This window comes from Bradyrhizobium sp. TM239, from assembly GCF_036247985.1.
Taxonomy (GTDB): Bacteria; Pseudomonadota; Alphaproteobacteria; order Rhizobiales; family Xanthobacteraceae; genus Bradyrhizobium; species Bradyrhizobium ottawaense.
In genome coordinates this window covers 1-55392 of sequence record NZ_BTIR01000015.1, presented here as the reverse complement: position 1 = coordinate 55392, position 55392 = coordinate 1, and the positions used below count along the sequence as shown (strand labels likewise).

Genomic DNA, 55392 nt, shown 5'->3' with positions numbered 1-55392 from the left:
ACAGCTTCTGCTCGTGGCGGGCGCCGGGCTGATAGAGCCTTTGCAGCCGCTCGGCGATCCACTCGTCCTCGTGGCCCAGGGCTTCCGGATAGTCGCCGCGCGCAACGCCGATGCGCAGCGTGTCTTCGAGACGCGCGCCCTCTTCGAACAGATCGGCGGTCTTGCTGTAGATCTCGGCGTATTTCTTGTTCCAGAGGACGTAGCGGCCCTCGGCATCGAGAAACACGATGCCCTGCGGCAGGATGTCGACGGCCTGGCGCAGACGCTCATGGGATTTGCGCGCGTCCGCGATCGCAGCCTCCGCTTCGGCGCGGCTGCGCAGGACTTCATCGCGTTCCGAAAGAGCTCGCTGCGCGCGCGCGAAGCGTGGCTTGCGCGGCGATTGGCCAGCCCGAGCAAGCACGCTTTGCTTTCGTTTTCTTGTTTTTCGAGACCCCAAACCCAACTTCACTCGTCCCAGTCGCGCTCAACGACGCAAGTTTTGGGGCAAGTGTCTGAAAAAAAAGTAATCTTGAGTGCCCGCGCCTGCCAAGGCGCCGCCTTGCGAGCACCGAGAGCCCGGCTCTGATGCCTGTTTACGAGGCGCAAGCAGGCCGAGTGGCGCACCAGACCTGCGTCTTCGTCGCAATCGAAGAGAGCGGTGGTGCAAAAACGCGCGCTCTCCATGAATCAATTCCGGGCGCGGGTCCGATTGCATACGGGATGGAAACGAACCCGGTTCCGCGCACGAATTTTGGTCAATGCAGGATACGGTTATTGCACCATTAAGAATCCGGCTGGCCCCGCGAAAAAACTACGACTTTTGGACAACCTTGTTGGATATGACATCGTCATGCCCGGACGCGCCTTCGCGCGGGGGCTGCGGCCGTCAAGACGCCGTGAGGTCGTCCGCCGCAGCACAGCCCGATTCTTACCCCCGACGCCGTGTTGGGTTATAAGGGCTGCGCATGAGTCCCCGCCGCTTCGCCCCTCTCCTGCTCGTCATGACGCTCCTGGCCGCCGGCGGCGCACTGGCCCAGGACAAGGGCAGCGTCAACCCGAAGCCGCTGCCGCCGCTCGCCAATCCCAACGACCCCGATCTCGCCGCCAAGGAGCTGTTCGCGCGCAAGCTGCTGCCGGCGAAGGGGGCGGCCCATGTCATCGGCTCCTACACCAAGGGCTGCATCGGCGGCGCCGAGCAGATGCCGCTCAACGGCGACAATTGGCAGGTGATGCGGCTGTCGCGCAACCGCAGCTATGGCCACCCCGAGATGATCGCGCTGATCAAGCGGCTCGCGGCCAAAGCGCGCAAGGACGCGGGATGGCCGGGCATCCTGGTCGGCGACATCGCCCAGCCGCGCGGCGGCCCGGCGCTGTCAGGCCATGCCAGTCACCAGATCGGCCTCGATGCCGACATCTGGCTGACGCCGATGCCGGACCGCCGCCTCTCGCGCGAGGAGCGCGAGGACATGTCGGCGGTGATGATGGTGCGCCACGACCGGCTCGACATCGATCCGAAGGTGTTCACATCAGGCCATGTGCTGGTGCTGCGCGATGCGGCGCGGGAGCCGGCGGTGCAGCGCATCTTCGTCAATGCCGCGATCAAGAAGGCGCTGTGCCGCGAAGCCAAGGGCGACCGCGCCTGGCTGTCGAAGATCCGCCCCTGGTGGGGCCACGACTACCATTTCCACATCCGCATGCGCTGCCCGGCGGGCGCCGGCGAATGCGAGGGCCAGCCGTCACAGGCCGAGGACGAAGGCTGCAAGCCCGCCGATCTCGCCTATTGGTTCTCCGACGCGGTGCTGCACCCCAAGCCGCCGCCGGAGCCGCCAAAACCGAAACCGCCGATGACGCTGGGGCAGATGCCTGCGGCGTGCAAAGCGGTGCTGCACGCGGCGGATGCGAAGCCGTAAGGTACGCTGTCGCCTCAGCCAATGCTGTCGTCCCGGACAAGCGCGCGCCGATCCGGGACGACAGCAGTGATTGAAGCGCGCTTGTCCGGGACGACCAACCAGGTTTGACCTGGCGGCCCGGCCTGCTATCTTCTGGCAGCGATATCCCTGCCGGCCGTAAGCCGCAGCCGGGCCCCGTGGAGCAGCGCTTCCACCGTCGCGCTACCCCCACCAACGCCAGACCTGCGCGTGCATCTTGTGCGCGCGGACTCGCACGGAGCGCTCCCATGTTACGCATTTCAGGACTGTTCACCGCCTTCGTGATTCTCGCGGGCGCAAGCCTTTCGCCGGCCGCCGCCGAGGACAAGACCCTCACCGTGTTCGCCGCCGCATCGATGAAGAACGCGCTCGACGAGATCGACGCCGCCTACACCGCCAAGACCGGCGTCAAGTTCTCGGTCAGCTATGCCGCGAGCTCGGTGCTCGCCAAGCAGATCGAGCAGGGCGCACCCGCCGACGTGTTCGTCTCGGCCGACACCGACTGGATGGACTATGCGATCTCCAGGAAGACCATCAACGAGCCTTCCAGAGTGAACCTGCTCGGCAACAGCATCGTGCTGATCGCGCCGAAGGATTCCAAAGTCGACAACGTCACGATCACGCAAGGTTTCGACCTCGCCAAGCTCGCCGGCGACGGCAGGATCGCGACCGGCGACGTCAAGTCGGTGCCCGTCGGCAAATACGCCAAGGCCGCGCTCGAGAAGCTCGGCGCGTGGCAAGCCGCAGAGCCGAAATTCGCGATGGCCGAGAGCGTGCGCGCGGCGCTGACGCTGGTGGCCCGCGGCGAGGCCAATCTCGGCATCGTCTATGCCACCGACGCCAAGGTCGAGCCCGGTGTCAAGATCGTCGGCACCTTCCCGGCGGAGTCGCATCCCGCGATCATCTATCCGGTCGCCGCGACCACGACGGCGAAGGACGGGACCAGCGACTATCTCGCCTTCCTGCGCTCCTCCGCCGCCAAGACCATTTTGGAAAAATACGGCTTCAAGTTCCTGGTCAGCCCGACAATCTGATATTCACCATTTGATGTTCGACATCTCTCCCGCCGAATGGACCGCGATCCTGCTCTCGCTCAGGGTCGCGATCATCGCAACGCTGGTCGCGACGCCGTTCGGCATCGCGCTGGCGTGGCTGCTGGCGCGGCGCGACTTCTGGGGCAAGTCGATGCTCGACGCGGTGGTGCACCTGCCGCTGGTGCTGCCGCCCGTCGTCACCGGCTATCTGCTCTTGCTGACGTTCGGCCGCCGCGGCCTCGTCGGCGGCTTCCTCGCCGACCATCTCGGCATCGTCTTCTCGTTCCGCTGGACCGGCGCGGCGCTGGCCTGCGGCGTGATGTCGTTTCCACTGCTGGTGCGGCCGATGCGGCTGTCGATCGAGGCGATCGACCGCCGGCTGGAGCAGGCGGCCGAGACGCTCGGCGCCGCCCCCTGGAAAGTGTTTTTCACGGTGACGCTGCCCCTGGCGCTGCCCGGCGTGCTCGCCGGCATGGTGCTCGGCTTTGCCAAGGCTATCGGCGAGTTCGGCGCGACCATCACCTTCGTCTCCAACATTCCCGGCGAGACCCAGACGATCTCCTCGGCGATCTATTCGCTGATCCAGACGCCGGACGGTGACGCCGCCGCCGGCCGCCTCGTGATCGTCTCGATCGTGCTGGCGCTGGGCGCACTGATCGCCGCCGAATGGTTCGCTCGCCGCGCTACGCAGCGCCTGCACGGGAATTGACCATGCTGCGCGTCGATGTCGAAAAACAACTCGGTGAATTCTCGCTCTCCGCATCCTTCACCGGCGAAGGCCGCGTCATCGGCCTGTTCGGCGCCTCGGGCGCCGGCAAGACGTCACTGGTCAACATGATCGCGGGGCTGCTGCGGCCCGACCGCGGCACCATCGTGCTCGACGGCGAAACCGTCGACGACACCGCGGCCGGCATCCATGTCCCAGCCTGGCGCCGCCGCATCGGTTATGTGTTCCAGGATGCGCGGCTATTCCCGCATCTCAACGTCGCGCAGAATCTCGACTATGGACGGCAGATGAACCGCTTGGCGCCGGATCCGGCGCAGCACAAGCGCGTCATCGACCTGCTCGATATCGGCACCCTGCTCGGCCGCCGCCCCGGAAAACTCTCCGGCGGCGAGCGCCAGCGCGTCGCGCTCGGACGCGCGCTGCTCTCGAGGCCGCGCCTGCTGCTGCTCGACGAGCCGCTCGGCGCGCTCGACGAGGGCCGCAAGCTCGAGATCCTGCCCTATCTGGTGCGGCTGCGCGATGAGGCCAACGTCCCCATGGTCTATGTCAGCCACGACGCCGCCGAGCTGCGCCAGCTCGCGACGCAGATCGTGATGCTGAAACAGGGGCGGGTGACGAGTTTTGGCGGAGTGAAGGTGCTGGCGTGACGGGTATGCAGCGCTGGTTTGGGCTGCGCTGGCGCAACACCCACCGCCGTCGTCCCGGCGAACGGCGGGACCCATACCGCGTGATCTGCCGAGGGATTGTGGTGCAAATACCGGCGAAGAAAGAGTAACTGCGAGCCTTCGCCAAATTCCCCCCTGTGGTTATGGGTCCCGGCGTTCGCCGGGACGACACGGGAGATTGTTGATCCGCCGGCAGCTCGCTTAGACCCCCGCCACCGACGTCCACACATCCGCGAGCTTCTTTCGCAGCGCCTGCGCGCGCGTCGGCGTCGGCGGCGTCTCGTCTTCCTCCGGAAGGCGCAGGCCGACGACGTTGACGCGGCCGCCGGAGATGCTGCGCGCGACCAGCACGATCTCGTCCAGCGGCAGCTCAGCGCCCTCTTTCGGGGCGCGATCGAGATGGACGTCGAAATAATCGGCCAGCGTCAGCTTGCTCTCGTCCTCGCCGACCTTGACGCCGTAGATCTCGGCGAGCTCGGCGAGCGTGTGCTCGCCGGAGACCATGAAGTCGCCGAGCAGGTGCGGATCGGGCGCCGAGCTCGGCTGCATGTCGACGAAGAAGCGATCGAGCGACTCGGCCTTTTCCGGCGGCGCCAGCAAATAGATGTAGTCGCCGGGCGCGATCGGGTCGGCCTCCGTCGGCGTCAAGATGTTCTCGTTGCGGATCACCAGCGTCGGCTTGGACCAGGACGGGATCAGGCCGCGGCGGAAATACAGGCTCTTGGGCCGCACCGGATAGCCGACCAGCTGCTGCTCGAGCTGCCCGGGCAGATCCAGCTCGACACGGCGCGGACCGCGCTCGGCGCGCGGCAGAGCGACATGCAGCTTGCGCGCGGCGGGTGCCAGCGTCCAGCCTTGCAGCAACAGCGAGATGATGACGACGACGAAAGCGACGTCGAAATAGAGATAGGCCTTGGACAGGCCGACCAGCATCGGGATCGAGGCCAGGAAAATCGCGACCGCACCGCGCAGGCCGGTCCAGGCGATGAAGATCTTTTCGCGCCAGTTGAAGCGGAACGGCGCCAGGCACACGAATACTGCGATCGGTCGCGCCACCAGCATCAGCACGAAGGCGACCCCGACTGCCGGCAAGACGCTGGCGCCGAGCCGGCTCGGCGAGACCAGCAGGCCGAGCAACACGAACATCACGATCTGAGCCAGCCAGGTCGCCGCATCGAGGAAGGCCACCACCGAATTATGCGCGCGCGTCGGCCGGTTGCCGATGATGATGCCGGCCAGATAGACCGCGAGAAAGCCGGAGGCGTGCATGATCTGCGAGCCGCCGAAGATCACCAGCGCAGCCGTGGTCACGAACGGCGCATGCAGGCCCTGCGGCAGCGCGACCTTGTTGAGCGCGACGACGACGAGCCGTCCGCCGAAGATGCCGACGACGGCGCCCAGCACCGCCTCCTGGATGAACTCCATCGCCACATGGCCCGCCGAGCTCGATCCCAGCGAGATGTATTCGACCAGCATCAGGGTCAGGAAGATCGCGAAAGGATCGTTGGTGCCGGATTCGGCCTCCAGCGTCGCACCGACGCGCGGGCGCAGGCGCAGGCCCTGGGTGTGCACCAGCAGGAACACCGCGGCGGCGTCGGTCGAAGCGACCACAGCGCCGACCAGCAGCGACTCCGTCCAGTTGAGGTCGAGCGCGTATTTGGCGAACGGCGCCGTGATCAGCGCGGTCAAGAGCACGCCGACGGTCGCGAGCACCACGGAGGGCGCGAGCACGGTGCGGATGCTGGCAAAGCGCGTCTTCAAGCCGCCGTCGAACAGGATCAGGGCCAGCGCGACAGAGCCGACCAGATAGGTGGTGCGAACGTCGTCGAACTGGAGCTGGCCAGGGCCGGAATCGCCGGCGAGCATGCCGATCAAAAGGAAGACGAGCAGCAAGGGCGCGCCGAAGCGCAGCGCAAGCAGGCTCGACAGGATACCGGCCATCACGAGGACGGCGCCGAGCAATATGGCGATGCTGACGGAGTCGAGAGAGGCCATCCACCTTCCGGTTCAAAACAGCTGGAATGGCATCCATATCGTCGCGGCACCGGCGCGCCAACTCATTTTCTCCGGCTCGCGGCAATCTGCCCGTATTTTGCGGGCTTAACGCACTTCACTTAGCGGTGTATCGATGGTCCGGCCGCGCCCTTTGTGGGATTCTGCGGCTCCCTCGAATCAATACCTCCTCCGCTTGCCGACGAGACCGATGGACATGGACCTCAAGGACTTCATGGAGTTCGTGCAGACCACCGCGCGCAGCGTCGGGGCGGAAGTCTCCTCGCCCTGGTTCTACCTGCAATTCGGTCTCATCCTGGCCGCGGCCGGCATCGCCTATGCCGCGGAGGCCGGCGTCCGCAACCGGGTCGACATGACCTCGCTGGCGATGCGCTGGCCGCTGCCGCTCCGGCACTTCGCCCGGGTGATGGTCTCCAGCGCCTCGACGGCGGTGTTCACGCTGCTCGTGATCGTCTCGCGTGTGGTGATGTACCATGCGACCTGGCCGAGCCGCTCCTATCTGCTGATGGTCGCCGCCAAGCTGGGCTTCGCCTGGCTCGTGATCCGGTTGGTGACCTCGGTGCTGCGCAATGCCTTCATCGTCCGCCTGGTGTCGATCACGGCGTGGTTCGTCGCCGCGCTCTCGATCCTCGGCCAGCTCGATACGACGGTCGACCTGCTCGATTCCTTCGCGATCGTGCTCGGTGGCCTCAGGCTGACCCCGCTGCTGGTCCTCAAGGCCGGCGCGCTGCTGCTGATCGCGCTGTGGCTCACCAACATCGCGAGCAATTTCGCCGAGAGCCGGATCAACGCAACCACCGATCTGACGCCGTCGGTGCAGGTGCTGCTGGTCAAGATCATCCGCATCGGGCTTCTCGCCATCGCAATCGTCATTGCGCTCGGCGCGGTCGGCATCGACCTGTCGGCGCTCGCGGTATTCTCCGGCGCGGTCGGCGTCGGTATCGGTATCGGCCTGCAGAAGATCGTGGCCAACTTCATCTCGGGCATCATCCTGCTCGCCGACAAATCGGTGAAGCCCGGCGACCTCGTCACCATCGGCGACAATACCGGCCGCATCAGCGCGATGAAGACGCGTTATATTTCCGTCGCCGCCGGCGACGGCCGCGAGTTTCTGGTGCCGAACGAGGATCTGGTGACGCAGAAGGTCGTCAACTGGACCTATACCGACAAGAACACGCTGGTGAAGATTCCCTTCGGCACCAATTACGACGCCGACCCCCGCCTGGTCACCAAGCTCGCCGCCGAGACCGCCGCCGCCCATCCGCGCGCAACCAAGGGCAAGCCGCCGAACGCCATCCTGACCGAGTTCGCAGAAGCCGGCATGAAGTTCTCGCTGACCTTCTGGATTGCGGACCCCGACGGTATGGACAACGTCAAGAGCGACGTGATGCTGGCGCTGTGGGACGCCTTCAAGCGCGAGGGCATCCGGGTTCCCTACCCCGTCCGCGAAATCCGGGTCCGCGGCGGCGCGCTGCCGGTGGAAACCACCGTAGAAGTCCCGAATTAGGCCCGCTTTCGGGCGCAAGAGGCGGTAAGATTCTAGTTTCGACGCGTTTTCCTCACACGAACCGGTAGCCACTTCGCTCGAAAACGCTCTGCCTTGGCTTGCACGAAGGCCCGCAATCATTAAATTAGGGCCTGAAATCAAGCCTTTCCGCCGATATCGAGTTCAGCCCCGAAAAGACCTGACACGCATGAGCTACGTCGAAGCCACCGATACCTCGCTGCGCAAGACCGGACAGATCAAGCTGCATGGGCCGAGCGCCTTTGCCGGCATGCGCAAGGCGGGCGCGCTGGTAGCCAAGTGCCTCGACGAGCTCACCGACATCGTCGGGCCCGGCGTGCCGACCGAGCGCATCGACGAATTCGTCCGCGAATTCGCCTTCAGCAACAATGCCTTTCCGGCGACGCTGATGTATCGCGGCTATCGCTACTCGACCTGTACCTCGCTCAACCACGTGGTCTGCCACGGCATGCCCGGCGACCGTCCGCTGAAGGAAGGCGACATCGTCAACATCGACGTCACCTTCATCGTCGACGGCTGGTACGGCGATTCCAGCCGGATGTATGCGGTCGGCCCGATCGCCCGCAAGGCCGAGCGGCTGATCGAGGTGACCTATGAAGCGATGATGCGCGGCATCGCCGCGGTGAAGCCCGGCGCCACCACCGGCGACATCGGTCATGCCATCCAGAGCTTCGTCGAGCCGCAGGGCATGAGCGTGGTGCGCGATTTCTGCGGCCATGGCCTCGGGCGCATGTTCCACGACGAGCCGAACATCATCCATATCGGCCGGCCCGGCGAAGGCGTTCAGCTCAAGCCCGGCATGTTCTTCACAATCGAGCCGATGATCAATCTCGGCAAACCGCATGTGAAGATCCTCTCCGACGGCTGGACTGCCGTCACCCGCGACCGCTCGCTGTCGGCACAGTTCGAGCATTCGGTCGGCGTCACCGCTGATGGCGTCGAGATCTTCACGCTGTCGGAACGGCACGGCGAGAAGCAGATCGGGTGAGCCCGGCACAACGGCTACCGCCGCCGGCGGAATGACGACGGCGCCCGCTTGTAGGTCGCAACGAAGGCGTCGTTGAAGCGGCGCACGCTGCCGAAGCCGGCAGCAAACGCAATCTCCGCCAAATTCATCCCGGTCTGGTCGATCAGGCGCTTGGCCTCCTGCACGCGCCGGGTTGCCGCGATCTCGCTGGGGCTGGCGCCGGCGTGGCGCATGAACAGGCGCAGCAGATGACGCGGCCCGACGCCAAGGGCCGCCGCAAGCTCCGTCATCGACGCCCGATCCAGGAAACCGTCATGGATCAGCCGCATGCCGCGCGCGACCGTCGTGGCCGTTCCCATCCAGGCGGGCGAACCCGGCGCTGTCTCAGGCCGGCAGCGCAGGCACGGGCGAAAGCCGGCCCGCTCGGCGGCCGCAGCGGTCGCATAGAAGGTGACGTTCTCGGAGCGGGCGGGGCGAACCGGACAGACCGGCCGGCAATAGATCCGCGTCGAGCGCACCCCGGAGAAGAACAGCCCGTCGAAAGCGCGCGCACGCGCCAGACGCGCCCGATCGCAGGTGTCCCAGTCGAGATGCGGTGGCAGCGTTTGCCGGCGTGCCGAGCTTGTCGCCATGGCGGAAGACTAACGTTCGCATGGCGCGCCGAGTAGCTGAAATCGGACTCGACCGGGCGATGAGGTCCGAATTCAGCCAGCCTGCAGCGCCGCTCCGGATCATGGTGAGGATCGCTTCAGGAGCAGATGCATGAACACACCGGCGCAACAGACGACGTCACCGCAAACCGGTCTCGCCTTCGAGATCGGGCTCCTGCTGCTGCTCTCCCTGATCTGGGGCAGCTCGTTCACGCTCATCAAGATCGCGGTGCCGACGATCCCGCCCATCACGATGGTTGCCGTGCGGGTGACGATCGCGGCCGTTCTCCTGATCGTGATCGCAGCCTCGCAGGGACACGCCCTGCCCCGCCGCGGATCGGTGTGGGCGGCATTCGCCGTGCAAGGGCTGTTGCAGAGCGCGCTGCCCTTCGCCCTGATCAGTTGGGGAGAGATGCATATCGCAAGCGGTCTCGCCGGCGTGCTCAATGCGACCCCGCCGATATTCGTGCTGATGATCGCGTTGACGACCGGGCGCGGACGGCAGGCGATCAGCGGCCGGAAGATCATCGGCGTTGCACTCGGCCTTGCCGGCGTTGCCGTGACAATGGGGGCCGACGCGCTATCGGAGATCGGCACCGCCGCCCCGCTGGCGCAGATGGCGGTGCTCGGCGCCAGCCTCTGCTACGCGCTTGCACCGATTTGGGGACAGCGGTTCGCGGGCCTCCCCGCGATCGTCACAGCGGCCGGGGCGATGAGCTGCGCGGCGCTTCTCATGCTCCCGACCGCCGCCGTTTTCGAACAGCCGTGGACGCTGGCACCGCCGCCCGCGCGGGCGATCGCGGCGGTGGTCGCTCTCGCGGTGGTCTGCACCGCCTTCGCGATGGTGATCTATTTCCGGCTGATCCACACGCTCGGCCCGCTCGGCACGACCAGCGGCAGCTATCTGCGCGCAGGATTCGCCGTGGCGCTCGGCACCGCCATTCTCGGCGAGCACCTGACCTCGTCCAGTCTTGCCGGAATGGCGCTCATTCTCACCGGCGTGGTGGCGGTCACGGTGCCCGCTCTCAGGAAACCGACCGGCGCGCCGGCGCGCAATTGACGGTTGCAAAAACGCGGGTCCCCGGCAATGCTGGCGGCCGATGCCCGCCAAGCCGGACCACGACAAGAGCAAGCCTGAGGACGCGCCGCACTATCACGGCCATCGCGAGCGGCTGCGCGAGCGCTTCTACAATGCCGGGGCGGATGCGCTGAGCGACTACGAACTCCTGGAGATGGCGCTGTTTCCGGCACTGCCGCGGCGCGACACCAAGCCGCTCGCGAAGGCACTGATCAAGACCTTCGGCTCGTTCGCCGAGGTCGTGCACGCGCCGGTGGCGCGCTTGCGCGAGGTTGACGGCATCGGCGAGGCCGCGATCAACCAGCTCAAGCTGATCGCGGCCGCCGCGAGCCGCGTGACCAGGGGCGAGGTCAACAGCCGCAACGCGCTGTCGTCCTGGAACGAGGTGATCGATTACTGCCGCTCCAGCATGGCCTTTGCCGACAAGGAGCAGTTTCGCCTGCTGTTCCTCGACAAGCGCAACCAGCTCATCGCCGACGAGGTGCAGCAGACCGGCACCGTGGACCACACCCCGGTCTATCCGCGCGAAGTGATCAAGCGCGCGCTGGAATTATCGGCGACCGCCTTGATCCTCGTGCACAACCATCCCTCCGGCGATCCCTCGCCCTCGCAGGCCGACATCCAGATGACCAAAGCGATCATCGACATCGCAAAACCGCTGGGGATTGCCGTGCACGACCACATCATCGTCGGCAAGAGCGGCCACGCCAGCCTGCGCGGGATGCGGTTGATTTAGGGCAACGCGTGTCGAACCAGCCTGCACCGGCTCTCAAAACCTGACCGTCAATCCGCCGCCCGCATAATAGCTTGTCTCGGCCTGGTATTTGACCCCCGCTGGCGTGCTCGCGCCTCCAAAGCCGAACGGGAGCACGACAGCCGGGGCTGAAACGCCAGGGACCTTGTTATCGTAGTTGAGGCCGCCAAAGGCCCGCAACGCCCAGCTCGGCGCCAGCTTGATGTTGACGCTGGCTTCGGCATTGGCCACGAATGCGGTGGTCGTTGCACTGGACGTTGTGGCAGAGAAGGTCGGGGCGAAAAAGGGCACCCCGCCCACGAAGACGTTGACGGAGTCCGAGCCCGTCAGCGATACCCGCCGCATGGCGAGCCCGGCGTTGCCACCAGCCACAAACGTCAGCCAATCCGTCACAGGCACGGAACCGGACAGGCCGGCGCGGGCTCCCCAGTCCGTCCAATCGAGCTTGGTGTCCGCGTCATAGTGGACCGACGCAGTGCCGCCGAAAACGAGATTGGTTTCGGACAACGTCTGTGAGTTGCGGGACTTGCCGCCAAACACCGCAAGCGAAGGCGTAATGGTGACGCCGCTCACCTTGAAATCTGTCGCGTACCGCCCACTGACTTGCCAACTCGAATAGCTGGTACCGAGCGTGCTGGAAACGACACATGATGTTCCGGCGCCGCAAGCGACCGAGCCCGCGAAGTTTGTGATCCCGCCAACCTGCGGCAGCGAATATCCCGATCCCAACGTCGACACAGCCGTAGCGGCTTGCGAGGCGGTCGCATTGACATAGGCCCCGCTGAACTCGATCCGCCCATTAGTGCCGATATTCGACAGAGACACACCGGGAGGCAAAACGAAGCCCAATCCGCCGGAAATGCCATATCCGGTTGCCCGCGGGTCATATGTATTTGCCGCGGATATCCCCGATCCCGGGGCGACCGGCAACAGACGAGTGCCGATATCATAGGTCGGCAGGCGGATCGACTGCGCTGAGCCGTCAGCCCAGAAGTAGACTCCGCCAGCCGTGCTCGCGGTGGCCACCCCGGGCGCCTTGATCGGAATATCTGCGGCAAGTCCAGGCGCGGAAGTAGCCGCCACCAGTCCGGTTGCAATGATTGATAGCCGAATATGCCGATAAAGCACTGAAACCCCTCAGACGAACATGCCTTCGACGCCAAGGCATCATTTCGGCAAGATTCTAGGTGAGGTGCGGCGAGACTGTCGTCGCTTATGACGAACGGTGCTGTAGCGGTTTGCGTATTCTCGCCCCGCAATATCCATGAGCTGCACTGTTGAGGCTTCCGTGCAACATAACGGCGCGACACCGCACCGAAGTGCTCTTTTACGAACGGAATTGTTGCTTTTCGCGAATAGCGCTTGGCACCAAGTTCCAATATGCTCGATGTCGCCAGCCCTCACCGCGGACTCCCATGTAAAATGCAGAGAATCTCGTTTGACTCCGCCGATCTTCCCGGCGACGAGCGGCTGCGCAGAGAACGTTGGGTCGATTCACTGTCATCCGGTTATGTGCGTCTGCGCGCCGACGCCAAGCCCAACGTGCCCTTCGACGGCCAGCTCAAGATCATGCTGCTCGGCCAAGCCGCGATTGGTCACATTTGCGGGACCGTGCAGACCATTTCGCGCGGAACGGCGGAAATCGCCATCGAGAACACCGACAACGCCGTGCTTCTGCTCAATAGCGGAACGGACGAAATGCTCGTTGAGCAAAGCGGCAAGAGCGTTGCCTGCACCGCCGGTGCTGCGGTGCTTATCGAACAATGCGTGCCGTCGGCCATCAATGTAAGTGCGCAGCATCTCTGCAATTTCATGGCAATTCAATTGCCGCGCCAGCAGCTGCGTGGCCAGACGTGCAACGTCGAAGATCGATTCATGACGCCGATTCCCGCATCGGCTTCGGCGCCGGCGCTGGCATACGCTTACGTCGAGACGCTGCTGAAACTATCCGGCGCGGCGGAGCAAGCCGACATCCCGCGTTTTGCCGCCGACCACATCGCCGATCTCGTCGTGGCTGCAGTGGCCCTCAAGACCTTGCATCAGGAGACACAGGCGCCGAATTTGCGAGCGGCGCGGTTTGAGACCGTCCGGCGCGAGCTTGATCGCAATTTCATGATGCCCGGCTTTTCCTTGACGGCGCTCGCACGCCGCCTTCTGGTTTCGCCGCGCTATGTGCAGGCGCTCTTCTCCGAAGCCGGAACGTCGTTCACCGATGAACTGACCACTCGCCGGCTGATGCGGGCTCACGACATGCTGGCGTCGCCGCACTACGCACATATGAAGGTCATGGACGTCGCCTACGAGTGTGGATTCCCGACAGTATCGCACTTTCATCGCATTTTCCGGCGTCACTTCGATGCGACACCAGGCGAAGTCCGCGACAGAGCGATCAGATAAGTCGCGCTGGCCGGCTCAGTAGCAATAGCGCGGATCGACCGGGACGTAGCGGCCGTCGGGGCGTTGCATGTAGCAGCCGCGCTGATAGGCGTAGTAGCCGGAGCGGCGGCGCTCGCCTTCGGAGGCGATCGCGGCGCCCGTGCCGGCACCGACGACGGCACCGATGGCAGCCCCCCGGCCTCCGCCGAGCGCGCCACCGAGGATCGCCCCGCCGACGCCGCCGATGATCGCGCCGCCGATGGCATCCTGGGCCGCCGCCTCATGCACCGGCACCGCCATCGCAACCGTCAGACACACCGCCATTCCAACAGCTCGAAGCATCCCGAATCCTCCCGGTTGATGCCGCCAGTCATAGCGCTCGGAACGGCGCCGGACCAGACCAATTGTCGCAGCCAGCGGGGCCTCAGGCCGAAGGTTACGGTTCGACCCAGCGCTGCACGGCCTCGACGGTATCGGCGGGCGTGGTGTTGAAGCAGATCGCAGCGCCCGGCGCGAGGCGATGGACGAGGTTGAGCACCTTCTCGAACAGCGCGAGGCGCTCCTTCGGCTCGCGCAGGCCGGCGCCGATCACGATGCAGTCGAAGCGCTCGTCGCCCAGCGCCGCCGTGACGCCGGCTTCGGCGGTGGCGTCGAGATCGATCAGGCAGCTCGTGACCTCGAAGCCGAGATCGCGCAGGCGCAACAGCTGCGCCTCGATGTAGGTTCGCACGAGCTCCGGCGTGAGCTGCGGGAATGCCCTGTAGTCGGCACTGCCGGGTTCGATGCCGATCGCGAGGACGCGCTTGGCCATGCCGGATCTCCCAACGAAATCGCCTCTTCCGTCAACGAGATGCCCGGTCGGCAGGTTCCGCCTTCGCGTGGCGCCATTCGGCGGCAACGAATGTCGGGCCGCCTATTGCCGCAGCATGATCAGGGGATCGGCGGTATCGGGGACGCGCCGCCACTGCGCGTTGTCGTCGGCCTCGAACTGCCAGACGTTGCCCGATTTCGACATCAGGATGATCTGGCCGCGCTCGAGCCGCCATTGCGTCGGGTTGAACTGCGCGATGGCCGCGTCGCATTTCGGCTTGAGGAAGACCTGGAAATTGTCCTGGCCGGCTTCCGTGTTGGTCAGCGTCAGCCCGCAGACCGGCTGGCCGTTGCCGCGCACCATCGACCAGTCGCCGATCATCTGGTCCATCGACTTGGCCATCGAGCGGGCGGCGGCGAGATCCTGCAGGATGTAGACGCCCTCGCCCTGGCGCAGGCCTTCGAAGATGCCGGCCTCGACCTCGGTGAAGTCGATCACGGCTTCACCGGTCGCGTCCTGCAGGCGGACGATGTCGAGGCCCCTGACGCTCCAGGCGACGATGTCCTTGGTGAAGGGCAGCGCCGCCTTGCAGGCCGGCTCCAGCTCCAGCTTGAAGCCCTGCCCCGCGGCATCGCCCTTCATCGTGACGACGCAGGTCTTGCTGCGCTCGGTGGTCGAGAGCTCCCACTGCCCGAGCATCTCTTTCTTCAGGGTCGTCGTATCCTGCGCATGCGCGATGCCGATCGCGGCCAAGGAGGCCGCGACGGCGCCGATCGCGGCCAAATGGGCCGCGACGGCGGATGCAACGACCCGAAGACTTCGCATCAGCGCCCCTTGAATGGCGTTTCGGCAACCGGCGTCAACGGCGCCTTGCCTGAGAACCATGACTTGAGGTTGTCGACCACGAGCTGGTCCATCGCGTTGCGCGTCACCACCGAGGCCGAGCCGATATGCGGCAGCAGCACGACGTTCTGCATGGCCTTGAGTTCGTCCGGCACGGTCGGCTCAGCCGCGAACACGTCGAGGCCGGCGGCAAGGATGGTGCCCGACTTGAGCGCTTGGACCAAAGCCGGCTCATCGACCACCGAGCCGCGCGCGACGTTGACCAGCACGCCGCGCGGGCCGAGCGCCTTGAACACCTCGGCATTGATCATCTTGTTGGTCGATGCGCCGCCGGGCACGATCACCATCAGCGTGTCCACCGCCTTCGCCATCTCGATCAGATCAGGATAGTGCTTGTAGGAGACGTCCTTGGACGGGTTGCGTGAGTGATAGACCACCGGCACCAGCGAGGCGTCGAGCCGGCGCGCGATGGCCTGGCCGATCCGGCCCATGCCGACGATGCCGACCTTGCGGTCGCGCAGCGAGCCGACGCTGAGCGGATAGTTCTGCGTCTGCCAGAGCCCGGAGCGCACGTAGCGGTCCGCCTTGATGAACTCGCGCAAGGTGGAGATCAGAAGGCCCATCGCGACGTCGGCGACCTCCTCGGTCAGCACGTCGGGCGTGTTGGTGACGATGATGTTGTGCTCGGCCGCGTATTTGGCGTCGATATGGTCGTAGCCGACGCCGAAGCTCGCCACCATCTCGATCTTGGGCAGCTGCGACAGCGACTCCTTGTCGGCGCGGACGGTGTGATAGGTCACCGCGACGCCGCGGATTTTTTCGCGGATCGCCGGCGTCAGCCGTTCGAGGTCGCCGCGCGTCTCGGCCTTGTGCACGACGAAATGGTCGGAAAACCCGTTATCGAGGATCGGCCGCACCGGCCCATAGATCAGAAGGTCGATCTTTTCGGACGAAATCGAACCGGCAGCCATCAGTTTTCCTTTCCAAGCGCGCTTTCATGCCAGCGCCGTAAAACGAGGTGGGAAACTACCGCCAGCACCCCATAGATGACAATCCCGGCGAGCGACAACAGCAGCAGCGCTGCGAACATGCGGGGTATGTTCAATCGATAGCCCGACTCGGCGATCCTGTAGGCAAGCCCGGAGCCGGCACCGGCCGTTCCGGCCGCGATCTCGGCCACGACCGCGCCGATCAGCGACAGGCCGCCGGCGATGCGCAGGCCCCCGAGAATGTAGGGCAGCGCCGCGGGCAGCTCGAGGAAGCGCAGCGTCTGCGGCTTTGAGGCGCCATAGAGCTGGAACAGGCCGGCAAGGTTGCGATCGACCGAGTTCAGCCCGAGCGTGGTGTTGGACAGCACCGGGAAGAAGGCGACGATGAAGGCACAAACCACGACCGCGGTTTGCTGCTCCAGATAGATCAGGAGCAGCGGCGCAATCGCGATCACCGGGGTCACCTGAAGGACGATGGCATAGGGGAACAGCGAATATTCCACCCATTTCGACTGGTTGAACAACAGCGCCAGCGCGATGCCGCCGATGCTGGCCGCGGCAAAGCCTTCGAGCGTGGTCAGAAGCGTGGTGGCGAGCGATTGTGACAGCACCGCCCAATCCCTGATCAGCGTCAGGACGATGACGGAGGGCGCCGGCAGCACGTAAGGCGGGATGTCCTTGATGCGGACCACGAGTTCCCAGGCGAGGATGCCGGCCGCGAACACGATGACGGGAAGCACGAAGCGCATCGCGCGTTGCGCCCCTCGCGGTTTTGCGGTGACGGCAGCTTGCGCGCTCATAATGTCGACTGCCCCGAATAAGACGGGGCCAGCGCAGCCGACACCTTCCGACAGTAATCGGAATAGGCGGCGGAGGTGCGAAACGCCTCGCCGCGCGGCTCGACCGTCTCGATGCGGATGTCGGTCTGGATGCGGCCGGGCCGTGCCGTCATCACCACCACGCGCTGCGACAGATAGACGGATTCGAACACCGAATGGGTGACGAAGATGACGGTCTTGCCGAGGCTGCGCCACAGCGCGAGCAGATCGTTGTTGAGGCGGAAGCGCGTGATCTCGTCGAGCGCGGCGAACGGCTCGTCCATCAGAAGGATATCCGGATCGGTGACGAGCGCGCGCGCCAGCGACACCCGCATCTTCATGCCGCCGGAGAGCTCGCGCGGAAAGGCATCGGCGAAATCGGCGAGCCCGACGCTGGCCAGCGCCGCGTCGGCACGCCCGCGCGCCTCGGCCTTCGGCACGCCGGCGAGCTTGAGCGGCAGCCGCACATTCTCGCGCACGCTCGTCCAGGGCATCAAGGTCGGCTCCTGGAACACGAAGCCGATACCGTGCCCCGGCTGTACCACGCGCTCGTGACGGGCCACCCGCACGATGCCTGACGACGGCGCGCTGAGCTCCGCGATCAACCGCAACACCGTCGACTTGCCGCAACCGGACGGACCCAGCAGCGAGATGAACTCGCCCTTGCGGACAGTGAGGTCGAACGGGTCGAGCGCCATGACGCCGTTGTCATAGGTCTTCGTCACGCCGCGCAGGCTGACGGCGAGATGCGTCAGGCCGGCGTCGGCCGCGGGCGAGGTTTTGCCTGATGACATCGACCTTGCGCTACGGCTTGCTCGGGCGCAGCTCGACGCCGACGCCCTTGTTGACGAAGCGCAGCGTGTAGGATTTGCGGAAGTCGAGTTCGGGCTTCACGACGCCGGCCTTGACCATCTTGTTGAAGAAGGAGGTGTAGCGCTCGTCGCTCATGGCGCCGATGCCGTTCTTCAGGCTGTCGCCGGAATCGACGATGCCATGCTCCTTCATCTTGGCGACGGAATAGGCGAGCAGATCGTCGGTCATTTCCGGATTGAGCTTCTTGATCATGGCATTGCCGGCGGAATTGTCGCGGTAGATGTAGTTGTACCAGCCGACCATGGAGGCATCGACGAAACGCTGCACCAGGTCGGGCTTCTTCTCGACGACGTCGCGGCGCGTCTCGATCAGGGTCGAATAGGTGTTGAAGCCGTAATCGGCCAGCAGCAGCACGTTGGGCTTGAAGCCGGCGGCCTTCTCCACCGCGAACGGCTCGGAGGTGACGTAGCCCTGCATCGCGCTCTTGGGGTTGGCGATGAAGGGCTGCGGGTTGAAATTATAGGGCCGGACGTTCTTCTCGCTAAAACCGTATTCGGACTTCAGCCACTGGAAATAGCTGCCCATGCCCTCCTTGGAGACGAACAGCGTCAGCGGCTTGAGATCCTCGATCTTGCTGACCTTGGCGTCCGGCTGCGTCAGCATCACCTGCGGATCCTTCTGGAAGATCGCGGCGATGGTCACGACGGGAACGTTGTTGGCGACCGCGTCGAACGACATCAGCGTGTTCGCGGCCATGAAGAAGTCGATCTTGCCGGCGATCAGCAGCATCCGGTTGTTCTCGTTCGGGCCGCCGGGAACGATGGTGACGTCGAGGCCGTATTTCTTGTAGGTGCCATCAGCGACGGCCTGGAAGAAGCCGCCATGCTCGGCCTCGGCGACCCAGTTGGTGCCGAAGGTGACCTTGTCCAGCGTCTCGGCATGCGCCTCGACGCTGCCGACGAAGGCGGCCATCAAGCCCGCAATGAGCGCTCGCCGCAGATGAAAGGGGGTCATAATGGCACTCCGTCGATCGCTTCTGCGCCAATCGCTTCTGGCTCATGTGAACGCAACGCGATAAAACCGCATGACGTCAGGGGACGCGAGCCGGCCGGGCCCGCATCCCCTGATACCCCAAATTACGTGACAAATTCGGGCAATGAAACCTCCAAAGAAAACTCAATGATGCCACCCCGCGACTGGGCCGGGATCCGCTGGGCCGATGCGCCCCCCGGGGCGACGTCGCGCTGGATCGCGGTGCTGCCGCTGGCGGCAACGGAGCAGCACGGCCCGCATCTGCCGCTCACCACCGACGTGCTGATCGCGGACGCGTATCTGGCGCGCGTGCGCGAGCTTCTGCCCGACAACGTCCCGGCCAGTTTTCTTCCCGTCGAACCGGTCGGGATTTCCACCGAGCATATCGACTATCCGGGCACGCAGACGCTGCCGACTGCAACCGCGCTGAAGCGGTGGACCGGGATCGGCGAGGAGGTCGCGCGGCGCGGCGTGAAGAAGCTCGTCATCATCACCAGCCATGGCGGCAACAGCGCGGCCATGATGCTGGTGGCGCAGGATCTGCGCGCGCATCAAAAACTGTTCGTGGTGACGACGTCGTGGTCGCGGCTGTCGGGCGCCGACACATTGTTCCCGGCCGATGAAGTGCGCCACGGCATTCATGGCGGCGCGGTCGAGACCTCGATCATGCTGGCGCGCTATCCCGATCAGGTGCGTAAGGATGCCGTCGCCGATTTTCCCGCGAGCAGCATCGCACTGGAACGGCAGTACCGCTGGCTGTCGACGCAGCGGCCCGCGCCGTTCGCCTGGCAGGCGCAGGATCTCAACGCCAGCGGCGCCGTCGGCAATGCGACATTGGCCGTGGCGGCGAAAGGCGAGCAGCTCATCGATCAGGGCGCCCGTGCTTTTTGCGAGCTGCTGAGCGAGGTCGATAACTTCGACGTGAACAGGCTGGCCAAGGGGCCTCTCGGCTAACCAACATCCTCTTGGAATCATTCACGAAAACTCCCCGCTCCGGGAGCGGATTTGCCGCATTCGAACCGGACGCGGGGAGCCTCCGTCAAACTGGGCACGCGGGCCACAACGGACCGCCTCAACCCCGGATGGAGTTTCCCATGTCGATCAAGACCAAGATTGCCGCTCTCGCTCTCGCGACCCTCGCCGTCACCGGCAGCATCGTGTCCACCACCTCCTCGGCCGAAGCCAAGCAGCCCGGTTGGGTCTGGGGTGTCGGCGCCGGCATCGCCACCGCCGCCGTCGTCGGCTCCGCGATCGCCGCCAACAACGATCCCTATTACTACGGCTATCACCGCTGCGGCTGGGTCGCCCAGTACAACGCTTTCGGCCAGTACGTTGGCCGCGTTCGCACTTGCTACTGATCTGAGTACCTGAGGCCGATCTTACGTGGATCCTGCGTCCGACACGGGCGCCTCATCCACCCCGTGTCGTGCCCCGACCCCGCCCGGCTGTCCCCCCGGGCGGGGTCATTCGTTTTGGGCCGCGATTTGTTGCAGTCCCGTCACACAGAGGTGCGAACCATCATCTGCGGCAATCCGCATCAGTTGCTATTGCGAATTAATCGCAATAAGGTTCGCAACAAGCTCAGGGGCTTGGGAAGAACCCGTGTCGAACCGAGATCATCTCGGCCGATTGCGCGGGCACCAGTACCTGATGACAGGATCGCCGCGAATCGGCAGGGATATCGCAGCGGGTGGGCAACATTCGCGTTTTGGGGGCGTGCGTTTTGACGTTGAGAGGTCACCGTTACAGGTACTTGCGGACGGCCGCGGCGATTGCCTCGGGCGTACTGGCTTTTCCCGCGATGGGCCGCGCGGCCGATCTGCCGCTCAAAGCCCCGGCGCTGAAGGCGGTCTACGACTGGACCGGCCTCTATATCGGCGCGCATGCCGGCTTCACCCACGGCACATCCGCCGCGACGCTGACCGATCCAACGCTCGCAACCGACAACAACGTGTTCACCGGCGCGACCGGCGGCGTCCAGGCCGGCTACAATTGGCGCCTCAACTCGGGCCTCCTGCTCGGCGTCGAGGGCGACATCTCCTTTCCGAACTACATGCCTTCCAACCACGTCGTGTCGTCGACGGCGACCGCGCTGTCGGCCGCGGAGGAACGCTGGGACTATGTTGCGAGCCTGCGCGCGCGGCTCGGCTACGCCCAAGGCAATTGGCTGCTCTACGCCACCGGCGGCGCGGCTTTCACCGGCGAGCGCTTTCTCTCGACGCCGAACGGCGGCGTCGAGGAGAAGGTGCTGCACACGCGGTTCGGCTGGACCGCAGGCGGCGGCGTCGAACACGCCTTCGCGCCGCACTGGAGCGCGCGGCTCGAATATCTCTACAGCAAATTCGAGAACGCCAGCGTCACCTTCCCCTCCGGCGCGCAATATTCGTCGTCGATGGATTTTCACAGCCTGCGGATCGGCCTCAACCGCAAGATCGACTGGCCGGGCGTGCCGACCTACAACCCGAAATCCGACGTCACCGACACCGAATCCAACCGCTGGGAGATCCACGGCCAGTCGACCGCGCTTGGGCAGGGCTACCCCGCGTTCCATGCGCCCTATACCGGAACGAACAGCCTGCTTCCGTCGCCCGATTTTCAGCAGACCTGGAGCAATTCGCTCTATCTGAATGCGCGGCTGTGGGACGGCGGCGAGGTCTATTTCAATCCCGAGCTGCTGCAGGGTTTCGGCTTCAACAACACCACCGGTGCCGCGGGCTTCCCCAACGGCGAAGCGCAGAAGTCCGGCTTCCCCTATCCGCATTTCAACGCCTCGCGGCTGTTCGTGCGCCACACCTTCGGCTTCGGCGGCGAGCAGGAGGAGCTTGCCAGCGGCCAGCTTCAGCTCGCCAGCAAGGTCGATGTCTCGCGTCTGACCTTGCAGGTCGGCAAATTCTCCGTGGTCGACGTGTTCGACGGCAATTCCTACGCGCACGATCCGCGCAAGGATTTCATGAACTGGTCGATCTGGGCTTCCGGCGCCTTCGACTATGCCGCCGACAAGCTCGGCCTCGGCTATGGCGCGACCGCCGAATTGAACCAGAAGCAATGGGCGCTGCGCGCCGGCTACTTCCTGATCGGCGCAGAATCGAACTCCAGCAATTTCGACATGAACGTTGGTCGACGCGGCGAATATGTGATGGAGCTCGAGACGCGCTATTCGCTGTTCGGCCTGCCCGGCAAGCTGCGCACGCTCGGCTTCTTCAACAGCGCCCATTCCGGCAGCTACCGTGAGACACTGGATAATCCCGCGTTCGGGGTCGATATCAGCCAGACTCGTCGCGGCCGTATCAAATACGGCTACGCGCTCAACGTCGAACAGGCGATAACGGACGACATCGGCGTGTTCGGCCGCTGGAGCTGGAACGACGGCCGCAACGAGATCATGGCCTTCACCGACATCGATCGCAGCCTGTCCGGCGGCGTCTCGGTCAAGGGAGCGAGATGGGGCCGGCCCGACGACGTCGTCGCCATCGCCGGCGCCATCAATGCCCTCTCGCAGGACCATCGCGACTTCATTGCAGCCGGCGGGCTCGGCCCCCTCATCGGCGACGGCCAGCTCAACTACCGCCGCGAGCGCGTATTGGAGACCTACTACGCCTACGCGCTGAACAAGGCGCTGACCTTCACCGCCGACTACCAGCTCATCGTCAATCCCGCCTACAACGCCGACCGCGGACCGGTGTCGGTATTCTCGGGACGGCTGCACGGCGAGTTCTGATCGGTAGCTCAGCGCCTTGAAATAAGGTGGTGGCCGTTCACCTCTCCCGCAGGCGGGAGAGGGAGTGCACCTTCGTTGTAGCAACCAACCCTGATCTCGCTACGCTCTACGCCGCGCGGATTGCGTCCAGGAACTTTCCGACCTCGACCTTGAGACGGCTGCTCTCGCCCGACAGCGATCTGGCCGATGCGAGAACGTTGGAGGAGGCCGATCCGGTCTGGCTCGCGCCGCGCTGCACGTCGACGATGCTGGCGGAGACCTGCTGGGTGCCGCGCGCGGCCTGCTGCACGTTGCGGGAAATCTCCCGCGTCGCTGCGCCCTGCTCCTCGACCGCCGCGGCGATTGCGGACGCAATCTCGGACATGCGGGAGATCGTATCGCTGATCGACCTGATGGCGCCGACGGAGTCCTCCGTCGCGGTCTGGATTCCCGTGATCTGCTGGCTGATCTCGCCGGTGGCCTTGGCGGTCTGCTCGGCCAGCGCCTTGACCTCGGAGGCGACCACCGCAAAGCCGCGCCCGGCCTCGCCGGCGCGCGCCGCCTCGATGGTGGCGTTGAGAGCCAGGAGATTGGTCTGGCCTGCGATCTGGCTGATGAGCTCGACGACGTCGCCGATCCGCCCCGCGGCCTTGGCGAGCTCGCCGACGTAATCGTTGGTCCGCCCCGCCTGCTGCACCGCCTCGCCGGCGATGCGCGCGGAATCCTGCACCTGCCGGCTGATCTCGTCGACCGACGAGGCCATCTCCTCGGCCGCCGCGGCAACGGTCTGCACGTTGGTGGAGGCCTGCTCGGACGCCGCCGCGACGGTCGCGGTGACCTTCTCCGATTGATCGGCCGTGCTCGTCAGCGTTCCCGCGGACACTTCCAGCTCCGAGGAAGCCGACGACACCGTGTTGATCACGTCGCCGATCATGGCCTCGAAATCGCGCGCGATCTGGTCCATGCGCTGGCTGCGCCGGAGCTTCGCGTCGGCTTCGACCGCGGCCGCCTCGTCGGCCGCCTTCTTGGCGAGCAGTGAATCCTTGAAGTGCTGCAGCGAGCCCGCCACCTGGCCGATCTCGTCATTGCGGCCCGTCGCGGGGATCTCGACGTCGTGCTGTCCGGCGGCAAGCGTTCCAATGACGTCCGCGAGCCGGCTGAGCGGCGTCACCACGCGCCTGCGCAGCATCATGGTCACGCCACCGAGCGTCCCAAGCAGCGCCAGCACCACCACGCCTGCGAGCGCGAGCATCGCCAGCGCGCCATCGCGCGCGGCCGAGGCACGATCGGCCGCTTCGGCCAATGCGGCATCACGCACGCCGTAGAACATCTGGATGGCCGGCACGATGACCTTCGCCAGCTCGTCGGCGTTGCTGCTGTACTTGCCGTCACTTCGGGCTGCGGGAATCTCCTTGTCCACGGCAGCCGCAGCTTTTCCAAAATACGATTCCGTTGCCGCCTTCAGCGCGGTCGCGATGCGGGGGGGATTTCCGAGTTGGTCGATGCCGGCCTCGATACGCTCGCGGTCGGCCTCCACGCGGCCTTGCATGCGATCCATCAGCGACAATTCGGTCGCCGTGAGCGGGCGGCTCGCGGACAGCGCCGGCGATAGCGTGGCGGCTCGGCTGCCGGCCGCAACACGCAGGTCCTGGGCCGTCCGCGCCAGGCTCAACAGCGCCGCGAGCGAGGAATCGGCGTTGATGACTTTCGCTTCGAGCCGGTTCAGGACCGGTTCGATGTTGCCGATGACGTCGGCAACACCAGGCAGGAAGCCCTTGATCACAGCACCATCGCGCGCCGCCAGGGGGGCGCTCATCGCCCGGTCTGCGGCCGTGGTGACCTCCTTCAGCCGCCGTGCGGCACGGTCGAGATTCTCGACAATCGCTCCGCCGTCATCCAGCACCAGGATGGCGCGCCTTGCAGCCTCGAAGCCGGCCTCGGCGGCCTTCGCGGCCTTCCCGGCCGCTTCGATCTGGGCTGGCGTCGCCGCGGCTTCCTGGAAGATCGGACCGATATAGGGGGCGCGAAGGCCGGCGACGTGCTGGCTGACCATCAGGGTCGCGCCAAAGGCATCGACGGTCTTGATCGCGTCCGAGCGGTTCGTGAAGATGCGCGTCTGGGGTATCAGCACCTCGGCGCCGAGGATGACTGCGAAAACCGTCACCGTCAGCATCGACAACGCGAAAAGTTTCCCGATGCGCATCTTGGGTCCCCCGAATAGATTTCTGCAATGTCGAAAACTAGCCGGCGGCCACTAAGAGCCCGTTAAACAACGGCGCTCCCGTAGTTCCACGGGTGCTGCGCCCGCGCGTCGGAACGCCAGCGGCCGCGAGGTTCCCTCGGGGTGGCAAAGGCGGCAAAATTGCCGGCATTTCCTCGTCGAATACCTATATCAAGGGACGCGCCGTCCTGTCCGGCCCACACTCCCTTACCTCGGAACGTCAATGCTCTCGGTCGAACTCGTCATCGTCGTCGTCCTGATCGTCATCAACGGCCTCTTGTCCATGTCGGAGCTGGCCGTGGTCTCGTCCCGCCCGGCCCGGCTGTCGCTGCTCGCCGCCAAGGGCGTGCGCGGCGCGGAGCGGGCGCTGACGCTGGCCGCCGATCCCGGCAAGTTCCTCTCCACGGTGCAGATCGGCATCACGCTGGTCGGCGTGCTCTCCGGTGCGTTCTCCGGCGCGACCCTCGGGCAGCGGCTGACGCTGTGGCTGCTCGAACTCGGCCTGTCCGCGGGAATTGCCGACATCGTCGGCGTCGGCATCGTCGTCACGCTGATCACCTACGCCACCCTGATCGTCGGCGAGCTGGTGCCGAAGCAGGTGGCGCTGCGCGACCCCGAAAGCATCGCGGTCAGGGTCGCGCCCGCCATGCATGTGCTTGCGAAGGTCTCGCTGCCGCTCGTCTTCCTGCTCGATCTCTCGGGCAAGCTGATCCTCACTCTGCTCGGCCGCGGCGGCAAGGCCGAGGAGAAGGTCTCCGAGGACGAGATCCATCACCTCGTCAGCGAGGCCGAAAGCGCAGGCGTGCTCGAGCCCGGTGAGAAGGAGATGATCGCCGGCGTGATGCGGCTCGGTGACCGGCCGGTCGGCGCGGTGATGACGCCGCGCACGGACGTCGACGAGATCGACCTCAACGACGATCCCGCCGTCATCCAGGAGATCATCGCCAAGAGCCCGCATTCGCGCTTTCCCGTCTCCGACGGCGACCGCGACAAGCCGATCGGCGTGCTCCAGGCCAAGGATCTGCTGGTTGCCTATATGAACGAACGGACGCCGGACCTGCGTGCGCTCGTGCGCGAGGCGCCCGGCATCCCGGCGTCGGCAGACGCGCGCGACGTGGTGACCATCCTCAGAGCTGCGCCGGTTCACGTCGGTTTCGTCTACGACGAATACGGCGGCTTCGAAGGCATGGTGACGGCCGCCGACATCCTCGAATCGATCGTCGGCGCCTTCCATTCGGAGGAGGGACCGCCGGAGCCGGCCTTCGTCAGGCGTGCCGACGACTCGCTGCTGATCGCCGGCTGGATGCCGGTCGACGAATTCGGCGAACTGCTCGGCGTCGAATTGCCGGCGCACCGCTACAACACGGTGGCGGGCCTGGTGCTGCAACAGTTCAACGCGCTGCCCGACACCGGCGATGCCTTCGACTTCGGCGGCTGGCACATCGAGGTGGTCGATCTCGACGGGCGGCGGATCGACAAGATTCTGGCGAGCCGGTTGAGTGAGGTCGAGACGGGGTAGTTCGAGCGCGCTTATGCGAGCGCCAACTCCATCCTCACCCGAACTTCACGCCGATCCGCTTCTCCTTGCGCCAGACCACTCTGCAGGCGAGATGCGTTCCGTCAGCCTGGACGAACAGGGTGAAATGGTCGGGGATGCCGACCGGGCTGGTGACGTCGAGCGCGGCGCCGGTGTCGGAGAGGTTGCGGACGGTGCAGTCGATCGCGCCGCCGCCGAACTCGATCGTTCCGGCCTTCAGCACGCGATGTCTCGCCTTGTCGCGCCGCTCGTCCATGGGCACAATCTACACCCAAAGTTGAACAAAACCTTAAATGCCAGCTCCGCTCGGTGCCGCCACGGGCCAAGCGACGCCTTACAGCGCCGGCTGGAACGTCTCCGCCTGCGCCATCCGCCAGGCGTCGCGGAAGCGCGGGTCGTCCGTGCCGTCGAGCAGCTCGCCCGGACGCAGCACCGGATAGAGCTGCGCGAAGGATTTCACATCGGTCGTCGAGGTGCGCTGGGTGAAGTGAATCGGGCGCAGCTGCTGCGGATGCTCGAGGCCCGCCGCGGCGATCAGCTCGGTCAGCGAATGCAGCGTCGCGTGATGATAATTGTGCACGCGGTCGATCTTGAGCGGCACGTAAAGCGCACGCGCGCGCGTCGGGTCCTGCGTGGCCACCCCGGTCGGACAGCGGTCGGTGTGGCAGCTCAGCGACTGGATGCAGCCGAGCGAGAACATGAAGCCGCGCGCCGAGTTGCAATAGTCCGCGCCGATCGCCATCGCGCGCGCCATATCGAAGGCGGTGGCGATCTTGCCGGACGCACCGATCCTGATGCGGTCGCGCGCATTGATGCCGATCAGCGCGTTGTGGACGAAATTGACGCCCTCGCGCATCGGCATGCCCAGATGGTCCATGAACTCCAGCGGCGCCGCGCCGGTGCCGCCTTCGTTGCCGTCGACCACGATGAAATCCGGATAGATGCCGGTCTGGAGCATCGCCTTGCAGATCGCCAGGAATTCCCAGGGATGGCCGATGCACAGCTTGAATCCGGCCGGCTTGCCGCCGGACAGGCGCCGCATCTCGGCGATGAACTGCATCATGCCAACAGGCGTCGAGAACGCGCGGTGCGAGGCCGGCGAGATGCAGTCCTCGCCCATCGCGACGCCGCGGATCTTGGAGATCTCCTCCGAGACCTTTGCCGCGGGCAGCACGCCGCCATGACCGGGCTTGGCGCCCTGGCTGACCTTGAGCTCGACCATCTTGATCTGGTCGTCGCCGGCGACGCGCGCGAACGCCTCGGGATCGAAGCTGCCGTCGAGATGACGGCAGCCGAAATAGCCGGAGCCGATCTCCCAGATGATGTCGCCGCCCATCTCGCGGTGATAGGGGCTGACGCCGCCCTCGCCGGTGTCGTGCGCGAAGCCGCCCTTCCTGGCACCCGCATTGAGCGCGCGCACTGCGTTGGGGCTGAGCGCGCCAAAGCTCATCGCGGAAATGTTGAACACCGAGGCCGAATAGGGCTCCTTGCAGTCGGGACCACCAATGCTGATGCGGAACTTCTCCGCGGCATGCGCCTTCGGCGAGACCGAGTGGTGCATCCACTCGTAGCCCTGGCGGTAGACGTCCTCCTGGGTGCCGAACGGACGCTTGTCGAGCTCCATCTTGGCGCGCTGATACACCACCGCGCGGGTGTCGCGCGAGAACGGCATGCCGTCCTTCTCGCTCTCGAAGAAATACTGCCGCATCTCGGGGCGGATCTCTTCGAGCAGGAAGCGGATATGCGCCGAAATCGGATAGTTGCGCAGCACCGCGTGGCTCTTCTGCAGGAGATCGCGGACGCCGAGCAGCGTCAGCGCGCCGAAGATCAGGATCGGCACCAGCAGGATGTCGAAGATCTTGCGGTCGGCGATGCCGATGCCGATCAGGAGCGCGGTGACGACCGCGCAGATCGTCAGGACGATGAAGCGCGGCGAGAATGGCAGCAGCAGGGTTTCCATGATCCCCTCCTCCGCCAGCGGCAGGCGCTTATGGGCGGAGTGTTGGGAGGAGTTCTGCGTCTTGGTGTCGTCGGCCACGATTCCCATCCTCTCGCCAGCATGAGGCGGTACGATACGCCCTTGCCTGTCATACGGATATGACGCGGCCCTTGTTTCAGGCTAGCGAATTCGGCCGAGATAAATCAATCAGCCCGATGGGCGGGTTTTGCAGTGCAGCAGAGGGGCGGCTGGGAAGAAGGGGCGGCGGCCACAGGGGCCTTGAATGGGCAGCGTGGGCCACATTGCATTCCACAAGTTAAACTGTCGTCCCGGGCAAGCGTAAGCGCAGACCCGGGACCCATAACCACAGGATTTCGTGGTGAGAGAAGACTGTCACTCCGACCCTTCGCATAACCACGGCCTGTGGTTATGGGTCCCGGATCGGCGCTCCGCTTCGCTGCGCTTGTCCGGGACGACGAGTTGAGTGTGGCGCGCGATTGCGCCGCTTCTTCAAAAGAGCTTACCGCTCGACGAACGCCTTCTCGATCACGAAATGGCCGGGCTTGTTGCCGCTGCCCTCGATGAAGTCGCGGCCTTCGAACATCACCTTCAGCTCTTCCAGCATGCCCGGGCTGCCGCACATCATGATGCGGTCGGTGGCGATGTCGAGGGGCGACTGTCCGATGTCGTTGAAGATCTGCTCGGAGCTGATGAGGTCGGTGATACGGCCGCGGTTGCGGAAGGGTTCGCGGGTCACGGTCGGGTAGTAGATCAGCTTGTCCGCGAGCAGCTCGCCGAACAGCTCGTCCTCGCGCAAGGAAGCGACCAGCTTCTCGCCATAGGCGAGCTCGGAGACCTGGCGGCAGCCGTGCACCAGCACGATGGACTCGAACTGGTCATAGACCTCGGGGTCCTTGATCAGACTCGCGAACGGCGCGAGGCCCGTTCCGGTCGAGAGCAGCATCAGCCGCTTGCCGGGAAGCAGGTTATCGGTGATCAGGGTTCCGGTCGCCTTGCGGCCGACCAGGATGGTGTCGCCTTCCTTGATCTTCTGCAGGCGCGAGGTCAGCGGGCCGTCCTGCACCTTGATCGAGAAGAACTCGAGCTCTTCCTCGTGGTTGGCGCTCGCCATGCTGTAGGCGCGCAGCAGCGGACGGCCGTCGATCTCGAGGCCGATCATCGCGAACTGGCCGTTCTGGAAACGGAAGCCGGTATCGCGCGTGGCGCGGAAGCTGAACAGCGTGTCGGTCCAGTGCTGGACGGAAAGAACCTTCTCTCGGTAAAACGCGCTCATGATTTTCGATATTCCGAATAATTGCGGTTTTAGGGCAAAAGCGTTGCCCGGCCCTGAAACGGGGCGGACACCATTGCCATGGCGGAGGATTTCGCGTGTGTGATCTACGCCATTGAGACCAATAATCAACCTCGTTCCGGATGCAATTGATGCCGGTCAAACCGGCATTTGCGGCGGAATTGGCCATATTGTTAATGAATCTGCTGTCGGGCGCGCGCGGCGGGCAATTTCTTTTCCCTGCAGCGTTCGAATGCAGCACTTAATTTCCGTCGCGCTCGCGAGAATTTCATTAAGAATAGCTCTGACTTTCACCCTGGTTCGGCGCCGTTTCCCGCATTTTTGCGGCTTTTGGCGCCAGGAACGTCTGAAACGCGACAGAAACACATGGCGGCAAGCGACGAGCGAATCTTCGTCGAGGCGATCAGGCGCTATTGCGCGGGGCATGGCATCGCGGTCGATGTCCGCGCCGACGGCTGGCTGATCGCGATGCGCCGGGGCGATGAGCGGCGCTTCGCCTTCGGCTACGACATCGGCCTCAACAGCGCCATCGCCCATCGCCTCGCCAACGACAAATCGGCGACATCAGAGGCGCTGGCGCTCGCGGGCGTGCCCTGCATTCCCCATCACCTCTTCCTCAATCCGAAGCTGGGCAGGAACGTTGTTGGCCACGGCTGGCGAGAGGCCATGCTTGGGCTGCTCCGGGATCATCCGCAAGGCGCGGTGGTGAAGCCGAACGAGGGGACATCGGGGCGATCGGTGTTCAAGGTGACGACAGAGGCGGAACTCGACCACGCAGCCAGCGAGGTTTTCTCGATGAGCGCCGGGCTCGTGATCTCGCCCTATGTCGCGATCGAGGACGAGGTCCGTGTGGTGCTGCTCGATGAGGCGCCCCTCGTCGTCTACAGCAAGCAGCGCGGCACCGATTGGCGACACAATCTCGATGCCGGCGCGAAGCCGATATTGCTGGACGACAGCGAGGTTCGAACGGCCTGCGTGAAGCTGGCAATCGATGCCGCGCGCGCCATCGGCATCACCTTCTCGTCGATCGACCTGGTGTGCGTTGACGGTGATTGGCGCGTGCTCGAGATCAATTCCGGCGTGATGATGGAGGCGCTGGGCAAGCTGTATCCGGCGCTGGTGCAGGCGACGTATGATGCGGCGCTGGATCGGGTGTTCGATCGAGTGCACAGCGAACGATGACCCATCACCGTCACCTCCAGCGCAACGGCAAGGCCGTTGCGCTGGAGGTGGCAGCTTCTTCAGCGGCCCTCGAAGGGCGACGGCCCGGCTGCCAGCTCGGCCGTTCATCCTTCGAGGCTTGCTCGGCGGTGCGCTTGCACCGCCGAGCGCGCGCCTCAGGATGAGGGAGAGAGAGCGAACCGCCGTCTAATTATTCGCGCTCGCTGAATCGTCCATCGCCTTGAACGCCTCTTCCAGCTGCAGCGAGATCGGCACGTTCAGGCGTTCGCCGGTCGGAAGCCTGGTGGTGAACCATTTGTTGTAGAGCGGGACGAGGTCGCGGTTGGAGCCGAGCTTGCGGAAGGTGCGCTCGACCAATGCGGCGAGCTGCGGCTCGCCCTTCCTGAACATGATGCCGTAGGGGTCGTAGGACAGATAATCGCCGGTGACGCGGAACCTGTCCTGCGCCTTGTGGCGCGCGATCAGGCCGAAGAGCAGGATGTCGTCGGTCGCGAAGGCATCGGCCTTGCCATCGGCGAGCATCTGGTAGGATTGCTCGTGATCGGCGCCGACGGCGATGCTGAGCCCCAATGAGAATTTCTTGTCGGCTGCCTGGATCGCCTGTTCGTTGGTGGTGCCCTTCGTCACCACGATGGTCTTGCCCTTCAGATCGGTGAGCGACTGCGCGCTGGATGTCTTCGGCACCATCAGCTTGGTGCCGGCGACGAACATCAAGGGCGAGAACGCGACGCGCTTGCCGCGCTCCGCATTGGCGGTGGTCGAGCCGCATTCCAGGTCGATCTTGTTCTGGAGCACGGCGTCGATGCGGTCGTCCGAGGTGACCTTGACGTAGTCGATCTTCAGATTGGGATCGTCGACCTCGACGCCGATCTCCTCGACGATGGCCTCGCAGAGCTCGAGGCTGTAGCCGATCGGACGGCCCGACTGGTCGAGGAAGGAGAACGGCGGCGAGCTCTCGCGATAGCCGAGCCGCACGGTGTGCGCCCTCTTGATGGCCGACAGCGTCGGGCTGAGCCCTTCGCCGCCGGTCTGCGCGGATGCCGAGGTCGCGAACAAGGACGTCGCGAGCAACGATGCTGCGAGCAACAACCCGCCTGAGGTCAGTGACCTCGCCAGTGTCTGGCCCATGGTTCGCTCCTACCCATGGCCGGCCATCGCGGGCACCTCGCCCGGCACCATGTCCTCGGGCACGACGTCACCGGGTCCGAGCTCGTGCTCGGGCCCGAGCTCGCCTTCCCATTTGGCCACGACCGAGGTCGCGAGCGTGTTGCCGATCACGTTGGTGGCGCTGCGCCCCATGTCCAGGAAGGTGTCGATGCCCATGATCATCAAGAGGCCCGCCTCGGGGATGTTGAACTGCGCCAGCGTCGAGGCGATCACGACGAGCGAGGCGCGCGGCACGCCGGCGACGCCCTTGGAGGTGATCATCAGCGTCGCCAGCATCGCAAGCTGGGTGCCGAGCGGCATGTCGATGTGGTAGCTCTGCGCGATGAAGACACTTGCGAAGGTGCAGTACATCATCGTGCCGTCGAGATTGAAGGAATAGCCCAGCGGCAGCACGAAGCTCGAGATCCGCGACGAGGCGCCGAACCGGTTGAGCCCCTCCAGCGTCTTCGGGTAGGCGGCCTCCGAGCTCGCGGTCGAGAACGCGATCATCAGAGGCTCGCGGATCAGCTTCAACAGATGGCTGTAGCGCGGCCCGATCACGATGAAGCCGACGATGATCAGGATGCCCCACAGGATCATCAGCGAGAGATAGAAGCCGCCCATGAAGACGACGAGCTTCCAGAGCACCAGCAGGCCGTTCTTCGCCACCGTCGCGGTGATGGCGGCCCACACGGCGAGCGGCGCGAACAGCATCACGTAGCTCGTCACCTTCAGCATGATGTGGCCGATGTCGTCGATCAGCGCCAGGATCGGCTTGGAGCGCTCGGGCATCGCGCCCATCGCCACGGAGAAGAACACCGCGAAGATCACGATCTGCAGGATCTCGTTCTGCGCCATCGCGTCCGCGATCGAGGTCGGGATCAGATGGGTCAGGAATTTCTCGATCGAGAAGGCCGAGACCGGCAGGCCGGTCGATTGGCCCGCCGCGGGCAGCGTGCCGGGGAAATTCGCGCCGGGCTGCAGCAGATTGACCATGATGAGTCCCAGCAGCAGCGACACGAAGGAGGCGCTGACGAACCAGCCCATGGTCTTGGCGAAGATGCGGCCGAGCTTGGAGCCCGAGCCCATATGCGCGATGCCGCCGACCAGGGTCGCGAACACCAAGGGCGCGATGATCATCTTGATCAGGCGCAGGAACATCATGGCAATCAGGTTGATGGAGGAGGCCCAGTCGGCGCGCGTGTCGGGCAGGAAGTTGTAGATTGCCGACCCCATGATGATGCCGAGCACCATCGCGGCCAGAATGTATTGCGTGAACCTGTTCGCCATCGCTTACCCCCACGTACACCGGCGCTTCATGATGTCGCAGATATCACAGCGACGCAACACGCTTTGCGTGTGATCGCGTTGTCAGGATGTTCCCGTTGTGAAATGGAACGCCGCGATCTAGCCTTCATGCAGCGCACAACGCATGCGGCCTGCACGTTTTGCTTGCGGCGGCTGCATCAATAATCGTCAAGACGATCAAAGAGGGAAACGCCATGAGCGGCAACATCAATCGCCAGATTCTGCTGGTCGAAAAACCCAGCGGCAAGCTCGGCCCCGAGCATTTCAAGATGGTGGAGAGCACAGTGCCGGAGCCGAAGGACGGCGAAGCCCTGCTGCGCGTGCGATACATCTCGCTCGACGCCGCCAACCGCGCCTGGATGCACGGCGCGACCTATCGCTCCGCGGTCGAGGCCAACAGCGTGATGGCCGGCGGAGCCATCGCCGAGGTCGTCAGCTCGAAAGCCGAGGGGCTTGCGGCGGGCGACATCGTGTTCGGCGACACCGGCTGGCAGGAGTTTGCCGCGGTGCCCGCAAAGCATCTCACCAAGATGCCGAAGCTCGAGCCGATGACGCATCTGCTCAGCGTGTTCGGCATCGCCGGCCTCACCGCCTATTTCGGCCTGCTGGAGGTCGGCAAGCCGAAAGACGGAGAGACGGTCGTGGTCTCGGCGGCCGCAGGCTCGGTCGGCTCGATCGTCGGGCAGATCGCCAAGATCAAGGGATGCCGCGTGATCGGCATCGCCGGCGGCGCGGACAAGTGCAACTGGCTGACTGGCGAGCTCGGCTTCGATGCGGCCGTGGACTACAAGGACGGCGCCGTGTTCAAGGCGCTGCGGGCAGCCGCTCCGAAAGGCATCGACGTTTATTTCGACAATGTCGGCGGCGACATTCTGGAAGCCTGCCTGCCACAGATGAACAATTACGGCCGCATCGCCTGCTGCGGCGCGATCTCGCAATATGATGGCGCGCCCTCCGCGCACGGCCCGCGCGGCGTGCCGGGGCTGATCGTGGTGAAGCGGCTCGTCATGCAGGGCTTCATCGTGATGGATTACATGAAGGACAGCCCGCGCGCGCTCGCCGATCTCCAGGCCTGGGTCAAATCCGGCAGACTGAAGGTGCAGGAGGACATCATCGAGGGCCTTGCGAACACGCCGAAGGCGCTGATCGGATTGCTTGCGGGCGAGAACCGCGGCAAGCGGATGGTCAAGCTCTAGCGACGTATTGTTTGAGCATGATCTTTTCGGAAAACCGCTGCACACTTCTCCGGATCATGCTCTAGTTACGTCGCAATTGCGCCGGCAATATTGACTTGCGGTAGAAACAGAAGCGGCCAAAGATGCCGCTTCGCGCGCCACCGCTCGCGACGATTGTTTGCATCACTTTTGATAAAGCTTCAGCGTTACCGACAGGGCAGGAATTCACTCAAATGTTCAACACGTTGAAACATGCATCAACGCGCGCCGCGTTGCTGGCGGCCACGCTCTTCGCAACTGCAACAGGCGCATTCGCGCAAGCGCCGACCGAGGCTCAGAAGAGCGCCATCCGGTCCGCATGCCGCTCGGACTTCATGGCACATTGCGCAAGCGTCACGCCCGGCGGCGTGGAGGCTTATCAATGCCTGAAGAAGAACATGTCGAGCCTGTCATCGGGATGCCAGACCGCGGTTCGCGCGGTCGAGCCTGCTGCGGCTCCGAAGACCGAAGCCACTCCCGCCGCGCCGAAGACCGAGGCTGCGCCGAAGGAAGCGACGCCCAAAACCGAGGCGGCTCCTGCCGCGCCGAAGGCTGAATCCGCGCCCGCTGCAAAGCCCGCCGCCGCACCGGCGCCGAAGGCGGCTGCGGCGAAGCAACCGAGCAGCGCGGAGATTGCAGCTGTCAAGAGTGCGTGCCGCGCCGATTATCCCAAAGTGTGCGCCAGCGTGCCGCCGGGCGGCGCGGCGGCACTCGAATGCCTGGAGAAGAACAAGGCCAGGGTTTCACCGGCCTGCGAGAAGGCCGTCAGCGCTGCAGCCGGGGGCGGCACGGCAGCAACGGCGGCACCCGCGGGCGCAGCGCCTGCGGCGGCAGCTGCACCGGCGGCCGCGCCAGCCGTGATCGTCCTGCGACCGCTATTGCCGCGCGAGGAGCTGTTCATCGCGCGCTCGGCCTGCGGCGCCGATATCCGCACGGTCTGTGCCGGCGTGGCGCCCGGCGGCGGCCGCATCATACAATGCCTTTCCAACAGGGCGGCATCGCTCTCGCCGGCCTGCAGGGACGTGCTCGCGCCCTTCGCCGCGAGATGATGCAGCGCACGCGCGAAGGCGCGCGACAATGACGGAGGGCGTGCGGATGAATTTCCCGCACGCCTGCAACGACAAAGCTTTTGCAGATATCCGATTTCGATCACGACAAGACCGGGAGGACAAACATGCGTTCATTGCTGCTGGTTGCTTCTGCGCTCCTCGCCTTCGGAGCGACGATGACGTTCGAGGCCACTGACGCCAATGCGGTGGTGTGCGCCCGCGGGGTCTATCGCGCCGGCTGCGCCGGGCCGAACGCCGCCGTCGTGGTCCGCAAGCCGGTTCCGGTCGTGCGCTGCACCCGGGTGCTGGTGAACGGGGTTTACGTGAAGCGCTGCGTCTGACGGTGCGGATGGCCAAGCCGGCGCGGTTTGGCTATGATTCGGACCTGACGGTTTCGGACGCGCGTAGAACGTGTGTCCGAAGATGCGCTTCGGCGCGCCTGCGCTTGGCCGATAATTCTGCTGGCGCGGGACACCGGAGCACATTAGTCTACCCCTAGATAGTAAGTATACTGTCAATTAGGGAGGCAGACGTTGCGGATCGCCGTGATTGGCGGGGGGCCCGGTGGGCTCTACTTCGCCTATCTCTGGAAGAAGCGTCACCCCGAGGATCAGGTCGACCTGTTCGAACAGAACCCGGCCGACGCGACCTGGGGCTTTGGCGTCGTGTTCTCCGACCAGGCGCTGGAATTCCTGCGCGCCGACGACCCCGAGACGGTCGACGCGATCGGGCCGCACATGGAGAGCTGGGAGAACATCACGCTGAACCTCGGCGGCGACAGCGTCGCCATCGACGGGGTCGGCTTCTCCTCGATCGGGCGGCTCGAGCTGCTGCGATTCCTGCAGCAGCGCGCACTCGACGTTGGCGTCACGCCGCGCTTCGATACGCCGATTCATGCCATCGACCAGCTCAATGGCCACGATCTGATCGTTGCCGCCGACGGCCTGAACTCGCTGGTGCGCCGCGCCTTCGAGGGAGATTTCGGCACCTCGTTGTCCTACTCCTCCAACAAGTTCGTCTGGTACGGCACCTCGAAGCGCTTCGACACGCTGTCGCAGACCTTCGTGAAGACCGATCGCGGCGCCTTCAACGCCCATCACTACCGCTACTCGCCGGCCATGAGCACCTTCCTGGTCGAATGCGATCACGCGACCTGGCAGGCCTATGGCTTCGCCTACAAGGACGTCGAGCAGTCCAAAGGCGTCTGCGAAGAGGTGTTCGCGGACACGCTCGGCGGCCATTGCCTGGTCTCCAACAAATCGGTCTGGCGCAACTTCCCCTGGGTCTGGAACGAGCACTGGTCGTTCAAGAACATGGTGCTGATCGGCGATGCCCTGCATTCAGCGCACTTCTCGATCGGCTCGGGCACGCGGCTTGCGATCGAGGACGCCATTGCGCTTGTCAAGGCGCTGGAATCGGATGCGCATCTTGCGACCGCCCTGCACCGCTATCAGGCCGCGCGAAAGCCCGTGGTGCAGAAGCTCGTCAACGCCGCGCGCACCAGCGCCTTCTGGTACGAGCATTTTGCCCAGCACATGCAGCAGGACCTGATGGACTTTGCCTATAGCTACATCACCCGCTCCGGCCGCATCGACGATGCACGCCTGCGCCATATGTCGCCGGCCTTCATGGCGCGTTACGAGGCTGCCAAGAACGGCGGGGACGAGGCATGAGCAACGAGATTTTCGACCAGGTGCCCGCCGACAGCGAGGGGGCGCGCGAGATCGGCTTTGCCGTTCCTGAAACCTACAACGCCAGCCGCGTGCTGTTCGACAATCTCGCCAAGGGGCGCGGCGACAGGGTCGCCCTCATGGGTCCGGCAGGCACGCGGACCTATTCGGAGCTCTGCGACGAGGCCTGCCGCTGGGGCAGCGGTTTTGCCTCGCTCGGTCTGAAGCGCGGCGACCGCGTGCTCTTGTTTCTCGACGATACCCCGGCCTACCCGGCCGCGTTCTTCGGCGCGGTGCGCGCCGGCTTCGTGCCGCTCCTGATCAACACGCTGACGCCGCCGGATTTGCTGCAATTCTACCTCGCCGATTCCGGCGCCAGCGTCGCGGTCGCGGAGTCGGAGTTCTGTGCGCGCTTCAACGTTGAAGCCTGCAAGGACACTGGTCTGCGCACGCTCATCGTCGTCAATGGCGAGGTACGCAACCACGCCGCGCCGAGCGCGGTCGTGGCTGACGGCTGGCTGGCGCAATTTTCGACGGAGTTGGCGGAAGCCTCGACGCATCGCGACGAGATGGCGTTCTGGATGTACTCGTCCGGCTCGACCGGCCGGCCCAAGGGCATCGTGCATCTCCAGCACGACATGGCCTATAGCGAGCTCGCCTTTGCGCAGAACGTGCTGAAGCTGACGCCTGACGACATCTGCTTCTCGGTGCCGAAGATCTTCTTCGCCTACGGCTTCGGCAACTCCGTCACCTTCCCGTTCTCGGCGGGCGCGGCAACGCTGCTGCTGCCGGGCCAGCCGAAGCCGGCCACGATCTTCGCGGCGATCGAGCAGTACAAGCCGACGGTCTTCTTCGGCCTGCCGACGCTCTACACGTCCCTGACCAAGGCCGAAGGCGCGCAACAGACCAACTTCTCGTCGCTGCGCATGTCGCTCTCCGCGGCCGAAGTGCTCTCGGCCGAAGTCTTCAACGGCTGGAAGACGCTCACGGGCCTCGAGATCGTCGAAGGCCTCGGCTCGACCGAGGTGCTGCACATCTATCTCTCCAACCGCCCCGAGCAGAAGAAGCTCGGCGCCGCCGGCTTGCGCGTGCCCGGCTACGAGGTCGCGCTGCGCGACAAGGACGGACGCGACGTCGCCGACAACGAGGAAGGCATTTTGTGGGTGCGCGGCGATTCCAATACGCCGCTGTACTGGAACCGGCCGGACAAATCCGCCGAGACGATTCGGCAGGGCGGCTGGATCTACACCGGCGACCGCTTCGTTAGGGATGCGGACGGCTTCCACTTCTTCCGCGGCCGCGCCGACGACCTCATCAAGATCTCCGGACAGTGGGTCTACCCGCTCGAGGTTGAGCTGTGCCTCGCCAACCATCCCGATATCCGCGAATGCGCGGTGTTCGCCGCCGAGTTGGCGGACCGCCGCATGACGCTGAAGGCCGTGGTGGTGATGAACAGTCGTACGGCCGATCAGCGTGACGCGACGCGGCGGCTGCAGGACTATGTGAAGGGCAAGCTGCTTCCTTACAAATATCCGCGCGAGGTGATCTTCACCGACGAGCTGCCGAAGACCGGGACGGGGAAGATCGACCGGCAGGCGTTGCTCAGGATGTGAGGCACAGCTGCAGCCACATTCTCGGTGTCGTCCCCGCGTTCGCGGGAACCCATAGCCACAGGGAGTGGTGATAGAGCGAGCTGGCAGCTCCGAGTCTTCGCCAAATTGCTCCCTGGGGTTATGGGTCCCGGGTCAGCGCTCCGCTTCGCTGCGCTTGTCCGGGACGACGGCGGAGTTCTCGGAACGACCTCAACACCCTCACCCCGCCTTCCCCAGATGCTCCAGCGCATCCTCGGCCCGCAGCGGCACGCGCGAGGCCTCGTTGTTGAGATCGACGAGCTGCACCAGGAGCCCCATCAGCTGCTTGCGGTCGGCGGGCTTGAGCGGCTCCAGCATCCGCGCCTGGGCGCGTTCGACGGCGGGAATGATCTCGCGCAGGATCGCCGCGCCCGATTTGGTCAGATGGAGCAGCTTGATCCGCTTGTCCTCGGGGGCCGGCTTGCGCTCGACATAGTCCTTGGCCTGCAGACGCTCGATCACGCTGCCGAGCGTGGAGCGGTCGAAGGCGATCACCGCCGACAGCCGCGTCGCGTCGATGCCGGGATGGGTGTGGATCGCGATCAGCGCCGCATATTGCACCGGGGTGAGGTCGAACGCCTTGCACTCCTCCATGAAAATCGAGACCGCGATCTGCTGCATGCGCCGGAACAGATACCCCGGCGCGGCATAAACCGCGTCGATCGTGATCGGAGGGGGAGGCTTACTCGGCATCGGGCTGCTTCTCCGGTGCGGCATTGGCGAACGCGGGGAGGGCTTTTGCGGCCGCCTCTGCCGCGAGCAGGCGCGGATAGGCCGAGACATCGACGCCGAAACGGTGGGCGTTGGCGAGCTGCGGCACCAGGCAGAGATCGGCGAGCGTCGGCGCATCGCCGAAGCAGAACGGCCCGGGCTCGTCCCGGATCAGCGTCTCGCAGGCCGACAGCCCCTCGCGGTTGACCCACGCCGCCCAGTCCTGGACCTTCTCCTCGGGCAGGCCGAGCTCGCGCAGCCGCGCCAGCACCTTCAAATTCTGCACCGGATGGGTATCACAGGCGATCGCCAGCGCGAACGCCCTCACCTTGGCGCGCCGCAACGGATCCTTCGGCAGCAGCGGCGGATTGGGGTGCGTCTCGTCGAGCCATTCGATGATTGCGACCGATTGGGTCAGCACTGCCCCCGCATCATCCTCCAGCGCCGGCACGAGACCCTGCGGGTTGATGGCAAGATAAGCGGGCGCGCATTGCTCGCCTTTGCGTAAGTGATGCGGGAGATGCGCAGCCTTGAGGCCCTTCAGGTTCAGCGCGATCCGTACCCGATAGGCGGCGCTGGAGCGGAAATAGCCGTGCAGCTTCATTGGGACCCTCCCTCTTGATTTTTCTTCCGTCATTCCGGGGCTCGCGAAGCAGGAACTATGGTGCGCACTTGCGCACCAGAGAATCTCGAGATTCCGGATGCGATGCTATCGCATCGCTCCGGAATGACGACAACCGGCGACCACCAACATTGACGCTACCTAGATCGTCAGTATACTGTCAATCAACAAGACGAACGGGAGCGCCGCCATGGAAGCCGTGACCAAGACGCCGGAACGCGAGGCGTTCTACAAGAAGATCGACGGCGAAAACCTCACCGCGCTGTGGACGGTGATGAGCGATCTGATCACGCCGGAGCCGAAGAGCGCCTGCCGGCCGCACCTCTGGAAATTCGACGTCATCCGCGACTACATGACGGAGGCCGGCAAGCTGATCACCGCCAAGGAAGCCGAGCGGCGCGTGCTGGTGCTGGAGAACCCCGGCCTGCGCGGGCAGTCCAAGATCACGACCTCGCTGTATGCCGGCGTGCAGATGGTGGTGCCCGGCGACGTCGCGCCGGCGCACCGGCACAGCCAGTCGGCGCTGCGCTTCGTGCTCGAAGGCAAGGGCGCCCATACCGCCGTCGACGGCGAGCGCACCGCGATGGAGCCCGGCGATTTCATCATCACGCCGTCGATGACCTGGCACGATCATTCCAACGAGACCGATCAGCCGATGTTCTGGCTGGATGGCCTCGACATTCCGCTGGTGCAGTTCTTCGACTGCTCCTTTGCGGAAGGGTCGAAAGAGGACCAGCAAAGGATCACAAAACCCGCTGGCGACAGCTTTGCGCGCTACGGCCACAATCTGCTGCCGGTCGACGTCAAGCGGACTTCGAAGACCTCGCCGATCTTCAGCTATCCCTACGCCTACACGCGCGAGGCGCTGGAGAAAGCCAGAATGAGCCAGGAGTGGGACGCCTGCCACGGCCTCAAGCTGAAGTTCAGCAACCCCGAGACCGGCGATTTCGCGATGCCGACCATCGGCACTTTCATCCAGCTTCTGCCCAAGGGTTTCAAGACCGCGCGCTATCGTTCGACCGATGCCACCGTGTTCTGCCCGATCGAAGGCCGCGGCCGCAGCCGCATCGGCGATGCCGTCTTCGAATGGGGCCCGCGCGATCTGTTCGTGGTGCCGAGCTGGCAATGGGTCACGCACGAGGCGGAGGACGATGCCGTGCTGTTCAGCTTCTCGGACCGGCCGGTGCAGCAGAAGCTGGATCTGTTTCGCGAGGATCGCGGGAACGCGTGAGGTGCTCTGCTGGCCATACATTCGGTGTCGTCCCGGCGAAGGCCGGGACCCATACCGCGTGATCTATCAATTGCGGAAGGTAGACGGAGCGAACGCCTGATCTTCGCCAAACTCCTCCCTGGGGTTATGGGTCCCGGCTTTCGCCGGGACGACGACGGAGGTGGTAGCGCGCGCTTCCAGCCACATTGCGACTGGGGCTACCGCCAGTGCAAGAGCCGCGTCTCCAGCCAGCCGATCACCTTCCCCACCGCCAGCCCGAACACCGAGAGGATCACCACACCGGCCAGCAGCTGATCCGTCTGCATCAGATTGCCAGCCTGGAGCACGAAAGCGCCGATGCCGTATTGGGCGCCGATCATCTCGGCGCTGACGACGAGCAGCAGCGCGACGGATGAGGTGATGCGGAAGCCGGCGAGGATCGCGGGCAGCGCGCCGGGCCAGATCACCTTGCGCACGATGGTCGCGAACGGAACGTTGAAGCTCTGCGCCATGCGGATCAGGTTGCGCGGCACGGCATCGACGCCGCTATAGACCGAGATCGCGGTCGAGAAGAACACCCCGAGCGCAATGGTCGCGATCTTCGGCTCTTCGCCGATGCCGAGCCAGAGGATCAACAGCGGCAGCAGCGCGATCTTCGGGATCGGGAACAGCGCCGAGATGAAGGTGATGCCGACGCTGCGCGCGAGCCGCGACAGGCCGATGGCAAAGCCGACGGCAACGCCGGCCGCCGTCCCCAGCAGCCAGCCGACGCCGATGCGCAGCAGCGAGGCCGACAGATGCTGCCAGAGCGCGCCGGAGACCGCGAGCTGGTAGATCGCGCGGACGATCGCAGCGGGCGTCGGCAGAAATAGCGCATTGACGAGGCCGGTGCTGCCCGCCGCCTGCCAGATCGCGATGACGAGGGCCAGCGCGATCCAGCCGCCGAAACGGCTGCTGGCGGGGACGAAGCCGGCGCCGCGAAAGCGGACGCTCCGCGTCGCGCCGTCCTTCGCAGTGTCAGCCGCCGCACGATCAAGCATGCTGGACCTCGCGCTCGGCATCGATGGCCTCGTTGCGGATCAGCGACCAGATCTGGTTCTGCAGCGCCAGCAGCTTCTCGCGCGCCGCCGTCTCACCGCGTTCGGTGCGCGTCATCGGCACGGCCACGACCTCGCGGATGCGGCCGGGCCGCCGCGATAGCACCACGATGCGATCGGCCAGCCGCGCAGCCTCTTCGAGATTATGGGTGACATAGACCGCGCCCATGCCGCCATCGGCGAGCAGGCGGACGAAATCCTCCATCAGGAGTTCGCGGGTCTGCGAATCCAGCGCGGAGAGCGGCTCGTCCATCAGGAGGATCGCGGGCTTCACCGCCAGCGCGCGCGAGATGCCGACACGCTGGCGCATGCCGCCGGAGAGCTGCTTGGGATAGGTTTTGCGAAAATCAGTCAGCCCCGTGCGGCGCAAGGCATCCTCGACCAGCTCACGGCGTTGCGTGGCCGAGAGCTGGGTGTGCAGCAAAGGGAATTCGACATTCTCCTCCACGCTCGCCCAGGGCAGCAGCGCAAAATCCTGGAACACGAAGGTCAGCGGGTTGAGACTATCCGACGGCGGCGCGCCGCGCAGCTCGGGCGCACCTGAGGTCGGCTGCAGCAGGCCGCCGAGGATCGACAGCAACGTGCTCTTGCCGCAGCCGGAGGGGCCGACGATCGCCACCACCTCGCCGGCGCTGACCGTGAAGGAGACGTCGTCGAGCACGGCGAGATCGCCGAAGCGGTGGGAGATGTGGTTGGCGATCAGGTCCATGCGGCGATCCCTCTCACTCCTGGCCCGTCATCCCTGCGCAACGGCGAAGCCGTTGTCGCTGGAGGTGCTCGACTTGCGGCTTGCCGCAAGTCGAGCCTCGAAGGATGTGCGGCCCCGAGCAGCTCGGCCGTGCATCCTTCGAGGCTCGCAGCGCAGTGCGGATGCACTGCGCTACTCGCACCTCAGGATGACGGGGATAGAGGAGAGCTTGCATCAATCAATCCGCCTTCACAAATTCCTTGGCGATGATCGCATTCGCATCAAAGCCCTTGTCGGCAAAGCCCTGCTCCTGCAGCCATTTGATCTGGTTGTCGACGTTCTTCACGTCGAGCTTGCCGTCGGGATCGATATAGGCGCAATTGCCGACCACCTGCTCCACCGGCAGATTGGTGTACCTTGCTATGATCTCCAGCAGCGGTTTTGTCTGCTCGTTGATCGGCGCGACACCGTCCTTCATCGCGGCGAGGATGATGTCGTGATATTCGCGGTCGGCCTTGGCGAGCGCGCCGAGCAGCTTCGTCACCAGCGCCTTGTTGGTCAGCGTCTTCGGCGAGGCGAACACCGCACCCAGCTGCCACGGCGTCTCGTCGCCGACCCAGCCCAGGAACTTGGCGCCGCCTTCGTCCGTGAGCTTTCGCGCGGTCGAGATCGGCAGCAGCGCCGCATCGACGGTCTCGCCCTTGAGCGCGGCGGCGGCGTTCGACAGCGATTGCAGCGGCACGATCTTCACCTCAGAGAGCTTGAAGCCGTATTTGTCGGCGAGCAGGCCGAGCGAATAGTGAAAGGATGATCCGACCTGCGTCATCGCCACGCGTTTGCCGGCGAGATCCTTCGGCGTCTTCAGCCCGGCCGCGTAAGCGTTGTTGCTGGCGAAATAACCGATCAGGGGATAGCCTGCTTTCTCGCGGCTCATCCCGCCGATCACCTTCAACGTACCCTTGCCGGCGAGATTGTAGAGGCCCGCGGTGAAGGCGGTGATGCCGAAATCGACGTCGCCCGAGGTCGTGGCGACCGCGATCGGCTGGGCCGCGTCGAAGAACTTCAGCTCGACCTCCAAGCCGGCCTCGCGAAAATAGCCCTTGTCCTGCGCGATGAAGACGGGCGCGGAGGAGGACAGACGAAGCACGCCGATCCTGGCCTTCAGCGCATCCTCGGCTGTCGCACCGCCCATCGCCGTGATCGCCAGAAGGCCCGCAAGCGCGAGCCGCATGATCCCGATCATCCCGTTTCCTCCACCGTCGTTCTATTGCAACCCGTCACAATCCTTCCGGCACCGGCTGGTCCCGTCCGATGAAGGCGCCCTGTTGTTTCAACGTTTCCTGCAACTTTTCAATGGGGATTTCGCGCGGAATCCGGTTTCCGGAGAGCGCCAGCGCGGCGGCGGAACCGGCCGCCTCACCCATCACGAAACAGGCCCCCGACACCCGCGCCGCGGACTGGCCCTCATGGGTCATCGAGGCGCAGCGGCCGGCGACCAGGAGATTGTCGATGCCTTCAGGCACCAGCATCCGATATGGCAGCTCGTTATAGCCGCGCGATTCCGGGATCGGCGGGAAGGTGAAGACGACGTCGCCGGGCACATGGGCCTCGATCGGCCAGCCATTGACGCCAATGGAATCCTCGAACGAGGCACAGCCCAGCACGTCCTCGCCGCTGAGCTGGTAGCCGCCCCTGATGCGGCGGGTCTCGCGGATGCCGAGCTGCGGCGGCAGATCGACGATGTAGGATTTTTCAAAGCCCGGCACGGTGCGCAGGAATTCGAACGCGGCGAGCGCCTGCTTGCGGCCCTCGATCTCGCCGCGGGTCAGGTCGTCGGGCTCGACGCCGTTGATGGCATGGCCGTCCTCGCGCGCCACTTGCGTAAAGTTCACCCGCCATTCGATGCCGGATTTCTGCGGCCGCACGATGGCGCTTTTGCGCGGGAATGTGTGGGTGCCGGCCGCGATGGCTCTCTCCATCAATTGCGGAATGGTGCGCCAGGCATCGCCCGCCTTGTCGGGATCGATGCCGTTGAGGCGGAGCATCATCGAGGGGTACATCGGATGGCCGTGCTCATCGCCGATCTCGAACGGCGCGCCGGCCCACACGGCGAGGTCGCCGTCACCGGAGCAGTCGATGAAGATCTCCGATCGCACCGCCTGCCGTCCGGCCTTGGTCTCGACCATCAGCGCGTCGATGCGGCTGTTGTCACCCATCACGACGCCGGCGCCGAGCGCGTGGAAGAGGATGTGCACCTTGTGGCTCGCGAGCAACTGATCAGCCGCGATCTTGTAGGCCGCGGTGTCGTAGGCCTGCGCAAAGACCTTGCCGAGGATCAGATGCGGCGTGTTCAGCCCGTTGAGCCGATCGATCCGCGCCAGCAGCTCGGACGCCATGCCCTGCACGAGGCGATGGGCCTGGCCGTAGACATTGCCATGCAGACCGCAAAAATTTGTGACACCGGCAGCGGTGCCCATGCCGCCGAGAAAGCCATAGCGCTCGATCAGAAGCGTCTTCCGCCCCGCGCGTGCTGCGGACGCCGCCGCCACGATGCCGGCCGGGCCGCCGCCAAGCACGACGACTTCATATTCGCCATAGAGCGGCACCTGTCGTGCCGGTTCTTCGATCGTCATGGCCCGCATGGCGCGTCCCTTCCCAAATCTCTTGCTTGGGGTCGACTATGAATTAACGCGAGGTCGGCTACAATCCACCAAAATACGCGATCAGCTTTCGCGAATCGAGAAAGGTCGACATGGACATCCTGGTGAACCTGCAGGCCTTCCTGGCGACCGCCGACGCCACCGGCTTCTCGGCCGCGGCGCGAAAGCTCGGCGTCTCGACCTCGGTGGTGGCAAAACGCGTCACGCAGCTGGAGGCGCGGATCGGCACGGCACTGTTTCACCGCTCGACCCGGCAATTGCGGCTGACCGAAGCCGGACAGCGCTATGTGCATCGCGCACGCGGCGTGGTGACCGACGCGACTGATCTGCTCTCGCGCATGGGCGAGAAGGGCCACGACCTCGTCGATCACCTGCGCATCAAGGCGCCGACGTCGCTGACGGTGGCGCGGCTTGCGGATGCCTTCAGCGCATTCCAGACCCAGAACCCGAAGCTGAAGCTCGATATTGTACTGATCGACCGCCCGGTCGATCCCGTCACCGAAGGTTTTGACATCGCCATCGGCGCTTTCCCGCATTCGTTCGGCGGCGTGGTCGACGAGCCGCTCTGCGCGCTGAAGCGGCTGCTCTGCGCCTCGCCCGCCTATTTGAAGAAACATGGCACGCCAAAACATCCGCGCGACCTCGTCGAGCATCGCTGCCTCAGCTTCATGCCGACGGGACCTGAATGGATCTTCGACGGACCACGCGGCCGCATCAGCATCCAGGTCAGCCCGCTGCTCTCCACCAATGAGGGACACGTGCTGGCGCGCAGCGCGATCGCCGGCAACGGCATCGCGCTGATCTCGCATTATCTCGTCACGGACGCCTTGCGCGACGGCACGCTCAAGCCGGTGCTGCGCGACTTTCCGATTCCGGAGCTGTGGGTGAAAGCCACGATCCCCGAGCGGCGGCGCAATGCCGCCGCGGTGCAAGCGCTGCTGACGTTGCTGAAAACGTCACTGGCGCCGTCGCTGTAGGCCGTAGCCCGCATGAAGCGAAGCGGAATGCGGGGACGCCGGCCCCGGATTACGCTGCGCTCCATCCGGGCTACGCGTGAACAACAAGACCGTTGCCCGGGAATGACAGACCTGACAGAAGTGCCCGCATGGATTCGACGCTCTTGAAATTCGCCCTGCCCGCCCTGATCGCTCTCGCGATCTCCGCCGCTCCCGCCGCAGCCGTGGAGCAAAACTGCCGCTTCATCCAGGCCAAGCCCGAGCGCGAGGCCTGCTACAAGCGGCAGGAGGACGAACTCGCCGCGAAGCGCAAGCCCGTTGCACCCGCCAATGACGGTCAGACACTCGAAACGCTGCGCCAGATGCGGCAGGACGACGACGCTGTCTATCGCAGCATCAACAACATCTGCCGCGGCTGCTGACGCTCAACCTCTCCCGCCGCCCCAATTCCCCGCCCGCTTCTCCGCAAACGACGCCAGCCCTTCCGCCGCTTCCGCGCTCTGGCGCTTGAGCGAATGCAGCTGGACGAGCCGCGCGTACGCCGCGTCATCGACGGCCATACCGCCGAACGAGCTCTCCAGCGCGAGCTTCTTGGTCTCAGCCATCGCCTCCGGCCCGTTGGCGAGCAATTGCTCGACCACCTTGGCGCCGGCGGCTTCGAGATCAGCGAGCGGGACCACCTCATGGACAAGGCCGATGCGGCGGGCGTCCTCGGCGCCGAAGCGCTCGCCGGTGAGCGCGTAGCGGCGGACCTGGCGCACGCCGACGGCGTCGCAGAGCTGCGGGATGATGATCGCCGCGGTCAGGCCCCAGCGCACCTCGGTGATCGAGAACAGGGCGTTGTCCGCGGCGATCACGACGTCGCAAGCCGCGATCACGCCGGTGCCGCCACCGAAACAGCCGCCCTGCACCAGCGCCACCGTCGGGATCGGCAGCGTGTTGAGCCGCTGCACGGCTTCGAAGGTCGCGCGCGAGGCCGCCTCGTTCGCATCAGCCGATTGCGGCCGCACGCCGTTGATCCATTTCAGGTCGGCGCCGGCCTGGAAATGCTTGCCATTACCCTTGAGCACGACGACGCGAAGATTCGGCTTTTTGCCGAGATCGTCCATCGCCGCGAGCACGCCTGCGATCAGCGCGCCGTCATAGGCGTTGTTGACCTCCGGCCGGTTCAACGTGACGGTCGCAACCCCACGCTCGTCGAGGGTCCACAGCACGGGGCTGGCAGTCATCGGCGATCCTCCGGTCATTGGTTTGCCGTGCACTATGGCCGAGGCAACGCATCCCGATCCATATCTTTCCAGCGTGGGGCGGTCGCGCCCATCGCATGGCGGCTTGTGTCATGGTGGCGCGGGGCGGCAGTTTGGGACCAGGAACGGAATCATCATGCGCATCTGCATTTTCGGCGCGGGCGCCGTCGGCAGCCACATCGCGGTCCGGCTGGCGCGCGCTGGTCATGACGTTTCGTGCGTGATGCGAGGGGCGCATCTGGAGGCAGTCCGGGCGGGTGGCCTCAAACTGCGCGTCGGCGATTCCGAGGTCTCCGCCAAGGTGAACGCCTCGGGCGACCCAGCCCAGCTCGGTCCGCAGGACGTCGTGATCTCGACGCTGAAGGCCACTGCGCTCCCGGGGCTGGTCGCCAGCATCAAGCCGCTGCTTCAGGACGACACCGCCATCGTCTTTGCGCAGAACGGTATTCCCTGGTGGTACGGGATCGGCCTGCCGCCGCGGCACCCGACACCTCCGGACATTTCCTTCCTCGACCCCGGCGGACGCTTGCGCGCCTGCATCCCGAAGGAGCGGATCATCGGCGGCGTCGTCTTCTCCTCCAACGAGGTGACCGCGCCCGGCGTGGTGCACAACCTCACCCCGGACCGCAACCGCCTGCTGATCGGCGAATGCGACGACCGCAATTGCGAGCGCATCACCAAGCTGCGCGGCGTCTTCAACGACGCGCGGCTGGAATCACCGCCGGTCGCCGAGATCCGTGAGGCGATCTGGTCAAAGCTGCTGACCAACATGTCGCTGTCGGTGCTGTGCCTGCTCACCGGCCAGACCGCACGCGGCGTGCGCGACGACGCCGCCTTTGCGGACGTCATCCCGCGCATGCTGAACGAGGCCAACGACATCGCGCAGCACTTCATCCCCGAGGTCAAGCGCGTGACGCGCAGTGGACCCGCCCCCAATCACAAGCCATCGCTGCTGCAGGACTACGAGCTCGGCCGCGCCATGGAGATCGACGTGCTGGTGAAGGCGCCCGCCGCCTTCGCGCGCACGGCAGGCCTGTCGACACCGACGCTCGACCTGATCGCCGCGCTCGCGATCCAGAAGGCGCGCGACAAGGGGCTCTATTCCGCCTGAGCCTCAGGCGAGCGTGTCGATCCAGGCTACGAGCGCGTTCAGTACCTCTGTGAGCGCCTCGTCATTGCTACGGCCGGATTTCTTCAGCACCGCGAACGAGTGATCGCCGCCTTCGATCTCATGCAGCGTCGCCCTCTTCGGACCGAGTTTCTCGACGACAGGCTTGAGGTAGCTCAGATCAGCAAGCCCATCGCGCGTGCCTTGCAGGAACAGCATGGGGATGGTGACGCCGGCGAGGTGCTCGGCGCGCTCGGACGACGGCTTCTTGTCGGCGTGCAGGGGAAAGCCTAGGAAGGCGAGCCCTTTGACATCAGGCAACGGCGCCTTGGACTGCGCCTGCGAGGTCATGCGTCCGCCGAATGATTTGCCGCCTGCGACGAGCGTCACCCCGGGGCACAGCCGCGCCGCCTCCGCGACTGCCGCGCGGATCGCCGCGTGCGCGACCGCCGGCTGGTCGGGACGTCCCTTCTTCTCTTCCATGTAGGGAAAATTGAAGCGCAAGGTCGCGATGCCGCGCTCGGCAAGGCCGGCCGAGACCTTCTCCATGAACGCATGCCGCATATCTGCGCCCGCGCCATGCGCCAGCACGTAACAGGCACGCGCATTGTCCGGCTGCGTCAGAATCGCCGAGACCGTGCCGATGCGCTCGATCTCGAGCTTGAGCTCTTGTGTTTTGGTCGCCAAGATCAGACATCCCGACAGACGCCACCCCGGCCGCCTTGGTAGCGTCACCGGCGCAGCCTGAAAACACAATAATTGCCGCGGCCGACTGGCCTACCAAGCCGGAAAGCCGCATCAACCGAGGTAATCATGTCCTACCGCTCCTCCTGGATGACCGAAGAACTCGATGTCTTCCGCGACCAGTTCCGGAAATATCTCACCAAGGATCTGGCGCCGCATGCCGAAAAATGGCGCGAGCAGAAGATGGTCGACCGCTTCGCCTGGCGCGGTCTCGGCGAGATGGGCGCGCTGCTGGCGAGCGTGCCGGAGGAATATGGCGGGCTGGGCGCCACCTTCGCCTATGACGCGGCGGTGCTGGACGACCTCGAAAGCACGGTGCCGGAGCTGACGACCGGCGTCTCCGTGCACAGCGCCATCGTCGCGCATTACATCCTCAACTACGGCTCGGAGGAGCAGAAGAAGCGCTGGCTGCCGAAGATGGCCTCGGGCGAGATGGTCGGCGCCATCGCCATGACCGAGCCCGGTACCGGCTCGGATCTGCAAGCCGTCAAGACCACGGCGAAGAAGCAGGGCAATTCCTACGTCATCAACGGCCAGAAGACCTTCATCACCAACGGCCAGGCCGCCGATCTCGTCATCGTGGTCGCGCGCACCGGAGACGTCGGCGCCAAGGGCATTTCGCTGATCGTGGTCGAGACCGCGGGCGCGGACGGCTACAAGCGTGGGCGCAACCTCGACAAGATCGGCCTGCACGCCTCCGACACCTCGGAACTGTTCTTCGACAACGTCACCGTGCCGCCCGAGAACCTGCTCGGCAAGGAGGAAGGCCAGGGTTTTGTGCAACTGATGCAGCAATTGCCGCAGGAGCGGCTTGCGCTCGCGGTCGGCGCCGTCGCCGCGATGGAGCGCGCGATAAAACTCACCACCGAGTACACCAAGGAGCGCAAAGCCTTCGGCAAGCCGCTGATCGACTTCCAGAACACCGCCTTCAAGCTCGCCGAGCGCAAGACCGAGGCGATGATCGCCCGCGTCTTCGTCGACTGGTGCATCGAGCGCCTGGTCGCCGGGGATCTCGACACCGTCACGGCGTCGATGGCGAAATACTGGTGCTCGGAGAAGCAGGTCGAGACCGCCGACGAATGCCTCCAGCTGTTCGGCGGCTACGGCTACATGCAGGAATACCCGATCTCGCGCATCTTCATCGATTCCCGCATCCAGAAAATCTACGGCGGCACCAACGAGATCATGAAGCTGCTGATCGCCAGGTCGCTGTGATCCGGTTGCTGTGAGCAGCTACTTCATCCGTTTGTCGGCGGCGATGAAGTCGATGAAGGTCCTGACCTTCGCGGAGAGATATTTGCGGCTCGGATAGACCGCGAACAGCTTTCCGGCGAAGATGATGTGGCCGGGCATGACGTGCTCCAGACGACCGCTGGCGATGTCCTCGGCGACCAGCCATTTCGGCAGGAAGGCGAGGCCCATGCCTTCGATTGCTGCCATGTGCAGCAGCGTTTCGTTGCCGCTGCGCAGCACCGGGTTGAGCTTGACGGTCTCGGGGCCGTGCTCGCCCGTGAAGGAGAAGCTCTCGCCCGGGTAAAGCGCGTAGTGCAGCAGCGGCTGGCCGGCGAGATCGGCGAAGGTCGATGGACGGCCCGCGCGTTTGAGGAAGGCGGGAGCCGCCACCATGTAGAACGGGACGCTGGTGATCGGACGCGCGATCAGCGCCTCGTCCGGCGTGCCGGTTGCGCGAAGTGCAAGATCAAAACCCTCCTCGACCAGGTTGACCAGGCGGCCACTGAGATCGACGTCGAGACGGACCTCGGGATAGCGCGCCTGATAGTCCGCCAGCACGCCCGCAAAAATCGCGTTCGCCATCCACACCGGTGCGGTCAGGCGCAGCGTGCCGTGCGGAACAACGGTGGCATTGCTGACGGCCGCTTCGACCTCGTCGAGCGAATCCAGCATCTGCCGCGCCTGCTCGAAATAGAGCGCGCCGCTTTCGCTCAGGCTGACGCGCCGGCTGGTCCGGTTCAGCAGCCGCGTGCCGAGCCGCTTCTCGAGCTGCATCACGTGCTTGCTCGCCATGGCCGGGGAGATGCGCAGGCGCTGTGCCGCGGTCGCGAAGCTCTTCAGCTCGGCGACCAGGCAAAACACCCTCATGCTGACCAGAGAATCCATGAGATCATCAACATCCAGGAAATGAACTAATCCCGAAGCCGATAATGATCAAAAACGGTGAAACTATCAAATGGTGGCAACCCTCACATTCTGGAGAACCACCATGTCCACCGCCACCTTCGAGACCCCCGCCCCCGGCCGCGCCCTCCGCATCGGCCTCTGGGCCGCGCAGGTCCTCCTCGCCTTCGTCTTTATCTCGGCGGGGCTGGTAAAGCTGACCACGCCGATTCCCCAGCTGGCCGCGATGATGCCCTGGGCCGGCCAGTATTCGGAGACCTTCGTCCGCTCCATTGCCTTGGTCGACCTCGCCGGCGGCATCGGCATCCTGCTGCCGGCCCTGACGCGGATCCTGCCGCGGCTGACGGTGCTGGCCGCGCTCGGCTGCGCGGTGTTGCAGGTCATTGCGCTGGTCTTCCATCTCTCGCGCGGCGAAGCCGCGGTGACGCCGCTCAACGTCGTCCTGCTGGCGCTCAGCCTGTTCGTGCTGTGGGGTCGCAACGGCAAGGCGCCGATCGCGCCGCGTCAATTCTGATCGACGGGAACGCCGCACCATGATCTCTGCCAATGGATGGTCTCGCAGGGGGCTGCTGGCGGGCGCATCGATCCTCACGGCCGCCGGCACCGCCGCGGCCAAGGAGGATCGTCTCACCGAGGGCGTCGTGATCCTCATCGACAGCAACGAGCCCTATGTCATGGGCCACGCGATCAGCTACTCGGCCAATCTCGCCAAGCACTTTGCCGACAAGGGCGCGAAAATGCTGATCGAGGTCGTCGCCAACGGCAAGGGCATCGACATCTTCCGCGCCGACAAGACGCCACTGATCGAGCCGCTGGCGACGCTGCGGCAATCGCTGCCGAGCCTCAGTTACAGCATGTGCGCCTCGTCCAAGGCGATCGCGGAAGCCAAGGAGCAGGTCTCGATCCCGCTGATTGCGGGCGCGAACCTCGTCCCGTTCGGCATCGGACGCGTGGTCGACCTGCAACTCAAAGGCTGGGCCTATATTCATGCGTGAGAAGCCGCGCGCGTTGTCGCGGCGATCGCTCCTGATCGCCGCGCCGGCCTATCTCACCGTCCTGCGCACCGCCGGCGCGCAGGACAGCTGGCCGCCGGTGTTCGAAGCCGGCCGCAGCCAGTTCACAGTGGTACGGCCGCACGCGGTGATGCCACAATTGCGGCTTCAGGACCCGCACGGCAAGGACGTCGTCGTGGCTGCCAAGCTGGGCCGCATCACATTGGTAAACTTCTGGGCCACCTGGTGCGCCGCCTGCAAGCTCGACCTGCCCATGCTGGCAAGCCTTGCGGCCTCGCGGCCCGACCGGCTCGACATCGTCGCGATCTGCACCGACACCAAAGACCTGCGCAAGATCCGCACCTTTCTCGGCGGCCTCTCGTTGCAGAACCTCGCCTGCTATGTCGATGCTTATGGCGCGGCGGCCCAGGCCTCCACCGAAATGTTCTCGATCGTCGGAATGCCCATCACCTATCTCGTCGGAACGAGCGGGCGCGTCGAAGGCTACATCGCCGGTGCGCCCGACTGGCTGTCGCCGGCGGGCACGCGCCTGCTGCAATACTATCGCGAGCAGAGCTAGCGCCGACTCAATTCGGATGCCACCAGCGGCCGCCGATGACGACACCTTCGGACACGATCTTGCGGTCGCCAATCAGATGCTCGCCGACGACGTCCTCGTAATCGAACTGGCCCTGTTTGACCGAGATCAGCGTGGCGTCGCCGACGCAACCCGGCTTGAGGCTGCCGAGCTCGGGGCGACGCAGCGCCATTGCAGCATTCACCGTCGAGGCCGCGATCACGTCGGACAGCTCCATGCCCATGCACAGGAACTTCGACATGGTCGTCACCTGGTCGTAGGCGGGGCCGTCGATGCAGAGCTGGTGGATATCGGAGGAGATGGTGTCCGGATAGAAGCCGTTGGCAAGCATCGCGCGCGCGGTCTTGAACGCGAACGAGCCCTTGCCGTGGCCGATGTCGAACAGCACGCCGCGCTCGCGCGCGTCCAGCACCGCCTTCTTCACCGTGCCCTGCGCGGTCGCCGGCGTGTTCGGGAAGGGGCGGAACGCATGGGTCAGCACGTCGCCGGGCCGCAGACGTGCCAGCACCTCCTCATAGCTCGGCGGCGGATGGTCGATATGCGCCATCAACGGCATGCCGACCTCGTTCGCGACCTCGAGCGCGATGTCGAGCGGCACGACCCCCGACGTGCCCGAGGAATGCAGGCCGACGCGCACCTTAATGCCGACGATGAGGTCGCGGTTGGCATCGGCCACCTTGGCCGCCTCGATCGGGTTCATCAGCCGCAGCTCCTCGCTCTCGCCGACCATGATCCGGTGCGAGAAACCGAAGATGCCGGCGTGCGAGACGTGCAAATAGGCGAGGATCCGGACCTGGCTCGGCTCGATCACATGCTTGCGGAAGCCGGCGAAATTGCCGGGGCCGGCGCTGCCGGTATCGACCGCCGTGGTGACGCCGGAGAGGCGGCAGAACTCCTCGGCATCGATGCCGAGCGAGGTGCCGCCCCAATAGACATGGGTGTGGAGATCGATCAGTCCCGGCGTCACGATGTAGCGTGAGGCGTCGCGCACCTCCGTGCCCGGATCGGCCTTGAGGGCGCCGCCGACCGCCGCCACCTTGCCGCCGGCAAAGGCGACGTCGGTCACGGCGTCGAGCTTCTGGGAGGGGTCGATCACCCGCCCCCCGCGCAGGATCAAGTCGAAAGGCATCGTCGTCTCCGGATGAGGCAGTGAGGTGCGGCGGCATGGCAGCTGGGCCAGCGAGGAAGGAAGCCGTTCGCTTCTAGCAATTTTCGCGCCGAATGGCGCGGCAAACCGTGACGGTGGCCCATGAGAAATGGGGATCCCGGGAAGATTCGAACTTCCGACCTACGGTTTGGGAAGCCGATGGCGGGGGATCACCCCGCCATCCAACTTCAGTCGTGGCCTTGTCGGAGGATCCCCCAACGGATCCTCCGAGGCAGTTTGTCGAGGGCCAGCTTGTGCGGCTGACCCGTCCCTTACGCGAAGTGGAAGTCGTGGCTGTTCAGCTTGTCGAGCTGCGTGTTCTTCAGCGTGAGCGTGTCGCTCCCGGTCGCGATAACGACGTCGTGGCCTGACTGGGCCGCGTGGGAGAGAACGCCGGCGAAGCTGTCGAACACGCTCTTGCTGAACTCGATCGTGTCGTGAGCAGGTCCACGGGCAGCGAAGTCCTTGATGACGTCCTGGCCGAAGTTCGACGCAAACGTGAACGTATCCGCACCCGCCTTGCCCACCATGACATCGTTGCCGGCGGTGCCGGTCAGCGTGTTGC

General features: G+C 65.1%; 54 protein-coding genes, 1 tRNA gene and 1 pseudogene (1 of these 56 only partly in view). 27 read left to right on the top strand and 29 right to left on the bottom strand.

Annotated elements, in window-relative coordinates; translation table 11 throughout:
• On the bottom strand, window positions 1-403 hold the beginning of the coding sequence (locus AABA84_RS24810) for a putative bifunctional diguanylate cyclase/phosphodiesterase (protein WP_338313522.1). The gene continues 1760 nt to the left of window position 1, outside the view; only the first 403 of its 2163 coding nucleotides appear in the window; the start codon lies at window positions 401-403; its stop codon lies off the left edge, out of view.
• Between the two features lie 544 nt (window positions 404-947).
• Here AABA84_RS24810 and mepA point away from each other — a divergent pair.
• The 4 genes from mepA (at window position 948) to modC (ending at window position 4318) form a co-directional block, all read left to right on the top strand.
• Entirely contained in the window at window positions 948-1892 is a 945-nt protein-coding gene (mepA, locus tag AABA84_RS24805; RefSeq protein ID WP_338313521.1) for a penicillin-insensitive murein endopeptidase, read from the top strand.
• Window positions 1893-2158: 266 nt separating this feature from the next.
• Window positions 2159-2944, top strand: a complete 786-nt coding sequence (gene modA / locus AABA84_RS24800; protein WP_338313520.1) for a molybdate ABC transporter substrate-binding protein — start codon at window positions 2159-2161, stop codon at window positions 2942-2944.
• A 13-nt stretch (window positions 2945-2957) separates the two neighbouring features.
• Window positions 2958-3653 (top strand): molybdate ABC transporter permease subunit, encoded by a 696-nt coding sequence (gene modB, locus AABA84_RS24795; protein ID WP_212247426.1) that lies wholly within the window; start codon window positions 2958-2960, stop codon window positions 3651-3653.
• A gap of 2 nt (window positions 3654-3655) precedes the next feature.
• Complete coding sequence (modC, locus tag AABA84_RS24790) at window positions 3656-4318, top strand: molybdenum ABC transporter ATP-binding protein (protein ID WP_028139791.1); 663 nt, start codon at window positions 3656-3658, stop codon at window positions 4316-4318.
• Window positions 4319-4537: 219 nt separating this feature from the next.
• On the opposite strand, the gene AABA84_RS24785 is transcribed toward modC, so the two are convergent.
• Window positions 4538-6331 carry a potassium/proton antiporter gene (locus AABA84_RS24785; protein WP_338307691.1) on the bottom strand — a complete coding sequence of 598 codons (1794 nt, stop codon included), beginning with the start codon at window positions 6329-6331 and terminating at the stop codon, window positions 4538-4540.
• 208 nt (window positions 6332-6539) lie between these two features.
• On the opposite strand from AABA84_RS24785, the gene AABA84_RS24780 reads away from it, so the two are divergent.
• Entirely contained in the window at window positions 6540-7856 is a 1317-nt protein-coding gene (locus AABA84_RS24780; protein WP_338313519.1) for a mechanosensitive ion channel family protein, read from the top strand.
• 187 nt (window positions 7857-8043) lie between these two features.
• Window positions 8044-8862, top strand: coding sequence for a type I methionyl aminopeptidase (gene map / locus AABA84_RS24775; RefSeq protein ID WP_212247456.1), 819 nt, complete (start codon window positions 8044-8046; stop codon window positions 8860-8862).
• Between the two features lie 14 nt (window positions 8863-8876).
• Here the strand turns inward: map and AABA84_RS24770 are convergent, their stop codons facing one another.
• Window positions 8877-9473: a bifunctional transcriptional activator/DNA repair enzyme AdaA gene (locus AABA84_RS24770; protein WP_338313518.1), complete on the bottom strand. Its 597-nt coding sequence runs from the start codon at window positions 9471-9473 to the stop codon at window positions 8877-8879.
• Window positions 9474-9603: 130 nt separating this feature from the next.
• Here AABA84_RS24770 and AABA84_RS24765 point away from each other — a divergent pair, with 130 nt between their 5' ends.
• Both AABA84_RS24765 and radC read left to right on the top strand, forming a co-directional pair.
• Window positions 9604-10551, top strand: a complete 948-nt coding sequence (locus tag AABA84_RS24765; protein ID WP_212247465.1) for a DMT family transporter — start codon at window positions 9604-9606, stop codon at window positions 10549-10551.
• A 40-nt stretch (window positions 10552-10591) separates the two neighbouring features.
• Window positions 10592-11305 carry a RadC family protein gene (gene radC, locus AABA84_RS24760; protein WP_338313517.1) on the top strand — a complete coding sequence of 238 codons (714 nt, stop codon included), beginning with the start codon at window positions 10592-10594 and terminating at the stop codon, window positions 11303-11305.
• 33 nt (window positions 11306-11338) lie between these two features.
• Here radC and AABA84_RS24755 read toward each other — a convergent pair whose 3' ends face one another.
• On the bottom strand, window positions 11339-12451 hold the full coding sequence (locus AABA84_RS24755) for a hypothetical protein (RefSeq protein ID WP_212247469.1): 1113 nt from the start codon (window positions 12449-12451) through the stop codon (window positions 11339-11341).
• Window positions 12452-12745: 294 nt separating this feature from the next.
• Between AABA84_RS24755 and AABA84_RS24750 the strand changes: the two genes are divergently transcribed.
• Window positions 12746-13720 (top strand): helix-turn-helix transcriptional regulator, encoded by a 975-nt coding sequence (locus tag AABA84_RS24750; RefSeq protein WP_338313516.1) that lies wholly within the window; start codon window positions 12746-12748, stop codon window positions 13718-13720.
• A 15-nt stretch (window positions 13721-13735) separates the two neighbouring features.
• On the opposite strand, the gene AABA84_RS24745 is transcribed toward AABA84_RS24750, so the two are convergent.
• The 7 genes from AABA84_RS24745 to AABA84_RS24715 all read right to left on the bottom strand — a co-directional run bounded on the left by AABA84_RS24745 (window position 13736) and on the right by AABA84_RS24715 (window position 18987).
• Window positions 13736-14041, bottom strand: a complete 306-nt coding sequence (locus AABA84_RS24745) for a hypothetical protein (RefSeq protein ID WP_212247479.1) — start codon at window positions 14039-14041, stop codon at window positions 13736-13738.
• A gap of 94 nt (window positions 14042-14135) precedes the next feature.
• On the bottom strand, window positions 14136-14510 hold the full coding sequence (locus AABA84_RS24740; protein ID WP_338313515.1) for a hypothetical protein: 375 nt from the start codon (window positions 14508-14510) through the stop codon (window positions 14136-14138).
• 102 nt (window positions 14511-14612) lie between these two features.
• Window positions 14613-15335 carry an AprI/Inh family metalloprotease inhibitor gene (locus tag AABA84_RS24735; protein ID WP_338307699.1) on the bottom strand — a complete coding sequence of 241 codons (723 nt, stop codon included), beginning with the start codon at window positions 15333-15335 and terminating at the stop codon, window positions 14613-14615.
• Complete coding sequence (locus AABA84_RS24730; protein WP_338313514.1) at window positions 15335-16324, bottom strand: 2-hydroxyacid dehydrogenase; 990 nt, start codon at window positions 16322-16324, stop codon at window positions 15335-15337. The genes AABA84_RS24735 and AABA84_RS24730 overlap by 1 nt, the downstream gene beginning before the upstream one ends.
• Window positions 16324-17142 (bottom strand): ABC transporter permease, encoded by an 819-nt coding sequence (locus AABA84_RS24725; protein WP_338313513.1) that lies wholly within the window; start codon window positions 17140-17142, stop codon window positions 16324-16326. The genes AABA84_RS24730 and AABA84_RS24725 overlap by 1 nt, the downstream gene beginning before the upstream one ends.
• Entirely contained in the window at window positions 17139-17954 is an 816-nt protein-coding gene (locus tag AABA84_RS24720; RefSeq protein WP_338313512.1) for an ABC transporter ATP-binding protein, read from the bottom strand. The genes AABA84_RS24725 and AABA84_RS24720 overlap by 4 nt, the downstream gene beginning before the upstream one ends.
• 10 nt (window positions 17955-17964) lie before the next feature.
• The gene (locus AABA84_RS24715; protein WP_338313511.1) at window positions 17965-18987 is read right to left on the bottom strand and encodes an ABC transporter substrate-binding protein; all 1023 of its coding nucleotides are present in this window, start codon (window positions 18985-18987) and stop codon (window positions 17965-17967) included.
• A 165-nt stretch (window positions 18988-19152) separates the two neighbouring features.
• Here AABA84_RS24715 and AABA84_RS24710 point away from each other — a divergent pair, with 165 nt between their 5' ends.
• The 3 genes from AABA84_RS24710 to AABA84_RS24700 all read left to right on the top strand — a co-directional run bounded on the left by AABA84_RS24710 (window position 19153) and on the right by AABA84_RS24700 (window position 22723).
• Window positions 19153-19959 (top strand): creatininase family protein, encoded by an 807-nt coding sequence (locus AABA84_RS24710; protein WP_338313535.1) that lies wholly within the window; start codon window positions 19153-19155, stop codon window positions 19957-19959.
• Between the two features lie 140 nt (window positions 19960-20099).
• Complete coding sequence (locus tag AABA84_RS24705; protein ID WP_026201669.1) at window positions 20100-20363, top strand: hypothetical protein; 264 nt, start codon at window positions 20100-20102, stop codon at window positions 20361-20363.
• A gap of 395 nt (window positions 20364-20758) precedes the next feature.
• Window positions 20759-22723, top strand: a complete 1965-nt coding sequence (locus AABA84_RS24700) for a carbohydrate porin (RefSeq protein ID WP_338313510.1) — start codon at window positions 20759-20761, stop codon at window positions 22721-22723.
• 106 nt (window positions 22724-22829) lie between these two features.
• On the opposite strand, the gene AABA84_RS24695 is transcribed toward AABA84_RS24700, so the two are convergent.
• Entirely contained in the window at window positions 22830-24905 is a 2076-nt protein-coding gene (locus tag AABA84_RS24695; RefSeq protein ID WP_212247501.1) for a methyl-accepting chemotaxis protein, read from the bottom strand.
• Window positions 24906-25146: 241 nt separating this feature from the next.
• Between AABA84_RS24695 and AABA84_RS24690 the strand changes: the two genes are divergently transcribed.
• Window positions 25147-26442, top strand: coding sequence for a hemolysin family protein (locus AABA84_RS24690; RefSeq protein WP_212247503.1), 1296 nt, complete (start codon window positions 25147-25149; stop codon window positions 26440-26442).
• A gap of 34 nt (window positions 26443-26476) precedes the next feature.
• On the opposite strand, the gene AABA84_RS24685 is transcribed toward AABA84_RS24690, so the two are convergent.
• The 3 genes from AABA84_RS24685 to AABA84_RS24675 form a co-directional block, all read right to left on the bottom strand.
• Window positions 26477-26716 carry a PilZ domain-containing protein gene (locus AABA84_RS24685; protein WP_212247505.1) on the bottom strand — a complete coding sequence of 80 codons (240 nt, stop codon included), beginning with the start codon at window positions 26714-26716 and terminating at the stop codon, window positions 26477-26479.
• Window positions 26717-26794: 78 nt separating this feature from the next.
• Window positions 26795-28507, bottom strand: a complete 1713-nt coding sequence (locus AABA84_RS24680; protein ID WP_338313509.1) for an FMN-binding glutamate synthase family protein — start codon at window positions 28505-28507, stop codon at window positions 26795-26797.
• A gap of 412 nt (window positions 28508-28919) precedes the next feature.
• The gene (locus tag AABA84_RS24675; RefSeq protein WP_212247508.1) at window positions 28920-29693 is read right to left on the bottom strand and encodes a ferredoxin--NADP reductase; all 774 of its coding nucleotides are present in this window, start codon (window positions 29691-29693) and stop codon (window positions 28920-28922) included.
• Between the two features lie 384 nt (window positions 29694-30077).
• Between AABA84_RS24675 and AABA84_RS24670 the strand changes: the two genes are divergently transcribed.
• Window positions 30078-30893: an ATP-grasp domain-containing protein gene (locus tag AABA84_RS24670; RefSeq protein WP_338313508.1), complete on the top strand. Its 816-nt coding sequence runs from the start codon at window positions 30078-30080 to the stop codon at window positions 30891-30893.
• 186 nt (window positions 30894-31079) lie between these two features.
• Here AABA84_RS24670 and AABA84_RS24665 read toward each other — a convergent pair whose 3' ends face one another.
• Together AABA84_RS24665 and AABA84_RS24660 are read right to left on the bottom strand one after the other, a co-directional pair.
• Complete coding sequence (locus AABA84_RS24665) at window positions 31080-32021, bottom strand: amino acid ABC transporter substrate-binding protein (protein ID WP_338313507.1); 942 nt, start codon at window positions 32019-32021, stop codon at window positions 31080-31082.
• Window positions 32022-32030: 9 nt separating this feature from the next.
• Window positions 32031-33329 carry a dicarboxylate/amino acid:cation symporter gene (locus AABA84_RS24660; protein WP_212247517.1) on the bottom strand — a complete coding sequence of 433 codons (1299 nt, stop codon included), beginning with the start codon at window positions 33327-33329 and terminating at the stop codon, window positions 32031-32033.
• Window positions 33330-33541: 212 nt separating this feature from the next.
• Between AABA84_RS24660 and AABA84_RS24655 the strand changes: the two genes are divergently transcribed.
• The 5 genes from AABA84_RS24655 to AABA84_RS24635 all read left to right on the top strand — a co-directional run bounded on the left by AABA84_RS24655 (window position 33542) and on the right by AABA84_RS24635 (window position 38893).
• The gene (locus tag AABA84_RS24655) at window positions 33542-34543 is read left to right on the top strand and encodes an NADP-dependent oxidoreductase (RefSeq protein ID WP_338313506.1); all 1002 of its coding nucleotides are present in this window, start codon (window positions 33542-33544) and stop codon (window positions 34541-34543) included.
• 212 nt (window positions 34544-34755) lie between these two features.
• Entirely contained in the window at window positions 34756-35610 is an 855-nt protein-coding gene (locus AABA84_RS24650; protein ID WP_338313505.1) for a cysteine rich repeat-containing protein, read from the top strand.
• Between the two features lie 125 nt (window positions 35611-35735).
• Window positions 35736-35951, top strand: a complete 216-nt coding sequence (locus AABA84_RS24645) for a hypothetical protein (protein ID WP_028175115.1) — start codon at window positions 35736-35738, stop codon at window positions 35949-35951.
• A 192-nt stretch (window positions 35952-36143) separates the two neighbouring features.
• A complete protein-coding gene (locus tag AABA84_RS24640; protein WP_212247520.1) occupies window positions 36144-37283 on the top strand; it encodes an FAD-dependent monooxygenase in 1140 nt (379 codons plus the stop codon).
• Window positions 37280-38893 (top strand): benzoate-CoA ligase family protein, encoded by a 1614-nt coding sequence (locus tag AABA84_RS24635; RefSeq protein ID WP_338313504.1) that lies wholly within the window; start codon window positions 37280-37282, stop codon window positions 38891-38893. Before AABA84_RS24640 ends, AABA84_RS24635 begins: the two co-directional genes overlap by 4 nt.
• A gap of 198 nt (window positions 38894-39091) precedes the next feature.
• Here AABA84_RS24635 and AABA84_RS24630 read toward each other — a convergent pair whose 3' ends face one another.
• Complete coding sequence (locus AABA84_RS24630) at window positions 39092-39604, bottom strand: MarR family winged helix-turn-helix transcriptional regulator (RefSeq protein WP_338313503.1); 513 nt, start codon at window positions 39602-39604, stop codon at window positions 39092-39094.
• A complete protein-coding gene (maiA, locus tag AABA84_RS24625) occupies window positions 39594-40226 on the bottom strand; it encodes a maleylacetoacetate isomerase (RefSeq protein WP_338313502.1) in 633 nt (210 codons plus the stop codon). Before maiA ends, AABA84_RS24630 begins: the two co-directional genes overlap by 11 nt.
• A 208-nt stretch (window positions 40227-40434) precedes the next feature.
• Here maiA and gtdA point away from each other — a divergent pair, with 208 nt between their 5' ends.
• Window positions 40435-41475 carry a gentisate 1,2-dioxygenase gene (gtdA, locus tag AABA84_RS24620; protein ID WP_338313501.1) on the top strand — a complete coding sequence of 347 codons (1041 nt, stop codon included), beginning with the start codon at window positions 40435-40437 and terminating at the stop codon, window positions 41473-41475.
• 197 nt (window positions 41476-41672) lie between these two features.
• Here the strand turns inward: gtdA and AABA84_RS24615 are convergent, their stop codons facing one another.
• The 4 genes from AABA84_RS24615 to AABA84_RS24600 all read right to left on the bottom strand — a co-directional run bounded on the left by AABA84_RS24615 (window position 41673) and on the right by AABA84_RS24600 (window position 45881).
• Entirely contained in the window at window positions 41673-42494 is an 822-nt protein-coding gene (locus tag AABA84_RS24615; protein WP_212247527.1) for an ABC transporter permease, read from the bottom strand.
• Entirely contained in the window at window positions 42487-43260 is a 774-nt protein-coding gene (locus AABA84_RS24610; protein ID WP_338313500.1) for an ABC transporter ATP-binding protein, read from the bottom strand. The genes AABA84_RS24615 and AABA84_RS24610 overlap by 8 nt, the downstream gene beginning before the upstream one ends.
• A 217-nt stretch (window positions 43261-43477) precedes the next feature.
• Window positions 43478-44482 carry an ABC transporter substrate-binding protein gene (locus AABA84_RS24605; RefSeq protein WP_338313499.1) on the bottom strand — a complete coding sequence of 335 codons (1005 nt, stop codon included), beginning with the start codon at window positions 44480-44482 and terminating at the stop codon, window positions 43478-43480.
• A 34-nt stretch (window positions 44483-44516) separates the two neighbouring features.
• The gene (locus AABA84_RS24600) at window positions 44517-45881 is read right to left on the bottom strand and encodes an FAD-dependent oxidoreductase (protein ID WP_338313498.1); all 1365 of its coding nucleotides are present in this window, start codon (window positions 45879-45881) and stop codon (window positions 44517-44519) included.
• Between the two features lie 110 nt (window positions 45882-45991).
• On the opposite strand from AABA84_RS24600, the gene AABA84_RS24595 reads away from it, so the two are divergent.
• Window positions 45992-46876 (top strand): LysR family transcriptional regulator, encoded by an 885-nt coding sequence (locus AABA84_RS24595; RefSeq protein ID WP_212247535.1) that lies wholly within the window; start codon window positions 45992-45994, stop codon window positions 46874-46876.
• Window positions 46877-47004: 128 nt separating this feature from the next.
• The gene (locus AABA84_RS24590; protein WP_212247537.1) at window positions 47005-47277 is read left to right on the top strand and encodes a hypothetical protein; all 273 of its coding nucleotides are present in this window, start codon (window positions 47005-47007) and stop codon (window positions 47275-47277) included.
• 3 nt (window positions 47278-47280) lie between these two features.
• Here AABA84_RS24590 and AABA84_RS24585 read toward each other — a convergent pair whose 3' ends face one another.
• The gene (locus AABA84_RS24585; RefSeq protein ID WP_212247539.1) at window positions 47281-48084 is read right to left on the bottom strand and encodes an enoyl-CoA hydratase-related protein; all 804 of its coding nucleotides are present in this window, start codon (window positions 48082-48084) and stop codon (window positions 47281-47283) included.
• 154 nt (window positions 48085-48238) lie between these two features.
• Here AABA84_RS24585 and AABA84_RS24580 point away from each other — a divergent pair, with 154 nt between their 5' ends.
• On the top strand, window positions 48239-49213 hold the full coding sequence (locus tag AABA84_RS24580) for a ketopantoate reductase family protein (protein WP_038947396.1): 975 nt from the start codon (window positions 48239-48241) through the stop codon (window positions 49211-49213).
• Window positions 49214-49216: 3 nt separating this feature from the next.
• Here the strand turns inward: AABA84_RS24580 and AABA84_RS24575 are convergent, their stop codons facing one another.
• Window positions 49217-49897, bottom strand: a complete 681-nt coding sequence (locus AABA84_RS24575) for an alpha/beta hydrolase family protein (protein ID WP_338313497.1) — start codon at window positions 49895-49897, stop codon at window positions 49217-49219.
• Between the two features lie 126 nt (window positions 49898-50023).
• Between AABA84_RS24575 and AABA84_RS24570 the strand changes: the two genes are divergently transcribed.
• On the top strand, window positions 50024-51169 hold the full coding sequence (locus AABA84_RS24570) for an acyl-CoA dehydrogenase family protein (RefSeq protein ID WP_338313496.1): 1146 nt from the start codon (window positions 50024-50026) through the stop codon (window positions 51167-51169).
• Window positions 51170-51187: 18 nt separating this feature from the next.
• Here AABA84_RS24570 and AABA84_RS24565 read toward each other — a convergent pair whose 3' ends face one another.
• On the bottom strand, window positions 51188-52072 hold the full coding sequence (locus tag AABA84_RS24565; protein ID WP_338313495.1) for a LysR family transcriptional regulator: 885 nt from the start codon (window positions 52070-52072) through the stop codon (window positions 51188-51190).
• A gap of 103 nt (window positions 52073-52175) precedes the next feature.
• On the opposite strand from AABA84_RS24565, the gene AABA84_RS24560 reads away from it, so the two are divergent.
• The 3 genes from AABA84_RS24560 to AABA84_RS24550 are packed head-to-tail and all read left to right on the top strand — an operon-like array spanning window position 52176 to window position 53662.
• On the top strand, window positions 52176-52604 hold the full coding sequence (locus AABA84_RS24560; protein WP_212247549.1) for a DoxX family protein: 429 nt from the start codon (window positions 52176-52178) through the stop codon (window positions 52602-52604).
• Between the two features lie 19 nt (window positions 52605-52623).
• Window positions 52624-53085, top strand: a complete 462-nt coding sequence (locus AABA84_RS24555) for a DsrE family protein (RefSeq protein WP_338313494.1) — start codon at window positions 52624-52626, stop codon at window positions 53083-53085.
• Window positions 53078-53662, top strand: coding sequence for a TlpA family protein disulfide reductase (locus AABA84_RS24550; RefSeq protein ID WP_338313493.1), 585 nt, complete (start codon window positions 53078-53080; stop codon window positions 53660-53662). The genes AABA84_RS24555 and AABA84_RS24550 overlap by 8 nt, the downstream gene beginning before the upstream one ends.
• 7 nt (window positions 53663-53669) lie before the next feature.
• Here AABA84_RS24550 and AABA84_RS24545 read toward each other — a convergent pair whose 3' ends face one another.
• The 3 genes and pseudogenes from AABA84_RS24545 to AABA84_RS24535 form a co-directional block, all read right to left on the bottom strand.
• Window positions 53670-54809, bottom strand: a complete 1140-nt coding sequence (locus AABA84_RS24545; protein WP_338313492.1) for an amidohydrolase/deacetylase family metallohydrolase — start codon at window positions 54807-54809, stop codon at window positions 53670-53672.
• 130 nt (window positions 54810-54939) lie between these two features.
• Window positions 54940-55053 (bottom strand) — tRNA-Gly (locus AABA84_RS24540).
• A gap of 46 nt (window positions 55054-55099) precedes the next feature.
• Window positions 55100-55392, bottom strand: a pseudogene (locus AABA84_RS24535) (Ig-like domain-containing protein); the annotation flags it as partial.

Excerpts from the sequence above, each read along its gene's own strand:
- AABA84_RS24600 (WP_338313498.1), bottom strand. The coding sequence starts at position 45,881 with ATGCGGGCCATGACGATCGAAGAACCGGCACGACAGGTGCCGCTCTAT.
- AABA84_RS24785 (WP_338307691.1), bottom strand. The coding sequence starts at position 6,331 with ATGGCCTCTCTCGACTCCGTCAGCATCGCCATATTGCTCGGCGCCGTC.
- AABA84_RS24735 (WP_338307699.1), bottom strand. The coding sequence starts at position 15,335 with ATGCGAAGTCTTCGGGTCGTTGCATCCGCCGTCGCGGCCCATTTGGCC.
- gtdA (WP_338313501.1), top strand. The coding sequence starts at position 40,435 with ATGGAAGCCGTGACCAAGACGCCGGAACGCGAGGCGTTCTACAAGAAG.
- AABA84_RS24705 (WP_026201669.1), top strand. The coding sequence starts at position 20,100 with ATGTCGATCAAGACCAAGATTGCCGCTCTCGCTCTCGCGACCCTCGCC.
- AABA84_RS24660 (WP_212247517.1), bottom strand. The coding sequence starts at position 33,329 with ATGGCGAACAGGTTCACGCAATACATTCTGGCCGCGATGGTGCTCGGC.
- AABA84_RS24690 (WP_212247503.1), top strand. The coding sequence starts at position 25,147 with ATGCTCTCGGTCGAACTCGTCATCGTCGTCGTCCTGATCGTCATCAAC.
- AABA84_RS24765 (WP_212247465.1), top strand. The coding sequence starts at position 9,604 with ATGAACACACCGGCGCAACAGACGACGTCACCGCAAACCGGTCTCGCC.
- AABA84_RS24590 (WP_212247537.1), top strand. The coding sequence starts at position 47,005 with ATGGATTCGACGCTCTTGAAATTCGCCCTGCCCGCCCTGATCGCTCTC.
- AABA84_RS24580 (WP_038947396.1), top strand. The coding sequence starts at position 48,239 with ATGCGCATCTGCATTTTCGGCGCGGGCGCCGTCGGCAGCCACATCGCG.
- AABA84_RS24555 (WP_338313494.1), top strand. The coding sequence starts at position 52,624 with ATGATCTCTGCCAATGGATGGTCTCGCAGGGGGCTGCTGGCGGGCGCA.
- AABA84_RS24670 (WP_338313508.1), top strand. The coding sequence starts at position 30,078 with ATGGCGGCAAGCGACGAGCGAATCTTCGTCGAGGCGATCAGGCGCTAT.
- map (WP_212247456.1), top strand. The coding sequence starts at position 8,044 with ATGAGCTACGTCGAAGCCACCGATACCTCGCTGCGCAAGACCGGACAG.
- AABA84_RS24745 (WP_212247479.1), bottom strand. The coding sequence starts at position 14,041 with ATGCTTCGAGCTGTTGGAATGGCGGTGTGTCTGACGGTTGCGATGGCG.
- AABA84_RS24725 (WP_338313513.1), bottom strand. The coding sequence starts at position 17,142 with ATGAGCGCGCAAGCTGCCGTCACCGCAAAACCGCGAGGGGCGCAACGC.
- AABA84_RS24710 (WP_338313535.1), top strand. The coding sequence starts at position 19,153 with ATGATGCCACCCCGCGACTGGGCCGGGATCCGCTGGGCCGATGCGCCC.
- radC (WP_338313517.1), top strand. The coding sequence starts at position 10,592 with ATGCCCGCCAAGCCGGACCACGACAAGAGCAAGCCTGAGGACGCGCCG.
- modA (WP_338313520.1), top strand. The coding sequence starts at position 2,159 with ATGTTACGCATTTCAGGACTGTTCACCGCCTTCGTGATTCTCGCGGGC.
- modB (WP_212247426.1), top strand. The coding sequence starts at position 2,958 with ATGTTCGACATCTCTCCCGCCGAATGGACCGCGATCCTGCTCTCGCTC.
- AABA84_RS24550 (WP_338313493.1), top strand. The coding sequence starts at position 53,078 with ATGCGTGAGAAGCCGCGCGCGTTGTCGCGGCGATCGCTCCTGATCGCC.
- AABA84_RS24570 (WP_338313496.1), top strand. The coding sequence starts at position 50,024 with ATGTCCTACCGCTCCTCCTGGATGACCGAAGAACTCGATGTCTTCCGC.
- AABA84_RS24715 (WP_338313511.1), bottom strand. The coding sequence starts at position 18,987 with ATGACCCCCTTTCATCTGCGGCGAGCGCTCATTGCGGGCTTGATGGCC.
- AABA84_RS24780 (WP_338313519.1), top strand. The coding sequence starts at position 6,540 with ATGGACATGGACCTCAAGGACTTCATGGAGTTCGTGCAGACCACCGCG.
- AABA84_RS24645 (WP_028175115.1), top strand. The coding sequence starts at position 35,736 with ATGCGTTCATTGCTGCTGGTTGCTTCTGCGCTCCTCGCCTTCGGAGCG.
- AABA84_RS24675 (WP_212247508.1), bottom strand. The coding sequence starts at position 29,693 with ATGAGCGCGTTTTACCGAGAGAAGGTTCTTTCCGTCCAGCACTGGACC.
- AABA84_RS24610 (WP_338313500.1), bottom strand. The coding sequence starts at position 43,260 with ATGGACCTGATCGCCAACCACATCTCCCACCGCTTCGGCGATCTCGCC.
- maiA (WP_338313502.1), bottom strand. The coding sequence starts at position 40,226 with ATGAAGCTGCACGGCTATTTCCGCTCCAGCGCCGCCTATCGGGTACGG.
- AABA84_RS24630 (WP_338313503.1), bottom strand. The coding sequence starts at position 39,604 with ATGCCGAGTAAGCCTCCCCCTCCGATCACGATCGACGCGGTTTATGCC.
- modC (WP_028139791.1), top strand. The coding sequence starts at position 3,656 with ATGCTGCGCGTCGATGTCGAAAAACAACTCGGTGAATTCTCGCTCTCC.
- mepA (WP_338313521.1), top strand. The coding sequence starts at position 948 with ATGAGTCCCCGCCGCTTCGCCCCTCTCCTGCTCGTCATGACGCTCCTG.
- AABA84_RS24635 (WP_338313504.1), top strand. The coding sequence starts at position 37,280 with ATGAGCAACGAGATTTTCGACCAGGTGCCCGCCGACAGCGAGGGGGCG.
- AABA84_RS24680 (WP_338313509.1), bottom strand. The coding sequence starts at position 28,507 with ATGGGAATCGTGGCCGACGACACCAAGACGCAGAACTCCTCCCAACAC.
- AABA84_RS24750 (WP_338313516.1), top strand. The coding sequence starts at position 12,746 with ATGCAGAGAATCTCGTTTGACTCCGCCGATCTTCCCGGCGACGAGCGG.
- AABA84_RS24720 (WP_338313512.1), bottom strand. The coding sequence starts at position 17,954 with ATGTCATCAGGCAAAACCTCGCCCGCGGCCGACGCCGGCCTGACGCAT.
- AABA84_RS24560 (WP_212247549.1), top strand. The coding sequence starts at position 52,176 with ATGTCCACCGCCACCTTCGAGACCCCCGCCCCCGGCCGCGCCCTCCGC.
- AABA84_RS24615 (WP_212247527.1), bottom strand. The coding sequence starts at position 42,494 with ATGCTTGATCGTGCGGCGGCTGACACTGCGAAGGACGGCGCGACGCGG.
- AABA84_RS24740 (WP_338313515.1), bottom strand. The coding sequence starts at position 14,510 with ATGGCCAAGCGCGTCCTCGCGATCGGCATCGAACCCGGCAGTGCCGAC.
- AABA84_RS24595 (WP_212247535.1), top strand. The coding sequence starts at position 45,992 with ATGGACATCCTGGTGAACCTGCAGGCCTTCCTGGCGACCGCCGACGCC.
- AABA84_RS24605 (WP_338313499.1), bottom strand. The coding sequence starts at position 44,482 with ATGATCGGGATCATGCGGCTCGCGCTTGCGGGCCTTCTGGCGATCACG.
- AABA84_RS24655 (WP_338313506.1), top strand. The coding sequence starts at position 33,542 with ATGAGCGGCAACATCAATCGCCAGATTCTGCTGGTCGAAAAACCCAGC.
- AABA84_RS24770 (WP_338313518.1), bottom strand. The coding sequence starts at position 9,473 with ATGGCGACAAGCTCGGCACGCCGGCAAACGCTGCCACCGCATCTCGAC.
- AABA84_RS24585 (WP_212247539.1), bottom strand. The coding sequence starts at position 48,084 with ATGACTGCCAGCCCCGTGCTGTGGACCCTCGACGAGCGTGGGGTTGCG.
- AABA84_RS24650 (WP_338313505.1), top strand. The coding sequence starts at position 34,756 with ATGTTCAACACGTTGAAACATGCATCAACGCGCGCCGCGTTGCTGGCG.
- AABA84_RS24695 (WP_212247501.1), bottom strand. The coding sequence starts at position 24,905 with ATGCGCATCGGGAAACTTTTCGCGTTGTCGATGCTGACGGTGACGGTT.
- AABA84_RS24730 (WP_338313514.1), bottom strand. The coding sequence starts at position 16,324 with ATGGCTGCCGGTTCGATTTCGTCCGAAAAGATCGACCTTCTGATCTAT.
- AABA84_RS24685 (WP_212247505.1), bottom strand. The coding sequence starts at position 26,716 with ATGGACGAGCGGCGCGACAAGGCGAGACATCGCGTGCTGAAGGCCGGA.
- AABA84_RS24665 (WP_338313507.1), bottom strand. The coding sequence starts at position 32,021 with ATGGGCCAGACACTGGCGAGGTCACTGACCTCAGGCGGGTTGTTGCTC.
- AABA84_RS24545 (WP_338313492.1), bottom strand. The coding sequence starts at position 54,809 with ATGCCTTTCGACTTGATCCTGCGCGGGGGGCGGGTGATCGACCCCTCC.
- AABA84_RS24565 (WP_338313495.1), bottom strand. The coding sequence starts at position 52,072 with ATGGATTCTCTGGTCAGCATGAGGGTGTTTTGCCTGGTCGCCGAGCTG.